The sequence below is a fragment of the Dyadobacter sp. CY327 genome (assembly GCF_021390415.1).
Lineage (GTDB): Bacteria > Bacteroidota > Bacteroidia > Cytophagales > Spirosomataceae > Dyadobacter > Dyadobacter chenhuakuii.
On record NZ_JAJUXJ010000009.1, the window covers coordinates 1 to 57671 of the forward strand.

Consider the following 57671-nt stretch of genomic DNA (forward strand, 5'->3'; position numbering starts at 1 on the left):
AGGTTGCATACGCGTTACGCACCCGTACGACGGTGACATTGCTGCCCCCTCGCCTTGCATGTATTAAGCCTGCCGCTAGCGTTCATCCTGAGCCAGGATCAAACTCTCCATTGTAAATTTTGTTGTGCTGTATATCCCGAAAGATATCAGCGAATCTTCTTAAACGAGTATTTCTTACTCTCTTGGTTTATCTCATCATGTCAAAGAACAGGGCCAATCGCGCTTTCTTTTCTTCTTTTCTCTTTCGCCGTTTGCGATTGGGATTGCAAAGGTAGAAAAAGATTTTAGGGTTGCAATATCACTTCAAAAAAAAACTTCAAAAAACTGAAAGTTCTTCAACCCTTTAAACAAATCAACAAAATTATACAATTACTGGCCTCCTAAGAAGGGATATTTGTAATCAAGTGGGGAAACTAGTGTTTCTTTTATTGCCCGAGGTGAGACCCAACGAAGCAGGTTTAAAACTGATCCAGCCTTATCATTTGTGCCGGAAGCTCTCGCCCCACCAAATGGTTGCTGTCCTACAACTGCACCAGTAGGCTTATCATTGATATAGAAGTTCCCCGCGGCGTTGACCAAATGCTCAGACGCATACTGAATAGCATATCTGTCCGTTGCGAAGATGGCACCGGTTAATGCATAGGGTGAAGTGCTGTCGATGATCGGGATGATTTTTTCGAACTCATTTTCATCATATACATATACAGTAAGGACAGGTCCGAAGATTTCCTCGCAGAGCGTTACATAATCCGTTTTGTGAGCCCTTATAATGGTTGGCTGAACAAAGTAACCCTTGCTCTTGTGAAAGTCGCCGCCTGCGACAATTTCGACGTCATTGTCTTCTTTGGCCTTTGCTATATATCCAGTGATTTTATCAAAAGCCCCTTCATCTATAACGGCATTCACGAAATTCGAAAAATCCTCAACTCCTCCCATTTTAATCTCCTGCAAATCTGCAAGCATTAATTTTTTGACTTCCTCCCACAAATTAGAGGGAATGTAAGCGCGGGAAGCAGCTGAACATTTCTGTCCCTGATATTCAAATGCACCTCTGATCAGACCTGTTGCCAGTGCTTTCGGATCGGCTGATTTGTGGGCAAGTACAAAGTCCTTACCACCTGTTTCTCCAACAATCCTCGGAAACGTCTTATATGAAGCGATATTTTCACCTATCGTCTTCCATATAGTCTGGAACACTTTCGTGCTTCCTGTGAAGTGAATTCCAGCGAAATCCGGATTTTTGAATATAATATTCCCGGCAACCGGGCCGTCCGCCAGGATCATATTGATAACACCATCGGGCAAGCCTGCTTCTTTGAACACTTTCATGATCACATTGGCCGAATAAACCTGCGTAAATGCTGGCTTCCATATCACAACATTACCCATCAATGCAGGTGCAGCAGGTAAATTTCCAGCAATCGCTGTAAAGTTGAAAGGTGTGATCGCAAACACAAACCCTTCCAAAGGACGATATTCCATCCGGTTCCAAACACCATCAGAAGATATGGGTTGCTGGCTGTAAATGTCCCGCATAAAGTTGACATTAAGCCGCAGAAAATCAATGATTTCACACGCTGAATCAATCTCCGCCTGATAAGCATTTTTGGATTGTCCTAACATCGTGGCTGCATTGATCTTTGCACGATAAGGACCAGCTATCAGATTCGCCGCTTTTAAGAAAATAGCTGCACGCTGCTCCCAATTGAGCACAGCCCAACTCTTCCTCGCTTCAAGTGCGGCGTCAATGGCAAGCTTAACATCATCTGCGGTTCCTTCGTGAAAATGGCCCAGCAAATGCTGATGATCGTGCGGTGGCGATATGGGGCGCTTATTTTGAGAGTAAATCTCCTGGTTGCCTATGTATTGCGGAATATCGATGGTTTTTGCTCTCGCTTCTTCAAGGGCTTTTGTTAACAATTCCCTTTCGGGGCTGCCTGGTGCGTAATTTTTTACAGGCTCATTCCGCACTGCGGGAACATTAAAAATACCTATAGACATATTTATAGTTTGTTAATTATTATGGATCTTTTTATAAAACACAGCCTTGGCCCGACAAATTCACTGACCAATTTCAAAGCCATAAAAAATTTGTAGAACCTTCCTGCCCGCTTTTTACTTAAATTTGAATTCTAAAGTTTGCACAATAGTTACTGAAATGATATTCTATAGTACAAAAACAGCCAGTATCAAGGCCTCGGCGGAAGAAGCCATCTTCAACAGCCTGCCTGCTGATAACGGGCTATATATGCCGGAATCTATCCCGCAGCTTTCGCCTGATTTTCTCGCAAACATTGAAAATAAAACATTCAATGAGATCGCTATCGAGATAACGCATACGCTATTCGGAAACGAAATTACGAGAAGCGAAATTGAAACCATCATTCATAAGGCTTATGATTTCGAGGCGCCGGTTCGGCAGATCAATGAGCAGGACTATGTTTTAGAGCTCTTTCACGGACCTTCTATGGCGTTTAAAGACTTCGGAGCACGGTTTATGGCGGCAATCATGTCCCATTATTTGCTGCGGTCCAAAAAGCAAATAAACATTCTGGTTGCTACATCGGGAGATACAGGCGGTGCGGTTGCTCAGGGTTTTTATAAAATTCCGGGCATCTCCGTTACAATTCTTTATCCAAGCGGTAAAGTGAGCGACATTCAGGAAAAACAGCTTACTACATTAGGCCATAATGTAACGGCAATTGAAATTGACGGCACATTTGATGATTGTCAGAAACTGGTTAAAGAAGCTTTCCTGGATCCCGAGCTGAATGCTAAATTTAACCTGGCATCTGCCAATTCCATCAACATTGCGCGCCTTATCCCCCAGTCCTTTTATTATTTCTCGGCTTATGCACAATTGAAAAAGCTGGGTAAGCCTGTGGTTTTCTCTGTGCCGAGCGGAAACTTTGGAAATTTGAGTGCCGGGCTCCTGGCTTACAAAATGGGTTTGCCGGTCGAACATTTCATTGCGGCCACCAATCTTAATAATGCAGTGCCACGTTATCTGAAGAGCGGAGCTTACGAACCGAGAGCGTCCATCGAAACAGTGTCCAATGCCATGGACGTCGGTAACCCCAGCAACTTTGTGAGACTGCAAAGATTTTTTGAAGATGACTGGACATTGGTAACTGAAAAAATTAGCGGATTTTATTTTGACGATGGGCAGACTAAAAATGCCATGCGTGAAGTTTTTGAAAAATCAGAATATGTCATGTGTCCGCACACCGCGGTTGCTTACGAAGGTCTTCAGGAATATCGCAAGCTGAACACTTCAGATTTTACCGGCGTTTTTCTTTCAACAGCTCATCCGGCCAAATTTATCGACCTGGTGGAAGAAACTTTGGAAGAATCAATAGAAATTCCCGAAAGGCTCGAATCATTGCTATCCATTGAAAAAGTGGCTACGAAAATGGAAGCATCGTTTTCAGACTTCAAAAACTTGTTAATGAGCGCATTAAGTTAAAAATTGCGTTAACTCAACCGCGCGAGATTTGAATACAGGCATTCAATCGCATCTGAGTCCGCATATACTAAAACCAATAGAGGCAGAAATCATGAAGATTCTGCCTCTTTTGGTTTTTGCCCAAGTATTTTTAATTTATCACATCTCCTCTTAAAAGTCGGAAACGTTTTCTTGACTCGGCGACAAAAATGCTACCCGGATATTTTTCCATCAATTCCTGATAGAGCTTCATGGCAAGATCCTTGTCTTTTAATTTTTCCTGATAAAGTTTTGCGGATGCAAACAATGCATCGTCGCCATAAATGTCGTGGCCATATTTTGTCGTCAGCACTTTCAGATTTTCCATCGCCTGCTGGTTGCTATCGAGCTTCATGTATGTTTCCGCGGTGAGCCAAAGGATTTCGTCTGCCAGGCTGTGATTTTGATATTTGGTATAAAGCTGTTTCAATGTGTCAAGCGCTTCGAACTTTTTATTTTGGAACAACAGCAGCTCCACAGACGAATATTGCTTCATTGCTGCTTCCGTACTATCTAGTCCGGTGTTATCCATAATAAGCAGCGACAGTTCGTTGGCATCATTCGCGATTTCTCGCGATGTTGCTTTTTTCAAAATGTCCAGCACGGCTTTGGCCAGCTCAAACTCTCCCTTATAATAATGTAGCTTCGCATTTCTCAACTTCGCTTCATAACCCAACAAGTCATCCTTCTGTGATTTCTCAACTTGTGAGTACACCAATGTCGCTTCCCAGGGTTCGCCTTTCAACAGGTAAATATCGCCCAGGTCAAGCTTGCATTTGTCTACAAAATTTTTCTCGGTTTTGCCTGCATCGATAGCGGTGTTGAGGATTTCAATTGCCTTTTTGAAATCATCCATATAAAAGGCATTCAGGATCGCCATATTCCGAAGCGCCTCTACGGTCCGTACATTCACCCCGAGTTCATCCACCAATTGCTGATACTGTCCAAGGAGCTTTTGCACCTCGCTGCGCTTGATCGGATAAGTATTTTTGACCTGCTCCTCGCGCGCAAAAATAGCCATTCTCCGGGCAACCGGATAAAGCTGGCCTTTGGGATATTCCTTTACCAAATGGTCGAAGATGGTGCCGGCATTATTATAATCAACATTCTGAAGAGCCAGCATGCCCAGGTTGTATAGCCGTGACCCATTATGTTTAAATCGTTTGTCAAGCGAGCGCTCTTGTATGAATGCTTTGTAAAAATCCTTCTTCTGGATCTGATACCAAATGAGTAATTCATTATAAAAACCTTCGGCAGGGAATTTCTGGATCTTATCATATAGCACCTTTTCCAATAATGCCTGCTCCTTTTCATCTTTCGTAAAGTCCTGCAGCATGTTTTGGACAACCTCTATATTCTGGTAACGCATGCCGTAAGACAAGAGCTCATCGATCATCTGTTCCGGTGCGTTGAGATCGCGGTATACACTGGCTAATTCCAGCTGAAAAATGTCAGTTCGCTTCGCAGCTTCCCTCGCTTCTATCAATATTTGCTTCGCATATTCAGGTTTATTCATAGCCCTGAACTCTTCCGACAAATCGCGTTTAAGCTCAATCCTGGTGCCCGATGCAGCGATGCTCTGCTCAACTCTTTTTGCAGCTTCCTGGGCCTTCCCCTGGCCTTCCAGCATGACGCTCCAGTATAACTGATACCAGCTCGCATTAGGCGCATCATTTTTGGTCTGTTTTTTGAAAAACTGCTCGCCGTCGCCCCAGGCCTTTGTCTTGATAATGCAGTTCGTGTAATTCTTCAGTGCATTCTTTTCAAATGTTGTTTTCAAAAAGCTGGTGTAGTAAGTCAGCGCTTTCGGACAATCATTATTCTTAAAATACTCCTCGGCCATCTCCTTCTCCGACTGCCCCACCGCGGCCGCCCCGGAAAGAAGTAATCCCATCAATACCCAACTCGAAACCTTTTTCATAATAGATAAAAAAAATTTTTCTTTAGTTATTATCACTTACTATGTCTGTGGATAAGGGGATAATTGGTTTATCCACTGTAGATTAACATAGTTATCCACAGATTGTGAATAACTATGGGAGTTTATCCACTTAAGTTTTTAGAATTACCAACATTTAACTTGCTGAATTACAAGTTATGAATTTATCTGTTCACACTCCAGTGTTGGTAACGTAGCGGTCGGAGGGTTTTGTCTTATCCACATTAACTAAAGTGTATCAACGCGGTGTTAACTTCATTTTAGTTTACATTTACCCACACAAGCAGGCGAATCGATTTTTTATCCACAGTAATCAACGCTTATCCACACAATTGTTAACAATTTCAACCCATTTACCAACAAAATTTACGGGTTATTCACATAGTTATCCACACTTAGTGTATAAGAAATTGAGAAAATTTCACTTTGGAAGCGTGGCATTGATGTCATTTAATTCAAAATTAGCCTTCAAAAGAATTTTATCGGGGAGATAGTAGATGGTTTCGGGCTGCTTGTCCTTATCGAGCTCTCCTGTGTCCCAGCGTCGGTTGCGGTTGGCATCCAGCGTCACCCGAATGTAGTATTTGCCCTGCGGGATATTTATGAAGGTGTATGGCGTAGTGTATTGCGTTTCTATCAATTTATATTGCTCGTCGACGAGCTCAATAATGTAGCGCATGGCCGTGTCTGCATTGACAATGGCCCCTCTTATCTGCCCATAATTTTCTTCCTTTAAAACAGGATGCTTAATAAGCGTTTTGGGCAATGTGTCGCCTTCAACACTTAGCATACTGCCCTTTGGGAAGTCCCATTTGATGGTGTCTTTTGCGAATGATTTTGCGTCGATGGTTAATGTGGTACGCGTCGGATCCCAGCGATATTTGAATGCGCTGAGCGGCTCGTGCGTAAGGCTGTCCGTAATAAGTGTAATGTTCTTATCATCCAGGAACTGGATGGGCTTATTGAGATTAAGGGTGTAAGTAAATGTGTTGGTAAGCGCCTTATTTCCTTCCGGTTTTGTCGTCATATTCAATGGATCGCGCTGCCGCTCCTTCCCTCTCTGTGCTTGAAATGCGATTTTTTGTTCAAAATCAGTCACTGTTCCGAGTGAGTCTGTAACGGTCAGCTTTACTAATGTAGAATCCGGATGCGGCTGCACATTGAAAAACTTTATCGCTGCTCCATTTTCGAGCATATAGGGCAAAGTGTCGGTGTTCATAAATTTCACATCCACTTTTTCAATAGACTTACTGAAAACAACTGCATAATTATTAACACGTGGAATGGTCCGCTGGATCTTAAGCACAGTGTTATCAGAGAGGAACATATCGATATGATAGGAAGCAGAATCCGATCTGGCCGTTACCGGTTTGCTCAAAAAACCCATGCGCTCGTCTTTAGCGTTGTAAAGCATGTTGCGGTTTTTGTCGTCAATCGCGATCAGTTTGTAATCTCTTGTCTGAATATTCTCAATGGAAAAGATGCCGCTGCTGTCTGTGCGGGAGAAGTAATAGGGTTTTTGTTTGGCAATGTTAAGCGTGTCACTGAGATTATAAAGACCTACCAGGGCATCAAAAATAGGCTTGTTGGTCTTTATATCTTTCAACGTCCCGTAAACCCGTCCGGAATCGAGCGTATTGCCTGTGCTAAATACGAGTTTCAAGTTTTTTGCCGGATTTTTTTCTGCAAAATCCCTTATTGCATCCCCAAAATTCAATGTATAGGTGGTGCTGTCTTTGAATTCATTTTTAAAATTCAACGAAACAGACATGCCATTCTGCTTGTACGAATATGGGTTATCAGCTTCGGGCGTGATGATCAGTTTCTGATTAATGTTGTCTACGACCACATATTCATCAAAGAATACCTCAACTTTCTTTCCCTTAAAATTCAGCGTTTTGTTTGGCGGATTGCTTTCTAGTAGCGTAGGTGGAATGGAATCTTTTTTACCGCCGGTTGGCGAAACCTGCTGGGCACAGCGACCGAAAATAACGAGGCAAATGATAGCAATGGCAATGGTTCTGATCATTGATTTTGGAAAGTTAAAAGGCCCGCAATACAGATAACGCGTATTGAGGGCCCAGTCGGATTTTTTCAGGATTACTGATTATTTTTTTGAAACAATGTATATAAGGCTCGATGTATTGAGATGGTCTTTGTCTTTCGCCCGCCCTTTCAAATTGGATAAAAGTCCTGTTTTTACACTATCAAGATAGTTAATGCTTCCACCGCTGTATTTCGAGCTCAACATTCCAACATAAAACGAATCAAACCACATTGGCAGAATGCTTTTGACCTCCAAATTATGCTTTTGAAGGAGCGTTTTCATCGTGCCTTTGGTGAAATGATATAAATGTCTCGGAACATCGTAAGCAGCCCAAAAACGACCGTATTTTGCAGCATCAAATGATTGCGGATTTGGAACGGCGATGAGGATCTTGCCATTTGGTTTTAAATGCTTGTACAGCCAGTCAATGGTTTCGTTCAATAGATGAACATGTTCCAGGACGTGCCACATTGTAATGACATCGAATGTTTTTGTGTCGAGTTCATCGGCGTAAATGGTTTCAAAGATTGAAGCCCCTGCCCTCTTCTGCGCCAATGTTCTTGCACCCGGATCCGGTTCTGTTCCCGAAATCTGCCAGCCGTCTTTTGTAGCAGCAGTCAGAAAAACACCCGTCCCGCAACCCACGTCCAATATGCTTCCTTTCGATCCGGAAAGGCTATTGATCAGCTCCACTTTTTGTTTGATCGTGCGGTTTCTTACGGCTGTATAGGCCTTTGAAATCAGATTCGTTTTCTTTTCATCGTGGTGCGAAATGTAATCGTCGGACTGATAATAGGCCCCTATCTCTGCTTCCGAAGGCCTCGGATTGGTAAACAGGAAATAACAATTGTTGCATTGCTGGATTGTAAATTCCTTATGCGACACAGTGTAATCTTCCACATTCAAATAATTATTGAAGCTGGACTTGTCACATACGGGGCAATTCTGAAGCGTTTCTAATGGCATTATCGTCCTATGAATAGCATTAATACTGAAATGTCGGAAGGGCTCACGCCGCTGATCCTGGAAGCTTGTCCTATGGTGGAAGGACGCGTCCTTTTCAATTTTTCACGGCCTTCGAATGACAGGGAAGTAACCACATCATAGTTGAAATTATCAATGATGCTCAAATCTTCCAGACGGTTCATTTTTTCAACCAGCAACATTTCCTTCTCTATATAGCTGTCATATTTGAGATTTATCTCTGCCTGATGAATGGAATCTTTTCCAAATTTTTCGAGCAAAGTCTCAACAACAGGGCTGGCTTCCGTCAGCTGGTCAATTGATATTTGTGGTCTTTTCAAAAGCTGCGCAAGTGAGATTTTTTCACGTAACGGTGCGGTGCCAATTGCAGCTAGCGTTGGATTGATTTCTTCCGGCGTCAATTTTGTGGCCGAGAATGCTGCGATGATTTCAGCCACTTCGGCTTTCTTTTTCTCAACATTATCAAGCCTGGTCAGATCCGCCAATCCTAGCTTAAAACCTTTTTCAGTAAGGCGAATGTCGGCGTTATCCTGGCGCAGTAATGTTCTGTATTCAGCACGTGAAGTGAACATCCGGTAAGGTTCTTCCGTGCCTTTGTTGATCAAATCATCAATCAAAACACCAATGTAAGCCTCCGATCTTTTCAGCACGAATGGTTCGAGCTCATGCACATTCTGATGCGCATTAATGCCCGCCATCAATCCCTGGCAAGCTGCTTCTTCGTAACCCGTCGTCCCGTTGATCTGGCCGGCAAAGAAAAGGTTTTGGATTAAATGTGTTTCCAATGTCGATTTCAATTGAGTCGGCGGGAAATAGTCGTATTCGATCGCGTAACCCGGACGGAACATTTTTGCATTCTCGAAGCCGGGAATTTTCCGGAGTGCTGCATATTGCACGTCTTCGGGCAGAGAGGTTGAGAAACCATTCACGTAAACCTCCACCGTGTCCCACCCTTCCGGCTCTACGAAAATCTGGTGACGATCTTTATCGGCAAAGCGGTTGATCTTGTCTTCAACAGAAGGACAGTAACGCGGACCAATTCCCTTGATCCTTCCCGAGAACATCGGCGATTTTTCAAAACCAGTTCTCAGAATTTCATGCACTTCTCCATTAGTGTAAGTAATCCAGCAGCTGCGTTGCTTGGCAAGCGGCTTGGTATCCGAGTAAGAGAATTTGGACGGATTTTCATCGCCCGGTTGCTCTTCCATTTTGGAATAATCAAGCGAACGCCCGTCAACCCGTGGAGGCGTTCCGGTTTTCATGCGACCTGCTTCAAAGCCTAATGTTACCAATTGTTCGGTGATGCCGGTCGCTGCTTTTTCGCCTGTCCGGCCCCCGCCAAAGTTTTTCTCACCAATGTGAATGAGTCCGTTCAGGAATGTGCCGTTGGTAAGCACTACGGATTTGGAATGGATCTCAATGCCCAGACTCGTCTTCACGCCGCAAGCCTTTCCATCCTTAATGATGATTTCTTTCGCAGTGTCCTGCCAGAAGTCAACATTCGGATTTTGCTCCAAAACATTCCGCCATTCCGTAGCAAACATGGCCCGGTCGCTCTGGCATCTTGGGCTCCACATGGCAGGGCCTTTTGACAAATTCAGCATCCGGAACTGTATCATTGTTTTGTCGCTAATGATCCCCGACTGTCCGCCAAGCGCGTCGATCTCCCGAACGATCTGCCCTTTCGCTACGCCACCCATTGCAGGGTTGCACGACATTTGGGCAATGGTATGCATATTCATTGTAATCAGCAGGACGGAGGAGCCCATCGTTGCCGCAGCCGCAGCTGCTTCACATCCGGCATGGCCTGCTCCCACCACGATCACATCATATTCTTGAAACATAATTCTTTTACTTATTAAACCACTTTAATTAAAGTGTTCCACGTGGAAATGTTAACTAGAAGAGCAGAAGATACTGATCCTCTTTGGCCCGCATGGCCGCTTTCAGCTTTTCGTCCGTATCATCATAACCCATTAAATGCAGCAAACCGTGTATTAGAACGCGCCGCATTTCAGTTTCAAAATCAGCGTTAAACGTTGCCGCATTTTCTCGAACCCGATCAACGCTGATATAAATATCTCCCTCAATCACATTGTCTTCCTCACTATTGTCAAACGTAATAATGTCCGTAAAATAGTCGTGATCAAGATATTGTTTATTGATTTCCAGGAGATAATCGTCGTCGCAAAAAATATAGTTCAAATCAGCTATCTCATAACCCTCTGATATTGAGGTGTTTTTGATCCACTTTTTTGTTTTTAACGGGCGTAACAGGTCGAAATCGACGTTTTCGGTGAAGAAATTAAGCATACCAGGCGATAAAATATTACAAACATACTAAACTATCCGGTTAAGATCAGTTTAGCCGGTGACCGCGCCTATAACAACTTGCTTAAAAAGTGTTAAAACGCGGTCATCGGAATGTTCACAACAAAATACAGTTATAATCAGTTCTTAGCCTGATACTTGCGGAAGTAAGTATCCACCTCTCTTTTGTAGAATGGCGAGAATGTAGGCGGGATGGTTCTCAGCAATTCGGTTTGCTTCTCCTTCTCACGGATGTATTTTTCGAATGCCGCAGGTGGTTGTCTTGGCAATTGTTTCGCAGTTTGGGCCTTGCGCTGCTCATCTTCGTCCTGCTCTTTCATCGCTTTTTCAGATTCGAGCAAGCGCGTAGTGATTTCCTGGTTGCGCTTAATAAGCTCCGGTGTAATGCGTTTATTCACCAGGTCCGTTTCGGTCTCGTCCATTTTCTCGGCGATCTCCTGTAACTCCTTGCTCATTTGTTTGCCCACCTCCGTGCCTTTCTGCGATTCCATCAGGTCCTGAATCATCTTGCGGATCATGGCCTGTTCAGCCGCCATTCTGGCCAGCTTCTCGGAATTATTTCCTTGCCCCTCCTTCCCTTCTCCAAGCTTCTTCATTTCACCGTTGAGCTTCTCCTGCATTTCACCCATGCCCTTTTGCTCACCTTTTTGCTTTCCTTTTTTGCCCTTGCCGCTTCCCGGCATCGCCATGGCCATTTGCTGCTGCATCTGGTTAAAGACATCGCTTAGCATTAATGCCAGGTTATTCATGGAAGTCATCGCGAATTGCTGCTTCGCAGTCGCCTGATTGATCTGGCGGTCCTTGATGCTCTTTACGCTCTCGTCCATATAAGACTTCATATCATTGAGCTCACGCGTAATGAACGACTGGATCTGGATCACCCGGTTCGCAAGTGCATAAAGACTGTCCTCAACAATTTTTGCATCATCTTTCAATTTCAGTTGCTGCTGGCCCAGCTTGATAAACCGGGGGTCCTGCAAGCTCACGCCGCGGAAATCTTTCATCAATGTCTCCTGATCGAAGGATAATGTGATCAGATTTTCTAAAATGTCGCGCAATGCGTCCAGATTCTCCTGCATCTGCTCCATTTCAGCAGCCTCCATGGATTCTTCCATAGACTGCGACATTTGTTTCATCGATTTAGCTGCCTTTTTTTGCGATTCTGAGGCTTTTGTGTTTTGCTGCTTGTCAAGTTGCTTCTTACCCTCTTCCATTTGCTCAGAAGCATTCTTTTGCTCCTCTTTCTGGGTGTCCACAGGTTGTTCCAGTTCTTCGCTCATTTTCTCGACTTCCTTGGAATCTTCCTTCGCCTTCTCAAACTCTTCCTGGATCTTCTCCTGTTCCTTTTTCAGCTCCTCGTTCTTGCCTTTTTTATCGTCTGCGTTTTTATTCTTGTCATTTTCCTGGCTTTTATCCGCTAGCTGGTCTTCCTTATTAGCCAAATCATCCAGCTTTTCGACCAGATTTTCCATTTTTTGTTCCAACTGCATTTGCTTAAAAAGCTTCATCGTCCGTTCGAGCTCCTTTTCAAGGTTATTTTCCTTGTTTTTGAGCTTTTCCATCATGCTCGACATGCGGTCGCTTTGTTTTTGTTCCAACAATTTTTTCAACTCCTGGTAAAGCTTTTCCGTGTCCTTGTCCATTAGCTCGTTCATGAGCTTTTGCAACTGGTCGAGCTTACTTTGCAGTTCCGGGCTTTGCTGGTTGAATTGCTTCGATTTTTCATTCGCATTCTGATTTTTTTCATGCAAAGCCTGCAACTCTTTCATCAGTTCCTCGCGCTTCTTAAGCACTTCCTCAATCTGCTTTTGCTCTTTAAAATCCAGTTCTTTATTGCTTTTCAGCTTATTATCGAGGTTATTCAAATCTTTTTGCAAACTCTGCGCCTTTTTCATGGCCGACTGCATTTGATCCTCCGTCTCTTTCTCCGACTTCTTAATTTCCGCTTCCAGCTGATCTTTGGAAGGAACTGTAAACTGAATTGCCCTCGATTTGGCGCTTTTTGGGCCGTTCACGCCATCATTGTCCCACACCTGGGCATAATACTCGATCTTATCGCCGGGAGCGAGTTTAAGGCTGTCTACATACCATTGGAAATAAAAACTCTGCGTATTCACCGTTTTGTTAAAAGGCACGGGAATGCCTTTAGCCGGCGACGCCTCTTTTTGATCCGCTCTTTTTACAGAATAGAACATTTTAAGCTGCGAGAAGCCATAATCATCGCTGATTGAGCCACCCAGCACCAGATAATTATAAAGCGTCGTATCCTGGAAGTTTTCGAGGTTCATAACCGGAAATTTGTCCGGAACCACATTGATGAAATAACCGATTTTATCCGAATTCGTCGTCTCATCATTTTGCAGATTCACCTGATATTGTGAAGTGCGTTTCACTGTCTTTTTAATTTCAAAATGCTCCCCATCGCTCCCCTTCGCCCGATATAATGCAGAATCATCCTCAAATTTGATCGCCAGCGATTTGGTAGACGAAGTGTTAAAATTCCACTCAACCGTCGTTCCTTCCGGCACGGAGAGATTGCCGACATTGTTCAACCCTTCCGCGGGTTTGTTCAGATAAGCCGGATAGCGCAGGTTTACGTCAAAAGAAAGCAAAGAAGGGCGCTCGGAAACATTGATGCGATATTCCTCGGAAGTAAATCCCGCCGCGTCAAACGAGAATTTGACGTCTCTTTGCAGGTTTTTGAATGTATAGGAATAAGTCTGGTTACCATCATTATTGAGCTTAAACCGAGAGCCGTTCTGAACCAGGTAAGCAGCTGCGGGCAATGCTTCTCCTTTTAGTTTCAGTTTTAGTGTAAAATCCTCATTTCTAAATGCTTTCAGATTTTTGTTTTCCAAAATAAATGAAAACGGCGCGTAAGTGTAATTCTTTTGAAAATGAATAATACGCTCAGAGCTGGAAGTGAAAAATGAGGGGTTAAAAAGCAAGATTGCCGCAATGGCAGCAAGCGGATAAATGGCATACTTAATGCGCTTTTTGTTCTCATTAAAACGAATGGCATCAGAAAACTTAACAATCAGCAACTGCCCCGATTTTTGCCGGATACTTGCCTCGATCAGGTCCGATTGCGTGCCCGTTAGGCCCCTTAATTGCAATGTATTGACCAGCTTATCGCCGATTTCCGGGAAATACTCACCGATTTGTAATGCAGCTTGTTCGTCCGAAATAGGCTTTTTGAGCCCCGAAAGATGGATAATAGGCTGGATGACCCACTGGAAAAATGAAAAAACGAGCACAGCCAAAAATCCGAAGAACAACATTCCCCGGACCCCTGAGCTAAAACGCCCGAAATATTCGATTGTATTGAAGAAAAGAAAAACCGTCAGCAACAGCCCGGCCGAGAAAATAATGCCCTTAAGAAGCTGGTTTTGATAGTATTTCTGACGGTATTCCTGGATGCGGAGCAAAAGGCCTTCCATTGCCGGGGTAAATGCAGCCATATATGAGTCTCGTTATATCAGTTTGGAAATTTATAACGTATGCCGGAATCAAAAATTACGATCCGCTTTGCTACGCATAAAACAAACTAATATAGCGAATTATATAGAATTCTATCGTTTAAAATGGATTTTCCTCAGGCATTTTAGTGCATTCTGCGATGGTGAATTTTAAAGTGTCAGCAAAACGCCGACCGAAGCATAGTTGATCCAGTTGAAATTGTAAACTTCATCCGTGTCCGCACCGCCTTCCACTACCCGATAACCTGCCTTAACGCTGAATTTCGGATTGATCTGGTAAGCCAAACCTGCGAAAACATCCTCTGCCCTACCCTGCTTCGCCGCCAAAGCATCTCCTTCCAGGATTACAGACCAGCGGTAAGACGGCTTGTAAGACGCATAAAAGTTCACCAGCGGAACAAAGCCAATGTTGTCGAAATGCGTGTCCTGTGATTCGTTTTTGAAGCGCACATCCGCGTCTCGGATCTTCGCCGTAAGTCCTAATCCCACACGCCACCTTGTTTTAGCGACAATGTCGTAGCGATAAGTAAGCCGGTAAGAGTTGAATTTGTAAAAAACCTGCAAAGGCTGGCCACTTTGGTAAGTCAAACCATTGAAATTGACGTCTTTTCCGAAAGCACCATTGTATTTAACAGACAGAGGTGCATATAATGCGCTGATATTATGCCGCTTGCCAAATGTGTAAGTGCCTCTGATCCGGTAAAAAATCTTTGGATCAATGCTCAGATCCTCCGCCAGGTTCACCTCTGTGCCGCCCACATTTGGAATGCGGACTTTGTTATAATTTGTTCCAAACACCACACCACTTTCGACATCCAGCTTAAACTGGGCAAACAGCGGCGAGGAACATAGTAGTAAAAAAAAGATAATAATGTTTCGAGATCCCATATCCACACCTTTATTAAAAAAAACAAACAACCCGATATGAGTTGTTTGTACAAAAGTGGTGCCTGAGGCAACAATGTTGATATAGGCCGTCGGAGGCTATGCCTCGATCGTTTCCGGGTAATTTTTTACACTTCTTACAAAGGATTTAATGTCCTGTTCCAAGTCATTGCTCTCCTGCAAAGCTCGGATGAATGCGCTGCCAATGATCGCACCGGCCGCATGATCCGAAGCTTTTTTGAATGTATCATGATCTTTAATCCCAAATCCGATCAGGCGCGGGTTACGCAGCTGCATCGCATTCAGGCGCTCAAAATACGATTCCATATCCTCGCTTACACCCGATTTCGAGCCTGTAACGCTTGCTGAGGAAACCGTGTAAATGAAGCCTTCGCTCACTTCGTCGATCTGGCGAATGCGTTTTTCGGAAGTTTGCGGCGTTACCAGGAATATATTCAGAATGCCGTAAGCGTCGAAAATGGCTTTGTATTCGTTCAAATACACATCCATCGGCATATCGGGCAGGATTAAGCCGTCGACGCCCGTCTCCGCGCATTTTTTACAGAATTCTTCAATGCCAAACTGCAAAACCGGATTTACGTATCCCATCAGCAACACAGGAAGCGAAATTGTCTCACGCATATCCTGCAGTTGTTCGAAGAGCATTTTCACGGTCATGCCGTTTTCCAGCGCCCTGTCATTGCTTTTTTGAATGGTCTCGCCATCCGCAACAGGGTCAGAATAAGGCATTCCAATCTCCACAAGATCGGCGCCGCCGTCCTGCAAGGCTCGTAAAACGCGCATGGTGTCATTGCGTTCGGGGAAGCCGGCTGTGAAATATACATTCAGCAAGCCGCCGTCGCTTTGCGTGCCGCTAAAAAGGTTTGTTATGCGGTTCATTCCTGTGTCCAGTAGTCGATCACCAAAACCTTGTCCAAATGCGGCCCAAGGACTTTTCCAAATGCTTTGTGGTCAGGATGAGGCAAATACACTTCGCGGGCAGCTTCGTTCTCGAATGTTACGAAAAATGCGTGCGTGAAGCCTTGCGCCAATCCTTCGGGGCTGTTGTTCGTGCCCCATTCCAGGCTTTTGATCTCCTTAATCTTCGAAGGCAATGCTCTGAAAGCATCTTCTACTTCTTTCACCTGCGCAGGCGTCGCCGAATCTTTGAATTTGAATAAAACGACGTGACGGAGCATTTTTTTCGGTGGGTTTTGAGGTGAAGCAGAAGCCATAGCGCCAAAAAGAAGCATTCCGGCCATTAATAGTAATTTGAAATTCATAGTTGGATAAAAGGTTGAACTGTAAGGAATTGATTGTTACTATGCGGAGCAATTCAGGCATTCGCCCTCGTCGCTGAATTTCAGTCTGTCAAACTCGCCAAGCTTTTCTTTGAGTTCGAGAATCTCGTCTTCCAGGTCGCACCTTTCGAAAAGCGAAAGCTCGCCGGAGTTTACTTTGCCTTCCAGCTCCTGAATTTTGAGCCTCAGATCAAAAACCTCGGGTAAGGTAAGTGTTGCCATTGCAATGTATTTATGAGTAAATTAATCGATGTATTTCATGTAAGTGGCCATGTCCTTATCGCCGCGACCGGAAAGGTTCAGGATCACGTTCTCGTTTTCAGAAGCACCCAGCTGACCCAAAATCGCCAGGGCATGTGAAGATTCCAGAGCCGGGATAATGCCTTCAAAACGAGTCAGTTCAAATGCAGCCTGCACGGCCTCTTCGTCCGTTGCCGACATGAAAATCCCTCTTCCGCTGTCATACAAATAAGCATGCTGAGGACCAATGCCTGGGTAATCCAGACCGGCTGAAATCGAGAATGGCTCCACAACCTGGCCGTCTTCTGTTTGCATTAATATCGTGCGGCTTCCGTGCAGAACGCCTGGTTTTCCCAAAGCCGTCGTCGCCGCAGAATGTCCCGAAGTAAGTCCCTGACCAGCAGCTTCCACCGCCACCAGTTTTACACTTTCATCATCCAGAAAGTGATAAAAAGCACCCGCAGCATTGCTTCCGCCGCCCACGCAAGCCACCACATAATCAGGCGTTTCTTTGCCAGTCTGCTCTTTGAGCTGCCATCTCATTTCCTCCGAAATAATGGCCTGAAAACGTGCCACCATATCCGGGTAAGGGTGCGGTCCTACCACGGAACCAATGATATAATGCGTGTCCACAGGGTTATTGATCCAGTGGCGCATCGCCTCATTCGTAGCGTCTTTCAATGTGCGAGATCCGCAGGTTGCGGGCCTTACTTCTGCACCGAGCATTTTCATGCGGGCCACGTTAGGCGCCTGACGCTCAATGTCCAGCTCGCCCATGTACACAATGCATTCGATGTCCATCAGCGCGCATACAGTCGCCGTAGCAACACCGTGCTGGCCGGCACCGGTTTCTGCAACCACACGCTTTTTGCCCAATCGCTTCGCCATCAGGATCTGCCCGATGGTGTTGTTCACCTTATGAGCGCCTGTGTGGCAAAGATCTTCGCGTTTGAGGAAAATGTTGGTTTTGTATTTTTCCGAAAGCCTGTTGGCCCGGTAAAGCGGCGTGGGACGTCCCACGTAATTGCGCAGGAGATCATTGTATTCTTTTTGAAAAGAAGGCTCTGCAATGATGCTGAGATAATTTTCACGCAGTTCTTCCACGTTTGGATACAGCATTTCGGGAATGAATGCACCTCCAAAACTGCCGTAGTAACCGCGGCCGTCCACCTGATATGACTTCTTTTCTGCTATTGCTTCCATAGTTTCTAAGCTTCCGCCTCTTCTTTCTCTTTTACACGAACTAAACTGAACAGTTCTTCCAACTTGGCAATGTCCTTCACGCCCGGCTCCGTTTCAAACTGACTGTTAACATCAATTCCGTAGATAGGCAGCGTTTTGGATAACTCTATAATGTCTTCAATGTTGTCCAGCCCGATTCCCCCGCTGAGGAGAAAAGGCTTTTCATTATCGTATTTTTTCAAAAGTTTCCAGTCAAACGGCACACCGTTACCGCCTGGGTTATCGCCTTTTGTATCAAACAAAAACAGGTCACAGAACGACTTGTAATTGTTAAGCATCGCAAAGTTGAAAGACGCATCAATGCTGAATGCTTTGATCACATTAACCCCTTTCTGGCGAATGCTGCGGCAAATGTCAGGCATTTCGTTGCCGTGAAGCTGTGCGTATTGCAGGTCGTATTTCTTAACCATTGCCAGGATATGGCCCGGGCTGGCGTTTACAAACACGCCTACTTTCTTGATATTATTGGGAATGCTTTTGATAAATTCTTCATCCAACTCTTCGCCGACAAAACGGGGTGATTTTTCATAAAAAATAAACCCGATGAAGTTAGGCTGTAATGCCACCACTTTTTCAATGTTGTCTTGCTGGCGCAGTCCGCAAACTTTTATTTTCATAGAACCAAAGGATTTAAATTGCTATGTTGAGTTAAGTCATTTTGCAAATCCGCCAGTGCGGTTCCGGGATTTGCAGTCTTCATAAATGTTTCACCAATTAAAAAACCCTTATAGCCGTGACCGTATAATTTCAAAATGGTCTCGGCATCTTTCAGGCCGCTCTCTGATATTTTAACAAAAGAATCGGGAATCTGTTCACTTAGCGCGATCGAAGTTTCAATGGACGTTTCAAAAGTTTTAAGATTTCTATTGTTAACCCCCACTATATCAATGTCTTCACCCAGCGTTGCGGCCAGTTCCTCTGCATTGTGCACCTCCAACAAAACTTCCAGCCCCAATTCATGCGCTTTCTTACTTAATGAAACAACTTCCGTCGGCGTAAGGCAGGCTGCAATAAGCAAGATCACATCTGCGCCGATCGCTTTTGCTTCGTAAAGCTGATATTCATCGATGATAAAATCCTTCCGGAGCATCGGAATGGTGTGGTTGGCACGGCGTGCGCTGAGAAAATCAGTAAAAGAGCCTCCAAAGAAGTCAATATCCGTCAACACAGACAGCGCGACCGCACCTGCATTCACGTAGTCAAAGGTCACAATTTCCGGAGCAACCCGATCATTAATGACTCCTTTGGAAGGCGATTTTCGTTTAAACTCCGCTATAATTTTGGGAGATGAAGCATTCCGTAATGCCGCCGAGAGGGAAACCGTTTTGCGTGCAAACAAATCCTCTTTTTCCAGGTCGGAAACAGACTTATTTTGCTTAGCCTCAATGACTTCTTCTCTTTTCCGGGCAACGATTTTATCTAGTATGTTCATCTGTAATTAGTCTTCTATCAATTTTTTAAAACTTCTGAGCGCCTTTTTGCTTTCCAAAGATTCCCGCGCTGTTTCCACCGCATCCAGCAAAGACAATGCCGGGTTTGCACAATGCAGTGCCAAGGCAGCATTTGCCAGCACAGCCTGTTTTTGGGAAAACGTAGCTGTATCGTTCAATACATCCATGAAAATTTTGGCGGATTCTTCGACTGTTTTTCCTCCCGAAAGGTCCTCTGCGCGCAAGGTTTGCAACCCCAGGTGCGAGGGATTCAGAACTTGCTCCGTTTGAGCGGTGATCATTTTAAAAGCACCTGTTAATGACACTTCGTCGTAACCGTCTAATGCGTGAAGAACCAGAAATTGCTTATCAGTCTGTTGGTAAAGATAAGCAAAAAGCCGCGCTAATTCAAGACTAAACACGCCTACAAGCTGTTTTTTGGGGGAAACCGGGTTCACCATCGGGCCCAGCATATTGAAGAAAGTTTTCACGCCCAGTTCGCGCCGGATCGGCGCTACATTCTTCATCGAAGGATGAAAAAGCGGTGCATGCAGGAAGCAAACGCCCGCCTCATTGATCTTGCGTTCGAGCACATCCTTATCATTGGTAAACTTGGCGCCCAGATATTCCAGCACCGTGGATGAGCCGCAAAGTGAAGAAACGCCGTGGTTCCCATGCTTGGCCACATGCTGGCCCGCGCCTGCCACCACAAAACAGGATAATGTTGAAATATTGAATGTGTCCTTCCCGTCCCCGCCCGTTCCGCAAACGTCGATGGGATCATAAGCCGAAAGATCAACGGCCAGGCACAATTCCAGCATGGCGTCGCGGAAGCCTTCGAGCTCCTCGACCGTAATGCTCCGCATGGCATAAATTGTCAGGAAAGAGGCGATTTCAGAATTGGAATATTTACCCGTACTAATGCCGATGAGGACGTCTTTGGATAACTCTTTACTTAAAACCTTATATTCAAAAAGATGGCTAAGAATCTGCTTCATGATATTGCTAAGCGTAATGAAAGAATGTTTTTACTGTTGAAAATTTGGATTTGTTTTCTAAATCTTCAACCAGTTTTCCAACATTTCTTTGCCGTGCTCCGTCAGCACCGATTCCGGGTGAAATTGCAGGCCTTTTACATCATATTTCTTGTGCGAAAGTCCCATAACCCGGCCCTTTTCGTCCAGCGCCGTGATCGTCAGATCTTCCGTAAATGTTTCCGGAATAACCGTCCAGGAGTGATAACGGCCGACTTTGATCTCTTGCGGAAGTCCCTGGAAAATGCGTTCAGTGGGATCCGTCACAATGGCTGTGTCGCTGATGCCGTGCAGCACGTCGGTCATGTTTTCGAGCGTGGCGCCATAAACTTCGCCGATGCCCTGGTGTCCCAGACAAATGCCCAGAATGCTCTTGCTGGGGCCATATTCGCGGATAAGCTCGTGCATAATGCCCGCTTCCGAGGGAATGCCCGGGCCTGGGGAAAGAAGAATTTTGTCGTAATTCCCAACCTCCTCGAGCGCGATTTTATCATTGCGGACAATGTCCACCTGGTCATTAAGCTCGCGGAGAATGTAAACGAGATTGTAAGTGAAAGAGTCGTAATTATCGAGCACTAAAATTTTCATTATTTCCTGTTTTTGAGGATTTTACCAATGATTTAAATTTCTCCTGCAAAGTCAATCGCCTTTCTTAAAGCGGCCAGCTTGCTGTTAATCTCCTGCAATTCGCTCTCCACATTCGACTTCGCTACAACGCCCATTCCAGCTCTGAAAAACAGTGTGTTATTCTTGCTAAGGAACGTCCTGATCGCAATGGCGTGGTTGAAATCCCCATTGAAATCCATAAACCCGATCGCGCCACCGTAAATGCTCCGGTTGCTCGTTTCCATCTGGTCGATGAGCTTCATTGCATTGTGCTTGGGCGCGCCCGAGAGCGTTCCTGCGGGAAATGTGTCCGCCACCAGCTGCAAAGGATTTACGCCCTCATTCATCTTTCCTACGACTTTGGAAACCAAATGGATTACGTGCGAATAATACTGGACTTCTTTATAATTAGTCACTTTCACCGCATCACAGCTTCTGCTCAGATCGTTTCTTGCCAGATCAACAAGCATTACGTGCTCCGCAGTTTCCTTAGGATCATTCAACAATGCCTGCGCCGCCTCGGCATCCGCCTGGTCATCGCCCGTTCTGCGGAATGTGCCTGCTATGGGGTGGATTTCAGCTTGTCCGTTTTTGATAAAAATCTGTTTCTCAGGCGAAGAACCGAAGATCTTGTAACTGCCGTAATCGAAATAAAATAAATAAGGCGAGGGATTAATAGAGCGCAAAGCGCGGTAAACATTGAATTCATCGCCCTGGAAATCGCGGCTGAAACGGCGTGAAGGCACGATCTGGAACACGTCACCGCGGAGGCAATGATCGATTCCCTTCTGGATTACGCCACGCATTTCGTCATCCGTAACATTGGACGTTTCTTCGGAAGCGATCTGAAAGCCGTATTTAGGAAAATTGCGGTTTTTGATCAAAATTTCAATCTGCTCAATGCCGCTTTCCTGCTCGCCGTTGCCATACTGATGTTCAAAAATGTAAAGCTCATTTTTGAAATGGTTAATGGCGATTACATAGCGGTAAACCTGGTAAAATATCTGGTCTATTTCTGTTTCCGGACTCGCTGGCTGAATGGTAATGTCTTCAAAATAACTCACTGCATCGTAAGTCATATGTCCGAAAAGGCCATTTGAAATAAATGGAAAAGCACTCTTTTCAGATTTAAAACTTTGCGCAAATGCATATAATGTCTGCACCGCGTCTCTCGGATTTTCGAGCGTAATATTTTGCTGCTGTCCGTCCGGAAATTGCTGCGTAACGACGTTTTGATTCAGCTTAAAAAAAGCAACAGGATCGCAGCAGATGTAAGTAAATGAATTCTCATTGCCATGATAGTCAGAGCTTTCCAGCAGAATGGTGTTGACAAAACGATCTCTCAGTTTCAGATAAATAGAAACCGGCGTTAATGTGTCCGCCAGCAGTTTTTTGTGGCGTGTTGAGATCTGATAGGTTGGATTTGACATTTTCTAAATCTTAAAATTTTCAATAATGGCACAAAAAAAACGGCTCGCTGTCAGATGAACAGCGAGCCGTTTGTAAAGTATATTTTGTTTATACCAAAGCAATAGCTACTCGTCCATCTTGTTAAGACGTGCACGCCACCACCAAATAGTATTTACAATTTTCATATCTCAGTTATGATGTCTTTGCGACATTACTAATGGCAAATATAAAATAAAATAAATGTGATTTAATTTATTTGAAAAAAAATTATTGCAATGTTTCAGTCAGTTACTTCTCGCGTATCCGCTTGACGATCCGGACGGCTGTCATCATCAGAACCGCAAAGATAACCAGCCCCAGCACGCCCCAGAGCCAATCGACCGTATTTTTTAAAACCACCAGGAAAACAATGGAGAAAAGAAAGATAGTCGCTATCTCATTGAAAAGCCGCAGCTGAAAAGAAGAAAACCGGAATATTCCGCGACGCAGTTCCAGCAGGATCTTCCGCGTGTAAAAATGATAAGCCAGCAAACCGGCCACAAAAAGCAATTTCAGCTGCATCCAATCCTGATTGAGCCAGGAAGGCGTAATGTATAGCATTATGGACCCGAAAATGATCGTCAACCAGCAAGCAGGCGTCATAATGGCATTCCAAAGCAACTTTTCCATCTTGCTAAATTGCGCAAAAAGAACCTGCCGCTCCGCTTCTGTTTTGTCCCGGGCCTCGGTGTGGTAAACAAACAGCCTCGGCATATAAAACAATCCGGCAAACCAGGAGACCACGAAAATGATATGCAGCGCCTTAAAATGAAGATAAGTCATGGTTATGTAGTAATCACGGCGCGGGCAGGCCGCAGTAGCATTCTGCCCCGGGCAAACAGCCGATCTTTTTGAATTCAAATTTCGTAAATATTGTGCGAATCCGCCGGATAAACTTTCTTGGAACGCGATTCGTTTACCAATTAGCAATAATACAATTCAACAACATGAGGACTACGATCTCAATTATCACGTTCCTGTTTTTGTGTTGCATGGTGGTGATATCATGCGCACAGTCGGATAAAAAACAAAAAAAGCAGATGAATAACGAAGCGTCTTCTACGGCATTGGACGAAGATAATGTGGATATGGCCAACACTGAAATTGCAACATTCGGAACAGGATGTTTTTGGTGTACGGAAGCTGTGCTGGAATCTTTGGAAGGTGTAAAAAAAGTGGTTTCGGGCTATGCAGGCGGCAGTGTTGCCAACCCGAGTTATAAGGAGGTTTGCACGGGAACAACCGGGCATGCAGAGTGTGTGGAGGTCGTTTATGACCCGAAAGTCATCACCTATGCGGAACTTTTAGAGGCATTTTTCCGCAGCCATGACCCGACATCGCTGAATAAGCAGGGAAATGACATTGGAACGCAGTATAGGTCGGTGATTTTTTATCACAACGAGGACCAGCGCAAATTAGCGGAACAAGCCAAGGCCGAACTGGACAAATCGGGCGCTTATGCAAAGCCAATCGTAACGGAAATTTCGAAAGCTCCCAAGTTTTATATTGCTGAGGATTACCATCAAAACTACTTTGCAAACAACCCGGATCAAGGCTACTGCTCATTTGTTATCGCGCCTAAACTGGACAAGTTTAAGAAGGTTTTCAAAGAAAAATTGAGAAAGAATACATAATAGATCAGGGGTGAAGTTTCGGCTTCGCCCCTTTTGTTTAGGCATCGCCCCGAATAATAACTACAATGGCACAAGTTTTGAAGCATTGAAATTATGGCTTTAATTTGTGCCATTATTATTTTTAACAATAACTAATCTATTACGATGAAAAAGATTCTATTTATGTTTTTCGTTGCGGCCGCTCTAGGCGTAACTTCGGAAAAGGCTTTTGCCCAACAATTTGAAAAAGGAGATAAATTATTGAATGTTGGTATCAACCTTGGCGGAACTTACGGCGGCGGCGGAATCGGTGCTGGTGCTTCCTACGAAGGTGGTGTACACGACTTTATTAGCGTCGGTGGTCAGTTTGACTTTGTACACTGGGGTTACGGCGGCGGAATTTATGGTTACGGCTGGAACTACAATTTCATTAGCATTGGTGCAAGAGGTTCATACCATTTTGGAAAGCACTTCCTGACTATCGATAATCTTGATCTTTACGCTGGTCCGGCATTGGGTTATCGTATTGCTACTTCTTCTTATGACGGTGTTGGTTATGATGCTTACGGAAGCGGCGTATTCTTCGGAGCGTTTGCAGGTGCACGTTACTATTTCAAACCTACTGTCGGTGTTTTTGCAGAAGTTGGTTACAATGCATCACCATTGAAAGCAGGATTAACATTCAAGTTCTAATTAGAACAAAATATATGAAAAAGGCTTCGGAAAACCTCCGAAGCCTTTTTTTTGTGCATTACTTGCATTAAAATTGCATGCTCAATGCTAAATGGCCTGATCTGTTTGCAGGATTAAATCCCGGACTTATGCGAAATGTTATCGGTTCATTTCTTCTGGTGAGCTCCCTTCTTACCCTGGTTGCTTTGGAGCCGTTTTTGCCGCCCTTTACAAACCCAACCGTGCCTACTGTAACCGCACCTGCAAACCCGCCGATCATCATCCAAGCGCCTCGCATTGCTCTTTTTTCGTCCTGATAAGTCGCATAGTTCCCATTGGCGTCTGTGGCACTTACTACAATCCCGGTTCCTATTGCCGCGACAATCACGCCCGCTGAAACCCCTGCGATACCCATGATCATTCCGCCCTTTGATTTAGTCTTATAATATTTGTAGATAGCCCGAAGCCTGTCCGGGGTCGCAGTTCGCAACTCTTCCTGAAAACGCGCTTTTGGAGACACTGCTGCGGTTGTTGAGGTGGCTGGGGCTGTTGCTTTCGGAGCTGCCGGAGCATAATAGCCCGGCACTTCCATCACCGCTTCAAATGTCTCAACCTCACCATTACCATAATGGATGGATGCGATTTCACTCTTTCTAACTGAAAAAAGAGGGCCCTCGGGATCTGTTAATTTCTTATACTTCACAACATTATCATCGACTTCCTGTATGAGGACTTCGAGCTTTGTAGCATTGCGGAGGGTGATAGCGTCGGCTTTGCGGGGCGTTTGGGCATGAGCGAAATAGGCGGCTAATACCAAAAACAGAAAGAAGACCGATCTGATCTTCTTCCGGAGCATTGTGATTTTCATTCAGGAAGGATGTTATAATACGACATTTAGTAACCATTAATGTTACTAAATAAAAGGTATTAAAACGATAACCTCAATGATAGTTGGCCTGACTTATTGAACGGGTCCAAATTAGGACTGACTGTTAAAATGCTAAGCGACTGATTTCTGCGCAACAATTCCGTCTTCACTTTCTCCGCCTTCTTGCGATGGAATTTGTAATTACGAAAGCCGATAAGCCCAAGCCCTACACCCACTACCGGACCAGCAATGGCTAGGGAGTTTCCTATGGTTTTATTGTCAGGGCTGGTGCCTGAACCCGCTATAATAACGCCTGAAACGAGCGAAGCAGCAGCAAAGGAGGTAAATACAATAGCACCTGTTTTTCCGTCCATCGATCTGTCATGGTGATAGCGATATTTGTCCCGGAGCTGATCCGAATTCGCCATCACGACGCTTCTTTCAAACTTGTCTGTGGGCAGATTAGCCATGTCGGCGTATTGCCCGACGCTATCCGGCGGAACGTGACCGATCAGGACAGAATCTCTTACATGAATGATTTTACCGGTTTTAAGGATTACCCGCGCGACATTATCGAGGTAAATGTAGCTTTTTGCGCTATCAGCGGTTCCGAGATCGCGATAGTTGATCTTTTCATAACTCATTTGGGTAATCAGCGCCTGGATCTTCGAACTGTCGCGCTTGACGATAACGTCATTTTTTGGACTTTGTGCCCAGGATAAGCTTGTAACAATAAGACTTAAAACAACGCCTAAGACCAGGCTTGGTTTGATAAATGTGTGTAAATGCATGATTTTAATGTTAGGTTGAAATGGATTGTAAGCTACACAATCTTTCCAGACAACCCTTAAAAAACTATGCTAACTATACGCCAAATTTGTTGAGCTGCTTGACAAGTACTTCAAAATCTTTGGGATACGGCGCTTCCACCCGGATAGGATCTCCATTCATCAACGCAAAGGACAATGCAAAGGCATGTAGCGCAACGCGCTGAATAAGAGGCTGTTCCTCTGTTTCTTTTTTCAAATTGAATTTTCTTTTCAAACTTGAAAGGAAAATAGGTTCACCGCCATATTGCGGGTCACAGACGATGGGCGCTTTCAGGCACGAAAGGTGAATCCGGATCTGGTGCATGCGCCCGGTGATGGGGATGCATTCCACCAATGTGTACCCGCGATAAACTTTTAATGTATTAAAAATAGTCTCTGCAACTTTGCCTTCGGCCCGGTCTATCTTAACGGCTGTTCCATTTTTTAGTGGTAAAATGGGTAAGAACACGGAAATGCTGTCGAGGTTGTGAATGCCGGTTGCAACAGCATGATAGCGTTTCGTTACTTCCCTATGCTCAAATTGCATGGCTAAATGCCGGTACGCAGCGGGATTTTTGGCAAAAGCGAGCACGCCGGAAGTTTCTTTATCCAGCCTGTGCGCCGCCTGCAGTTCCGAATTATATTCTTTGGCCAACCGCAGCACGCTTCCTCCCCTATCTGCCGTCCTTTCATCCAATGTCGCCAGATGCGGCGGCTTATTAACGAGTAAAAAGTCCTCGTCTTCAAACAATATCAGGTCCTTAAAATTGATCTTCATAAATCTTCAAATAAAAATAATCCGGAAAAACGACCATTAACGGTAATTCTTCCGGATTGGCTCAATTTGCGAGCGTTTCTAATACAAAGGTAATTAATATTGAATTTAATATAAGCCGAAAATCGATCTAAACCAAAGCGCTAACCTTCGTTGGGTTGGGGTTGATGGTGTCGGATTCGACGAGGCCGTCGCGTAGGCGGACGATTCTGTGGGCGTAATGGGCGATGTCCTCTTCATGTGTAACCATTACGATGGTGTTGCCTTTGCTGTATAACTGGTCGAAAAGATCCATGATTTCGTAGGATGTTTTGGAATCCAAATTTCCCGTAGGCTCATCGGCTAGCAGGATGCTGGGATCATTCACAAGCGCCCGTGCAATCGCAACACGCTGACGCTGACCGCCGGAGAGTTCGTTAGGCTTATGTCCCGCGCGATTTTCAAGCCCCACGTTTTTAAGCGATAACATTGCTTTTTCTGTGCGATCTGATTTACTTAATCCCGCATAAATGAGCGGTAATGCAACATTATCGAGAGAGGACATTCGGGGTAAAAGGTTAAATGTTTGAAACACAAAACCGATTTCTTTATTCCGGATTTCAGCCAGTTCACTTTCCGTCATGTCACTTACATCTTTGTTATTGAGGATGTAACGACCTGTCGTAGGCGTGTCCAGGCAGCCGATAATGTTCATTAATGTAGATTTTCCCGAACCGGAAGGCCCCATAAAAGCCACGTATTCCCCCTTATTGACAGAAATCGTGACCGATTTTAAAGCCTGGATCACCTCACTCCCCATCACATAACGTTTCGAAATTTCAGTGGTCTCAATGATTCTCATGTGATGGTTTTTCAGAATTGGGATAAAACATTTGATTTTAAGCGGCTGACATGATGGTGCGCAAATGGCTGCTCACATACAAAGCGGCAAGAATTACGGCTGGCGAAACCGACTCATTATCAACAGTGCCTTCATCTCTCCAGAAGCTGGTTAATGTAAATTCCGTGGCTTCCTCGGCGGTTTTTACTACCCATTTTCTTCTTGTCCAGGACTCATATTTCCAGTTATACAGCTCATCCTCGTAGGTAATCGTGGCGGACCCGTTCCAAAGGTTGTATTTGATCTCGCCAAGCACCTTCGCACCGTCTATATCCAGAATTTTGGTGACAGTGTTGAGTAAGCCTTCGTTTTTGAATCTGAGCAAATAGCCGTTTAATTCGCCGTAGCCAGTGCTTTTCCAGAAATTTGTCTTTAATAACCCCACAATCAGCTTGCCTCGAAAGATCCGGCATTCGGTTCCGCTGATGTTGGATTTCCAGGATAAAGACATGTTGATGAAGTGTAATGATTTCCCTAAAATATTAAATCACTGAAATTCCGCCCGTTGTTTTTCGATAAGTGCTCGCATAGGCTGATAGCGAGTCATAAATTGCTGATAATCGGCAGGCAATGCGTACTGCCTCACCTTTTCCTCTCCTTCGTTCCCCTGACCGATCAAACCTTGTTCCAGACTCAGATACGCATATTGTGCCCATAATTGTGGCGCATATTCATTATATCGCAATGCATTCAGCACCAGTTTGTAAGCCTTTGCAGTCTGCTTTTTCTGGCGGAAATGTGCCGAAGCCGAGGAAACAACCCTTTCGTCAAAAGGATTGACCTGCACTGCGTTACTAAAATTCTTGTCCGAAGGCGATTTTTGCGCAACTAAATACAACGAATCCGAAAGCGATTTGGGCTTAACACCCGAGAACAATGTTTGTTTCAGTTTTTCAATCGCAGCACTTTGTTCTTTGTCCTGAATTTTATCCAAAAGAATTACGGCAACCTCTTTTTTGTCTGCTAAGGCGTTCGCAACAGCCATGCCAATGGTCCCTTCAACGCCTTCAACTACGGATAATGTTTCAATTGCCTTGTCGTAAAGGCCGAGCTGTAAAAGCCAGTGTCCTAATATTTTATGATATAAATCGCTTTGTTCGCCGTCTTCGTCTGCCCAGCCTGTTAATGTCTCCAATGCTTTGAGTTTGTCGCCGCTGTAAAATTGGGAATACAAGGCGGCAAGGCTTAAATCCTGGGAAAGAACGGGATTTTTCGCTGCCAGTTCAGGCAATAATCTGGCTGGCGTGCTGTCTTGTTTTGCCTGGTTCACCGCGTAATTCAATAAATAAGCAAAAGATGAAACGCTTAGCAACGAATCCGCAGGAACTGCATTTTTGTTGAGTGTTTCCTTTGAAAAATTTTGCCTCAGATTCTGCACAGCCAGCCAGTTGGCCTGCCAGGAAAGATAATCGCGCTTTTCACTCGCCGAGGCAAGCGAATCCAGCAAGCCGGAATCTGTGTTTTTAGCAAGAATAGCGAGCAGATTCGTTGCAGGGATTTCAGCTCGTTTGGTCGTTTCCTCTGCTTTTGCTAGATAATAGTAAGCCGAATCGGCAACATTGGTTTTATAATACAGCATACCCAGGTTATTCAGCAGCTCACCGCTTTTTGGAAACGTCCTGATGCCTTCCTGTAAACTATAAACCGCATCAAAAAACAAATTCTCCTGCACCAGAATGCCCGTTAACCCCGAATAAGCCTGGGGCGAAGGGTTTTTGAGCAATGACTGTCTGAAATAAAAAGCCGCCGCATTCCGGTCGCCCTGCCGCAATGCAAGGGAGGCCAAGGCGTAATTGGATTTATGGTTTTGAAATTCCTGCTGAACAGCGAGCTTATAATATTGCTCCGAAAGCGTAAACTCCTCTGTTTTGGCATGTAAATCGCCTAATCCATTGAAATAACCCGCAATCGCCTGGTTAACCGGCAGCAATCTTTGAATAGAAAACAGCACGATCAGGATGGTGAAACCAAACAAACGCGTTTGCGTAAGCCCGAATCGCATTGGCTTGTAAAGCACTTTGTATACGGCCAGTTTTTGCTGAAAAAGGGGATAAAAATTGATCAGTACATAAAACAAAAAGAGCACGCTCATTGCAAGCTGACCCTGCACAACTACATCTTCCAATGTCTCTAAAACCGGATCATTGGCAGTCGCCGACATATAACCTGCAAACGAAACTGCAATGATAAACATGCCTATATAAAGCCAGAAACCCGTGCTGCGGAACGGAATAATGCCATCCGTAGAATCGGCACGACGCCGGAAACCCCAAATTCCCAGAATCCCGGATGCCAATGCCAGAAAGGCCGGACTGATCAATGTCGCATCAAAATCAATCTGCTTCGTATTTCTCAGATATAGCAAAAGCAGCAATGTCAAATACAGAATGCTGATCACTAAGAAATTAACCAATCCGGATTTTCCTTTGGAAACAGAACCGCTCGTGCTCAGCCACACTAGTCCTGCAATGATTTCCGTGGCAGAAACAAGCAAAAAGAGAATGGTAATGAGCAGCCAGAAAGGAAATGAGTAAGAAGCTGCGGTTAAAGCAGGAAATGGAGTTTTAGCTAAAAAACCAATAAGAACTGTAAGAAGAACAGTCACCGCTCCCACACCTAAAATCCGTCTTCCAATGCCAAAATCCGGCCTGAATGCATGGAAATAGTAGGTTACGCCGCCATATAAGAGTACAGCGATCATAAAAAGTGCCCGGCTGGCATCCCCGAATGCGCCTAATGTTTCCAGTCTTGAAAATGCCAGAAACAGGATAAATACAATGGTGCCTGCCAGATACCAAAACCGCGACATGGTCGTCAGGGCAGCCAGGAGAATTGTTAATCCAATCAAAGAAAAAATCCAAAACAGCGCAACAGACAAAAAATCCGTTTCCATCACCGAAGCCATGAAGCTCTCCGTCACCAAATGCGAAGGCGTCGAGATCCCATATTGCCACTCCCCGATCTGCAGCACATCCACAACTGCAGTCGTCTCGGAAAGCTCGCTCACCACATTCCACCGGATCACATTCCCCAGCGGATCAATGCTTTTGATCGCAAAAAACACCAGCGCCAAGACCAAAACCAGGAAAGCCCCAACCGTCATCCTCCGCTCCGACGGCGACCAAACCTTCCAGAAAAAAAACTCCTTCATATATTTTATTTAAATCGTTTCACGGAATTTCAACTATCAGAATCCGTAAAACGAAGACACTTTCTAAAAAATATCCAATAAATCAATAATTCCACTCTTGGTACTGACCAAATTATCTCCTACTTTTGCGGTCTGAAAAAAACCTCATTGGAGATAATCAAAATTATATAATGGCAAACGCGACAAACATAGGAAAAATTACGCAGGTAATTGGCCCGGTTGTAGACGTATCATTTGAGGAAAGCGGAAGTATTCCGTCGATCCTTGATGCGTTAGAAGTCATCAAATCAAATGGTCAGCGAGTAGTTCTTGAGTGTCAACAGCACTTGGGTGAAGACCGGATCCGCACCATCGCGATGGATAGTACCGAAGGGATGCAACGCGGCATGACGGTGACACCACTGGGATCTCCGATCAGAATGCCGATCGGCGAAGGAATCAAAGGTCGTCTGTTCAACGTAATCGGTGAAGCAATCGACGGACTTACACCGCTTGACAATTCGAATGGTATCTCCATTCACCGCTCAGCTCCTAAATTTGAAGATCTTGCAACGTCTACCGAAATCCTTTTCACGGGGATTAAAGTGATTGACTTGCTTGCGCCTTATGTAAAAGGAGGTAAAATTGGTCTTTTCGGTGGTGCCGGTGTTGGTAAAACCGTTTTGATCCAGGAATTGATCAACAACATTGCAAAAGCGTACGCGGGTCTATCCGTATTTGCAGGTGTTGGAGAGCGTACCCGTGAGGGAAATGACCTGATGCGTGAAATGATCGAAGCTGGTATCATCAAATACGGCGACGAATTCAAACACAGCATGGAAGAAGGCGGCTGGGACATTTCAAAAGTGGATTATAACACATTGAAAGACTCACAGGCAACTTTCGTTTTCGGACAAATGAACGAACCTCCTGGCGCACGTGCTCGTGTGGCACTTTCAGGATTAACAATGGCTGAGTATTTCCGTGACGGGGATGGCGAAGGTCAGGGTCGTGATATTCTTTTCTTTATCGATAACATTTTCCGCTTTACACAAGCTGGTTCTGAGGTGTCTGCACTTTTAGGACGTATGCCTTCTGCGGTGGGTTACCAGCCAACATTGGCAACGGAAATGGGTCAGATGCAGGAACGCATTACATCTACAAAACGCGGTTCAATTACATCTGTACAAGCAGTTTACGTACCTGCGGATGACTTGACTGACCCTGCTCCTGCGACAACATTTGCTCACTTGGACGCAACGACAGTACTAAGCCGTAAAGTTTCTGAAAAAGGAATTTACCCAGCGGTGGATCCACTCGATTCAGCTTCAAGGATCTTGAACGCAGAAACATTAGGTGCAGCCCATTACGATTGCGCACAGCGTGTTAAGAACATTCTTCAGCGTTACAAAGAATTGCAGGATATCATTGCGATCCTTGGTATGGAAGAACTTTCTGACGAAGATAAGCTTGTCGTTTCACGCGCCCGTCGTGTTGAGCGTTTCTTGTCTCAGCCATTCTTTGTTGCAGAGCAGTTCACAGGTTTGAAAGGAACATTGGTTGACATTAACGACACGATCAAAGGTTTCAACCTGATCATGGACGGCAGCTATGACCACCTTCCTGAAATGGCTTTCAACCTGGTTGGAACTATTGAAGATGCGCAGGCAAAAGGAGAAAAAATGCTTGCAGAAGCAACGAGATAAGTTGTAGTGCATCATAAACATTGAATTCATGCATTTAGAAATCATCACCCCAGATAAAAAAGTGTTTGCCGGAGAGGCAAATGCCGTTACATTACCGGGTACTGAAGGACAGTTTCAGGTTTTAAACCGTCACGCACCATTGGTTAGCACACTGGGCAAAGGTGATGTGGTTGTGGAAGCCGGTGGCGTAAAGCAATCCTATCTGATCGACGGCGGCGTCGTAGAAGTGCTTAATAATCAGGTACTAGTACTCGCTGAGGCTGTTTTGTAAGAATATATAACAGAATTAAAAGCAGATGTTGCGCAAGCGGCATCTGCTTTTTTTGTTTTCACCTTTTAAGCCAGCCCGGTAAATATAGGGAGTTACAAAAAGAAAAAGTTTTCCTATTTTCGAAAACGCAACTTCACTCTCCTATGCAGCAACCGGCAGCCAAAAATGAACTTTTCAAAATCCTTGGCGTCGGTTTTGGCGTTGCAGTCACCGTTGGGGGCACCATAGGGACGGGAATTCTCAGAAAGCCGGGTCCTATTGCCGAGCAACTGGGCGATTACTGGCTCATTATGGGATTGTGGGCCGCAGTGAGTTTGTATGCTTTTCTGGGAACATTGTGCACGATCGAGCTGGGCACTTCTATGCCCAAAGCCGGCGCCTGGTACATTTATGCGCAACGGGCTTTTGGCAACTACGCAGGCTTCGTTGTAGGGATAAACAGCTGGCTGGGAACGTGTTCGGCATTGGGCTTCGGCGTTTATACCATGAGCGAATATCTCGCATTGCTTATTCCCGCATTTGTAGGCTATGAACCTTATGTAGCGGCTGGTATGCTCCTGATCCTGACCGGCATACATTGGATCGGGCTGGCATTGGCGAGCAGTTTCCAAAACATTATGAGTGTGCTCAAAGGGCTTGGATTGTTCATTTTTGTGGCAGTATGCTTCATCTATGGCGACGAAGTTACCGCCGAGCAGGCGCAGTTGACGACGAGCAAAATCGTCGAAACGGGCAGCTGGATCGCGCCCGTTATATTCTCATTGCAGGCGATTTTTTACACTTATGACGGCTGGCATACGGCTGCATACTTTTCAGAAGAAGACCGCGATCCGACGAAAAATTTGCCGCGTTCCATGATCGGAGGCGTCTTGCTGATCATTATCATTTATCTGCTTTGTAACATGGCGATTTTGCATGTCCTGCCCATGAACGAATTGTCGCAGTCCAAGCTAGCGGCGGCGGATTCCATCCGGTTAATTTTTGGTGAAGGTTCGGGAAAGATTGTTACTTTATTTTTGATGATATCCATTTTGGGGATTGTAAATGCACAGTTGCTGTTTAATCCGCGTGTATTATATTCCATGAGCCGGGACGGGCTCTTTTTCCGGGGAGGAACGGCGGTAAACAAAGGCGGGACGCCGGCCGTTGCGATGCTGATCACTTCCGCAGTTGCCATCACGCTGATCCTCATCGGCAAAGACGCCACCGAAAAGCTTTCCGACATTGCGACGTTCTTTTTTGTGCTCGGCTACACCTCCGGATTTGCCTCATTGCTTGCGCTGCGTAAAAAGGAACCGGAGTTGCCAAGGCCATGGAAAGTGCCTGCCTACCCTATCCTGCCCATCATTATGCTGATCTTATCCATCGCATTCCTGGTCGGAGCGGTCATTCAGGATCTCGCCAGCACGCAGTATGCATTATTATTTCTTGTGATCAGCTATCCGGCTTACCTGCTGGTCAGCCGCCTGAACCGTTAAATACATTAGTTCATTTAAGTTTTGAAATTATGCCATGGACAAACAACACCTTAAAGAAATGCCTGATTCCCGCTTTTTTGTTGCTATTGACTGGTTTTCAATGGCTTTATGATGATTTTACACAACGTATTGCCGCCAGGTTATCGAATTACAGGACAGTGTTTCCCCAGGAAAAGGCATATTTGCACCTGGACAAGCCCTATTATGTGACGGGCGACACGTTGTGGTTCAAGAGTTATTTGGTGGAAGGTTCGCTCCACCTTGCCGATAGCGCTAGTAACCTCCTGTATGTGGATCTGATAGAACACCGCACCGGCAAAAATGTAGCACTGCGGCGGGTTCAGCTCTCAGGTGGGATTGGGCATGGTGAAATTGTGCTTGCCGATTCCATCGGACAGGGCGCGTATACGATCCGCGCTTATACGAACTGGATGCGTAATTTTTCAGAAGATTATTTTTTTCAAAAAGACATTTATCTGTTCGATCCCGAGACCGTTTCGCAGCCTGCTGCGGCTGGCGGTTTGGATTTAAAATTTTTCCCGGAGGGTGGGCAGCTGGTGGCAGGAGTCAATACGCGGGTTGCTTTCAAAGCATTGGCTGGTAATGGTTTAGGTCAGGACGTAAATGGTTTTATTTTAAATAAAAGCAATGATACGGTCGCTTTCTATACAAGCAGTCATCTCGGAATGGGGCGTTTTGCATTTGAGCCTAAGTCGGGGGAAGTTTATAGTGCATTTGTAAAAGCGAAAGATGGCCAGGTTTCGCGTTTTGATTTTCCGAAAGTGATGGAAAGCGGTTACACAATGGTGGTCGACAATCTTTCCAGTCCTTTAAAAATGCGTGTAATTGTATACGGTGTGTTGCCGGGGAAATCAGAATCCCTGATCCACATTGTAGGACACGCGCGCGGCATTGTTGCCTTTGTGGCCAAAGGAAAAGTTACATCCAAAGGCCTGATGCTGAACCTTCCTACAACGGGCCTGCCGGATGGCATCACGCATTTGACATTGTTTGATGAACAAAATAAGCCGGTAAGCGAAAGGCTTGTTTTTATTAATCACAACAGGAATCTGAAGGTCAACATTTCGCCTGGCAAAACGGCCTATAAGCCTCGCGAAAAAGCGGAAATTGAGATTTCCGTGACAGATTCGGCTGGTAAGCCTGTTGAAACAAACCTTTCCGTGGCCGTTACTGATGCAGGACAAATTTTGCAACAGCCTTATGATGAAACCATTGCTTCTTATCTCCTGCTTTCGTCCGATCTGAAAGGTTTTATTGAACAACCGTCTTACTATTTTGATCCGAACAAAACGGAAAAAAAGATCCATATGGATATGCTGATGATGACGCAAGGTTGGAGCCGTTTTTTGTGGGAAGATGTTTTAACTGATTCGCTTGCTGCGCCGCAACGTTTTGTTGAACAAGGCATTACACTGGAAGGAGAAGTGAAGCGAAACAATAAAAAGCTGAGCGAAAAAGTAATGTTGTCAATGTATCTCAGTAATGATAGCCTAAACACATTCCTGACCGCCGAAACAGATCCAAACGGTCGCTTTGGAGTTTATAACCTCGTTTTTACGGACTCATTGAAAATCCGTTTGCAGGGAATGAACAAGAAAGGAAACGCCAGCCTCTCCTTTCGCCTCGACCCTTTTGCTGCGCCTAAGGCAACATTGGTAAAGGCGCCTTTTTATCCCGTTACCGTGGATGCAAAACAGCTTTTGGAATACCTGAAAAGAGCTGAGCAAGACCAGGAAATAGCCCGAAAAATCAGGGAAAGCCGGGAACGCTTATTGCAGGAAGTAACCATTAAGGGCAAAAAAGAAGTGCAGCGGGATTCCAGGAAAATTTACGGCTCCGCAGACGCTTCTATCAAAGTGACTAACCAAATGGCATCCGCAGGGCGAAGTATTCTGGACATTCTTGCGGGCCGAGTGGCTGGGGTTCAGGTGGTTGGCTCAGGCATAAATGCTTCGGTATACATTAGGGGCAATCGTGGAGAGCCATTGTTTGTATTGGACGGAATGCCGGTGGACAAGGACATGATATCGAGTCTGAACACATTCGACGTGGAATCGATCGATGTTTTAAAAGGACCTGGTGCCGCTATTTTCGGAAGCCGCGGCGGCAATGGGGTCATTTCGATTTTGACCAAAAGAGGCAACGAGAATTACGATTACTCACAGGACATTGTCCCTGGTGTGCTGGTTTCGAAGATAGCCGGTTTTAATGTTCCCAAAGAATTTTATGCCCCCAAATACGAGGTTAGCAAGCAGCAGGCCACAACGCCCGATTACCGCTCTACCCTATTCTGGGCTCCCATGTTGAGAACGAATAAGGACGGCAAAGTTAAATTTGAATATTTTAATACAGATGCGGTGACAAATATTGATATCCGTGCGGATGCGTTAAGCTTGTCTGGCACGCCAGGATCGGGAAAAGCAGCCTATGCGGTTGATTAGCAATGACTTTACATTCTCTGGAAAGTTTTCGAAACTTTTCAAGTCTGCTGATTTTCAGATAAGATTACCTTGTTTTGAACGTTACTAATCTTATTTGGGCTGTTGAGCCAACGAATCATACAGACAAAAATTGGTAACTTTGATTTTTACGTGTAAATGGCTTGTCACCTCTTCGGATCTGACTTTGTTTAGATAATAATATGAGGACTGCATATATAAAATGGACCCTGCTTATCTGCCTCATTGCGAGCGTCTTTGTCACACCGGATGCGCAAGCGCAACGGCGTGGTAAGGCACGTGAGAAAGAACCTGAAAAGCCCGAAGTAACGAGTGCCCGATTGGAGCAGGAATCGCTTGCTGCGGAAGGAATGAAGTTTATCATGAAGGATGAGCCGGATCGCGCACTTCCTATTTTTCAAAAACTTGTAGAAAGTAGTAAAAACGATCCCGCAAGTCATTATTTGCTGGCTACGGCGCTCGTAAAGCTGGAAAAGTTTGACGATGCCATTCTTTCTGCTAAGAAAGCTTACGACCTCGATAAGGAGAACATTTACTATTCACAGCAGCTTGCAGAGCTATACGCAAAACGCCGGAAATATTCGGAAGCTGCGGTGATATATGAGAAATTACTCGAAAAGAGCCCCGGTAATGTGCAATATGGTGTAGAGCTGGCGGCGGTTTATGTATTTAATGATCAGTTCGATAAGGCGATTGAAACCTATAATGTGCTGGAAAAATCACTGGGTGTGACCGAAGAGATCACGCACCAGAAAGAACAGCTTTATTTGAGACAGAATAATCTTGAAAAAGCGCTTGCAGAAGCCAAAAAACTAATAGCCGCCGAGCCGGGTGAAGTAAGTTATCTGGTAGAATTAGCTGAAATGCTGATTGCTAACGAGCGGATCGTGGAAGCAGTGGCTCCTCTTGAAGAAGCATTGAAAGTGAACCCGGATGAGGCACAGGCGCATGTGCTGCTGGCAGACATTTACCGCAGAAATGGCGATGTTCAAAAGTGTAACGAGGAGTTAAAACTCGTTTTTGCAAACCCTAACCTAGACGCAGACCCCAAGATTCGCGTTCTGACAGGTTATTTGACCATGCTCAAAACCGATGCCGAAATTGTGGAAGCCATTTCACTTGCCAAACAGCTATCTGAAACACACCCTAATGAATCCCGCACCAACGTGATCTATGCAGATTTGCTGATGCGCCAGAATAAAAAGGCAGAAGCGCGTGATCTGTATGCCAAAGCTGCCCGAATCGATGGCTCCGTTTTTCAGGTTTGGGGCGCAGTTTTACAGCTGGATGGTGATCTGAATCAGGTAGATAGCATGCTGGTACATTCGGAAAAGGCACTTGAACTTTTTCCAAACCAAGGGATCTTCTGGTATTCCAACGGCACTGCGCAATTGGCAAAGAAAAATTACAAGGAAGCGCTTTCTGCATTTGAAGAAAGCCTGAAACTGATCGGCGATAAGCCCGAAATGATCCCGGTTATCCATGCTCAGATGGGTGATGCTTACAATGGTTTGGGCGACCACGAGAAGTCGGATGCGGCTTATGAGCTTTCCTTAAAGGACAATCCGAACAATGATTACGTCTTAAATAATTACAGCTATTACTTGTCGCTACGCGGTGAAAAGCTTGATCTGGCACTTAAAATGTCTGAAAAGCTGGTGCAGGAGCATAAGAATAATCCAACTTACCTGGACACGCATGCATGGGTGCTATATGTCCGTAAGGATTACAAAAAAGCGAAGGAGTTTCTGGAAAGAGCAATGGTAGATACAAGCGGTGTAAGTGGCACGATTGTTGAACATTATGGAGACGTACTTTTCAAACTCGGCGAACGCGACAATGCTGTTGCGCAATGGAAGAAAGCCAGAAGTATGGGAGAGACGACCGAACTTCTTGACAAAAAAATAGCAACAGGTGCATTACATGAGCAATAAAATTACGGTTTGGGCAGTGACAATCGGGATGATCTGTTTGTCGGCTTGCCACAAGCAGCGTCTCTCCAAAAACAATAAGCCTGCACCAAGCGATTCCCTGGTTATAGCGGCCCCAAACTCAGCAGATTCATTGGCAGCTGTGCCAGCAGCAGATTCTGCTTCTACAAGCGAGTCGGGATCGGTGAAGGTCAATTCCATTTCATTTGACTATCTAGTCGCAAAGTCAAAAGTTGATTTCAAAAGCAAATCATCTGATTTTAATAATACAAACATTAATATCCGGATGAAGAAAGACAGCATTATCTGGCTTTCCGTAACAGGTGTGGGGTTCGAAGTAGCCCGGGGACTTATAACCCGTGATTCTATCGTTTTTATGGATAAAATTCATAAGGATTACTTCGTCTTCAATTACGAGCAGCTTAGCAAGCAATATAATTTTGACCTCAATTTCGCGCTTTTGCAGTCCGTAATCATTGGTAACCTACCCTTTCCACAGCAGCCGGATGCGCGTTTTGTGAAGGAAAATGAGTTTTATGTACTCAAACAAATTGTTGAGCGGCTGGAAGTTGATAATTACATTGGAGAAAACAATTTGAAACTCTCCAGATTAAAAGCAACCGAAGTGCCGACACAAAATACATTTACGCTTGATTATTCAGATTTTAAAGAGGTAAAAAGCTTCCTTTTTCCTTTCACAAGCCACATTGACCTGAATGTGAAGTCGCAAAAAGACCAGCAAGTCCGGCAGACCACCATGCACATTAAGCATAGTAAAGTAGATCTGGTTACCGAAAATCCAGGATTTCCATTTAGCGTTCCGGCTTCTTATAAGCGAAAAAGGTAAAAATCAGCAGGTCATGCGGCGATCATAGGGTCAAAAACCCCAAGTCTGCTTAACTTTGCCTGCCTTTTCCAGGAGTTTTGGCCGCAAGAATTAACTGTATGCCCTTTCAAAGATTGTATTTTCGTCGTTTACTATTACTGCTAACGTTCATCTTTTGTGCGTCCCTGGGTGCTTACGCGCAGAAATCGCGTGAACAGCTCGAACGCGAGAAGAGCGAGAACCAGAGCAAAATCAGAGAAATCCAGGGCATCCTGCGCCAGACATCATCCCAGAAGAATGTCAATCTTGGTCAATTGAAAGCGCTTAATCAGCAAATTAACACTTACAAAAAGCAAATAGACCTGCTTTCGGATGACTTGGACCTCTTAAATAAGGAATTGGGCGTCTTGGAGAGAAAACGGCAGGCGCTGGACAGCAGTCTGGCCAAATTGAAGACCGAGTATGGTCACATGATCTACGAAGCTTCCAAACGGAATGTGTATTTTAATCAATTGGTTTTTCTGTTTTCTTCGGGCACTTTCAATCAGTTTGTGCTGCGCTACAAGTATTTGAAACAATATACCGAAGCGCGCCAGGGCCAGGTGAAGGAAATGGAGGTTTTGCAAGGTAAGCTAATGGACGAACGCCGTCGCATTACAGCCAAGCAAAACCAGCAGAAAACGGTTTTGAATACACGGGTCACCGAGAATACAAAGCTTGAAGGACTGAAAACTAAGCAAAACGAAGTAATCCAGGAGCTTTCCCAGAAAGAAGTAGAACTTAGAAAACAAATCGCTGAAAATAAGCGTGCTACCGACCTTTTGGAGGCGAATATCCGCCGCATTGCAGAACGCGAGCGACGTGAGCGTATTGAGCGCGAGCGCCGGGAACGGGAAGAAAGAGAGGCGCGGAGAAAAGCAGAGCGCGAAAGATTGGCACGTGAAAATGCCGAAAGAGAGAAGAAAGGTGAAGCGGCTGTTGCGGCAAAGCCAGAGGAAGAAGAAGCTCCAATCAGTTCCGGTGGGATGAGCGAAGAGGAAACTACGCTGGCATCATCGTTCACCGCATCACAAAACAGGTTGCCTTGGCCTGTGAAAGGATTCGTATCCGGGCACTTTGGCCAGCGCCCACATGCTGTTTTGAAAGGTGTAATGGTTGATAACCTGGGTGTTGACATTCAGACAACCGCTGGCGAGCCGGTACGCTCGGTTTATGACGGTGTTGTGCTTGACGTTACAGAGATGCCTGGAATGGGCAATGTGGTGGCCATTCAACATGGTAACTACATGACCATCTATGCGAAAATGAACGGGGTTACGGTGCGGGCCGGACAAAAAGTGAAAGCCCGTGAAAACATCGGCAGGGTAGCCACCGACAGCGATGGCACATCGGAATTACAATTCCAGATCTGGAAAAATACTTCGCGTCTCAATCCGGAAAGCTGGCTGATCCGCAGGTAGGCCAGGAATCCGGAATTTATTATTTACTCATTTTCATCCAAGATTATGTCTATCCATACTCCTGATATAAAGCGCGTTACCACCCACATCATTCAGGAAATGAAAACCCGTGGGGAGAAAATATCCTGTCTTACAGCTTACGATTTTTCCATGGCAGGCATTGTAGATGCGGCTGGCGTGGAGTTGATCCTGGTAGGGGATTCGGCTTCCAATGTCATGGCCGGCCACGAAACTACATTGCCGATTACGATTGATCAGATGATATACCACGCCACATCAGTGGTAAGGGCTGTGAAAAGGGCATTGGTTGTTGTGGATTTGCCTTTTGGATCTTATCAGGGAAATTCTCGGGAAGCATTGAATTCGGCGATCCGCATTATGAAAGAGTCGGGCGCGCATGCTGTGAAGTTGGAAGGAGGATTGGAGATCAAAGATTCTATCACGCGCATATTAAGCGCGGGTGTGCCTGTTATGGGGCATTTAGGCCTTACACCGCAATCTATTTACAAGTTTGGCACTTACACTGTACGAGCCAAGCAGGAGGCGGAGGCGCAGAAGTTAATTGATGATGCGCGTATGCTGGAAGAAGTAGGTTGTTTTTCGGTTGTTTTGGAAAAAATCCCTTCTTCGTTAACGAAACAAGTTTCAGAAACCGTAACCATTCCAACGATCGGAATAGGAGCAGGGCCTCATGCAGACGGTCAGATCTTGGTTTTGCATGACCTTTTGGGCATTAATAAAGCCTTTAAGCCCAGGTTTTTACGCCGCTATGCCGATCTCAATGGTGTGATGACGGATGCAATATCAAATTATATAAAAGATGTAAAAGGTAAGTCATTCCCTAATGAACAGGAATCTTATTAACCTTTTAAAAAGTAAAGAACTAATAATATGGCAAAGCGCCCATTTCAGATCATATACGAAGACAATCACCTCATTATCGTCAACAAAGAGCCAGGCATTCTGGTGCAAGGTGATGCGACGAGGGACAAATGTCTGCTCGATATGGTAAAAGAATATATCAAAGAAGAATATCAAAAACCAGGTGCGGTGTTCCTGGGCACGGTGCACAGGCTGGATAGACCGGTTAGCGGGCTTGTTGTGTTTGCTAAAACTTCAAAAGCTTTGGAGCGGATGAATGAGATTTTCCGCAAGCGTGATGTTCAGAAGACCTATTGGGCAGTGGTGAAAAACCGTCCGGCGGAGAAGAAAGGCAAACTAGTGCATTATCTTTCCAAAGACGAGTCCCGAAATGTGACCACGGCTTATGATTACGAAAAACCCGGAACGCAGCGTGCAGAGCTATCTTATCGCTGGTTGGGGGAGGTGAATAAGTTTCATTTGCTGGAAGTAACGCCGGTTACAGGCCGGCCGCATCAGATCCGCGTACAGCTTGCATCTATGAACTGCCCGATCCGGGGCGACGTGAAATACGGTTACCCGGTTGGTAACAAGGACAACAACATTAATCTGCATGCCCGAAGACTTTATTTCGAGCATCCTGTAAAAAAGGAGCCGATCATTTGCAAGGCTGGGGTCCCTAATGATCCGTTTTGGGAAGAATTCCTGACATTGGACGATGAAGAGATCAAGCCAGAGCATCTGGATTTTCTTTATGAATAAAATCAGCCAATGATCGAGAAACTGAAAGCACGTTGGAATGTTAAAAACGGTTGGGATGTGATAGTCATTCTAATCGTTTTCGCATGTACGGGCTTTTCGGTTTTATATGTAAAGCGTGGGCTATTTTATATAACTGGCGTCACGGAAGATTCGCCGGCCTGGCTTCGCTGGGGCATTAATATCATCATTATCTTACCGCTATACCAGGTAATTTTACTTGCCTGGGGATGGATCTGGGGGAAGTTTAACTTCTTTTGGGAATTTGAAAAACGAATGTTCAGCCGGATCGGAAGCATTTTCAAAAGAAAAAATACGCAGGAATAGTGACATTACCCATTATTACATCCCTGCCGGGATTAAATAACCCACGAAATCCCAATTGCTACCGATATTACATCGCTCCGCGACTTTTCTTGTTACAATGTTACTATTTACAGGGAGTGAAGGCCGGAGGCACGTAATATTGGTAGAAACATCACCCATTATATTACATCCCTGCCGTGATTAAATTAACCTACGAAATCCCAATTGCTACCGATATTACGTCGCTCCGCGACTTTTCTTGCTTCACTGTTACTGTTTACAGGGAGGAAAGGCCGGAGGCATGTAATATTGGTAGAGACAGGTATTCAAATGTAAAGCGCAATGCCGGAGGCATGTAACAACATCCTGAACGATTTCCAGAACACTAAGGAGCCGCGATAATTGCTTGATATTTTTTCCTGGCTTCCTCATATGCGGCTTCCGCAGCCTTTTTTTCCTCTGCTCGAATGTTAGGTTCCTTCATTTTCCAGCATTGATTCAATGTTGCCAGGCACCATTCAGCGCTTTTTTTCTCAATAACCGGCTTATTATTCACCTTTATAAAGATCGGATTGGAATGTGAGCTCGGGAAAACCCGCACAGCAGCCCAGCCTGATTTTGCTGGCTTATAAGAGAACTTAACATTATTTACCGCTCCATCCGCATTGATTTCCGTAGTGTCAACAGCTTCTCCGTTAACGACCAGCTCCACCCGGACTTTCCTGGATTTCTCGATCCTGGCCCGTTCAATGTCCCAGTAAGGCATCAGAATAATGGACGTTTTCGCGATCGCTTCACCGGCTGCATCTTGTTTTTCAGGAAGATATGCAGCGACATTGGCTGTAATGTTTATCGTTTCGTTGATTTTGATAGCAACCTCACTATCACCAACACCTGACTCTTTTCCGTTAACGGAAAAGTCCATAATATGCGATTTTCCATCCGACACGTAACTTCTGCCGGATTTGATAGCGGCCACATAATTATCATAATTATAGGGACCAACAGGTTTAAAATAACTTCTTGCCTGACCAACCCGCGCGTCCGTAATGCATGGAAAGTCGGTCTCGCCACTCAGCCTGGGCCTGAAACCGCAGTTTAATGTGTGGTAATACATGTTCAATTCCCATGGCGCAGGCGTGTCACCGGCGCTGAAAAAGTCAACCAGATCATTGGTAACCGTCACAATGTACTCGTTAGCACCGATGCCGTCCATTTTCGGCACAACATAGTTGGGCAGCTTATCCGTTGGCTCCAAAGGCTGCAAACCCCAACCGGAATGCGCATAACCCACCACGCCGCCCTGCGATTTGGCCCACGAAAGTACGGGAGCGGTCCAGCTAGGCCACTGCTCGATGAGCGTGGTGCCGGGATAATCATCTTCTTTGATGCGCAGCAGCACAATGTGCCCCGAATGCGACGACGGGAATCCTGAAACCTCCACATCATTGCGCATAATGTTCTTTTTGTCGGAAAGTGGATGATCTTTTCCGGTAAAGAATGTCTTCTGATGATACCAGCTCGGGCCCCAGGCCAGGTTGGCCGCCATATTCAGGTCTTCGCCTAATGCTTGCCGCCACATGTCTTTGGGATCTACACCCTCGGTAGGACTGTCGTAATGGCTGCAACCGGCTGCGTGAATGTGATGATCGGCGCTGTGCCAGCCGAGCTTTGTCATTTGTATCCAGCGTATCAGCTCAAAAGAAACGGTTATGGAATCTTTGTTTTCAGGGACAATGATTTCTTTTGCTTGCTTAATGTACTCAGGTCCGCGCGTATAACTTACCTGATATTTGCCGGCTGGCAACATCACATGCTCGCCGTCGGCGCGGTAAATTTGGGGCTGAAAGAAAAAATCAGGATAGGTGTCGAATGCGGCGACGCGCCGGGAGGGAAGCGGGTAGATGCCGGAAAACTTTCCCGAAGCGTGTGCCTGTCCGTCGGTGATAAGGAAAGATGCCATGACGGGTTTTCCGTCCACATCTTTCACATTGAGCTTCAGTTTTACAGCAGGTTTAGCATTGAAAAGAATGTGCGTCGAATTACGGAAACCAAGATCCTGGGAACCCTGACCTACGTTATAAGCCACTTCAATATCGCGCTGGCCCGCGTCCTTTGAATAAATCTGCACGATGGCATATTCCAGCTTCAAACCGGTCAGATTATCCTGCAACGGCGGTTTGGTATACATTTGAATGTCAGCAAACCGGTTGGCAACTTGTCCGGGCGTCACTTCATGTTCTTTCTTTACTTTTGGCTCGAAAGAAGGGGAATGGTAGGGTTTTTGAGCGTTCGGGCTTTCGGCTTGCAACTTGGCAGTAATGCCGGCGTCATTTTTTATTTTAACCAAAAAACTCGTCCAGCCACCCTGAATCAATGTTGCCTTAGCAGCTCCACGCAGCACTTTTACACGTCCTTCGGGGTTAATATCGACTACATTAAGGCAATAGGGATCAAATATTTTCTGTATTTCCGCAACAGTTTCCTGGGTTAATAGCTTGTTGCCCAATGCGTTCAGCTTCTTGGCATCCTCCGCCGCTAATGCGTTTCCCGAAAATTTAAGCGCTTCCTGCAAGCGCATGGCCTGGGCCAGCAACGGCTGCGGCTCCACACCTGTTGTCTGCGGTTGCGCTGTATGGTCGTGATGTTGTGCGACCAGCAAGAATGGGAGAAATAGTTGGATGAAGAAGAGCGCAGATGTTTTCATATTATATGAAAGATCATTCCGCGTCTTTTTTCCTGTTCAATTTCCAGGCAGTAAAACCTAAATAAACCATGCTGCCTCTGGCTCCGCCTTTTTTCAATAACCCGTTAACATTACTGAACCCTAAGAAAACAGGCCCGAAATGCCCCACAGCGCCAATAGACGGCCTATTATTTCCCTTAATAAAGGAAATGGGGAAAGAAAAATCAGAATCTTCATCCTCGAATCTGGGTGTGATTGTAAATGATTCGAGCTGGTAAGTATCCAGATATTCGCCGCTTCTGCGCTTGTATGGTTTTGTTTTGGATAAATTCAGAAAAAAACCTTTTACTAACTGAATATCTGCTTCTAAATGAAGCGCTTGCGGAAGCTGAATGTTTCGTTGGAATGTCGTGTCGCGTTCGGATGGGAAAAGCGTCATGAAACCCTCCGGACCTTCGTCGCTTACATTCTCCAATTCTTTTTGGCCTACAACAGCCTCAGTTTCACGTCCCGAACTCACTTTGCTGCGGTTGGTTTTATAACGTATGGAGCCCACATCCGTCAATGATCCCGAAAGTCTTACCAGATATTCCGGGCTTTCGTCAAACACTTCTTTTGATTTATTCCAATACGCCCCAAGCTCATAAGAAAAGCCCAGATCATAACCCCATCCCGAGCCATATTGGTCCGAATTGAAAAGATTTGAAATGCGCATTTTCTTGTTAGGATTGCTGTAACCGCTTTCATAGGCGAAATTTTGGATAACCAGCTCGCTCGTCTCATCCGCGCCGGCCAGCGGGCGAATGCTGTAACGATCGGCCGAGCCATTCAAATAGCCGATCCTGGCTCCGAAAACACGTTTTCCGGTTACACCGATGCGAAGTTTGTGCGCGTCAAGATCCAGTAATTGCACGCCATAGGAAACACTTACATCCGAAAAGCTTTGCTGAACCAGATTAAAATCACCCCACGGCTGGTCGGTTGGCGGTGTGCTGCCCGTGTCTAGCCGGTGAAAATATAACGTCTGGATCGGGTCGGGCAGGTTTTTGCCTTGTACAAATCCCCTCGTCCTGAATTGTAGTGCGAGCCCCTGATATTTGCCAATGGCGATCATTGCGGAAGGCCAGCGGATTTCACTGAATGTATAAATCGGGTCATCATTGAGCAGGGAACCGGTTGTCCGGGAGCGGCCGTATAATTCTTTCGTCGAATGTGGAATCAGCAACGGATATAGCAGGGAATTTTCACCAACAAAATTGAAATACCGGTAATTGATGCTTCCTCCTAATGTTCCAATGTTGATCTGCCATTTGTGTTTGGGCCCGCCCAGGACTGCGGGATTGCGCGTAGCCCTGTACAAGCCTCCGTAATTGCTTAGTTCAAGACCTGGAATTTGCTGAGCGTAAACCGCTTGTGATAGAATGCAAAGGAATAGTGCGAAGGTAAGGACTGATTTTTTCAATGTTGAGTTTTGTTAGTCAAGGATAGCTTCCCGGCATCATCATACCGGATCGTTTCCTCTTTGATCAATTGTTGTAATGTCTGTAAAAAATCCTTTTCAGGAATGTCTTCAAATGCTATGCCCAGCTCATTGGGCGTTACCGGGCCATTTTGTGCCAAAAAATTGGTTACCGTAGTTTCCAGTCCGGGGTTTTGAGCCAGTTCGTTTTTCTTGTTTTGAATGCAAATGTCACAAACTCCACATGCTTCCGCATCAAATTCATTGAAATATTCTAATAAGAGCAAAGTCCGGCAAATGCGGGTGTGGGATGCATAATGTGCCACAGCACGCGCTTTTTGAATGTCCCGCTCTTTTTTCTTATTTATTTCAAAAACGTTAAGCGGTAATAATGTTGCATCATACCGGGGCGTCAGGAAAGTGAGTTGCGGTTTGCTTTTCCGGGGTTCATAGTCGATGATTTCCCGTTCGTGCATGAATTTCAATTTCTTCACAACCTCATTTTCCGGCGCGAAATAAACCTGGCCCAGCTCGTTTTCAGAGATCCGCACATATTCCGTAAACAGTTCCCCGCCATACATCCTCAGAATTACCTTGATAAACGAATCCATTTCCTGGTAACGTATCTGAAAATCGTATAATTGGCGATTATCAACGAGAAAATGAATTTTTGACGCGTCATTAAAACTTTCGCTCAGTTGCAGGAAACCTTCTTCTTCGAGCAGTTTTAAAGCGTAATGCGTTTCATTTACGGCAAGGCCAAAAATTCCGGTAAACTCCTGTATATCAAAATCAAAACTGGCAAATTCACCTCCGCCAACTGCAAGTTTGTAATAATTGGCAAGTGCCTGGTAAACCCTTTTCAGGACTTCTATCGGTGGGTATTTCCTTTCTACACTTTCAGAAAGCTCTTCCAGGTCGATCTTCGTAAACAATGCAACAGCGTAAGCTTTTTGTTCGTCGCGGCCAGCACGCCCAGCTTCCTGATAATAGGCTTCGAGGTTATCCGGCAGATCAAAATGAACCACTGCACGCACATCCGGCTTGTCAATGCCCATCCCGAATGCATTGGTGGCAACCACAACTCTGACCTGGTTTTTGATCCAAGCCGTCTGGCGGTCGCTTCGCTCGCGGAAGGGCAGTCCTGCGTGGTAATTCTGTGCGCTGATGCCTTGTCTGTTAAGCCAATCGGCCAGTTCCTTCGTGCGCTTTCGTGTCCGCACGTATACGATGGCTGTTCCGGCTACGTTTTTCAGGATTTGCAGCAGCTTGCGCTCTTTATTGTCCTCGGAAAATGCTGAGTAAGAGAGGTTTGCCCGGGCGAAAGATTGTTTGAAAACCCGCGCATTGCGCATTTCAAGTTTTTCAAGAATGTCGGCCCTTACTTCTTCGGTCGCAGTTGCAGTAAGCGCCATTAGAGGAACATCCTGACGTTTTCCAGCGGGCGATGGAACTCCGGCGATTATTTTCCGGAAATCTGAAATTAAAAGGTAGGCCGGCCGGAAGTCATAGCCCCAGGCAGAAATGCAATGCGCCTCATCAATTGCAAGCAGGCAAACATCCATTTGTTTCACCCGGGCAACCATAATGTCGGTCCGTAACCTTTCGGGAGAGACGTATAAAAATTTTGTATTACCGTGTATGCAATTGTCGAGCGTTATATCGATCTCATTCTTGCTCATGCCGGAATGTATTGCAGCCGCAGAAATGGACCGGCGTTTCAACTGCTCTACCTGATCTTTCATCAATGCGATCAGCGGTGTAACCACAATGCAAACGCCTTCCATTGCAAGCACGGGCACCTGAAAACACACAGACTTGCCGCCGCCTGTCGGGAGCAGAACCAGCGTATCGATGCCATTAAGAACTGTTTTGATCGCATCCTCCTGAAAAGGGCGGAAGGTGTCGTAACCCCAGTATTGCTTCAGGATAGCGTGAAGATCCGTCATGAGGGGTCTTGTCCTAGTGCGTAATGAATAAAATACAAAGTAAGGTCATAATGTTCGTTTTAGTAAAGAATTGCGCAATTGCATACGATAAAATTGTAAATTCCATTCAAATTCGCACATCATCCATAATTCCAGGTTACATTTCCATGCGCACGCTTATCTTCTTTGTTAGTGTTTTAATGCTTTCAGGTTGCTCGGTATCTCATTATTTAAAACGGGAATTAAAAAATTCCCCGGTCCTCAGTCAGCAGCATACGGGCGTCTCAATCCAAAAGCTCGGAGAGAAAAAAGAACTCGCGGCTTACCAGAGCAACAAATATTACAATCCGGCATCCAACACCAAATTATTCAGCTACTATTCAGGCTTGTGTGCCCTTGGCGATTCGATTCCAGGCCTGGAATATCTGGAATGGGGCGAGTTACTCCTTATCCGCGGCACAGGCGATCCCTCACTTTTACATCCGGATTTACCAAAGAGCAAGGTTTTTGAATTTTTGAAAAACCGAAAAGAAGCGATCTTTTTCACGCCATATAATTTTGAAAACAAGCGCTACGGCTCGGGCTGGGCGTGGAGCGATTACAACGATTACTATCAGCCGGAAATTTCGCCTTTGCCGGTTTATGGCAACATTGCGCGCTTTTCTGCGAATATGGCAGCCAGCAGTGCTGCCAAGGAAGACGAATCGAACGATGCGGTTCCCGGCGCTCCGGAAAAGGCTTCCAGGAGCTTTCGGGTTTCTCCCGCATTCTGGGATAAAGCAATGGTTCTGGATACAGCGGCTTCCGGCATTGAGCGCGACGAAATGCAGAATTTGTTCCGTCATTCCAAACTGGGTGTGCCTCAGGGCCTTATCCAGGATGTTCCGGTGCGGATGACCGACGCGATCACGGTTCAGTTGCTGAGCGATACATTGAAAAAGGAGATCAAACTGATCAACATTCCACTGGAAATCGAGCTGCAAAAGGTGAACAGCATTCCTTCCGATTCACTTTATAAAAGAATGATGCAGGTGAGCGATAACATGCTGGCAGAGCAACTGATGCTCCTTTACGCATCAGCAAACGGCCTTCCGCTCAATACGGAAAAGGCCATAGCACACGCCATTGAGCACCATATGAGTGATTTACCGGATAAGTTGGTCTGGAAGGATGGCTCAGGATTAAGCCGTTATAACCTTTTTACACCGAGAACTATTTCTGCCTTGCTTCAAAAAATCCATCAGAAAGTGCCGCAGGAAAAGCTGTTTCAAATCCTGCCGTCGGGTGGCAGATCGGGAACATTGAGCAACCAGTTCAAAGGGGAGAAACCATTTGTTTTTGCCAAAACCGGAAGTTTTAGTAATAATTACAACATTAGCGGTTACCTGATCACCAAGAAGGGCAAAACAATGGTTTTCAGCTTCATGAATAACAATTTCACACGCCCCGGCAGCGAAGTCAGGAAGGAAGTAGAGCGCATACTGACTGGCTTACATGAGAAATTTTAAGGGCTAATCAATCTCATTCCAGGTCTTACCAGTGCAGTATATCTTATTTTGTCCGTTTTTCCGGATCATTAAAAAGATCGAATAATTTCCTGGTTCAATGGTTGCCCTGTGAAAATTGGCGAAAGCACCTTTATTGAAATACATTCCCCGGCGGATGGTCGTTCTCAATGGCACCGCAGATTGATTGGGCGGCGTGGTATAAACGTGGTCTTTTGATTTCAAAATCACGTAAGCGCCATCTGTATAATCTTTCACGGGTTTGAAAAAATCCTGTTCAAAATTAATTGCCAGATAATCACCGGATTGGGTGATCAAATCAGGCGTATATATGCTGTCACAAGCCATTCCGGCGAGATCTGCCTTTGGATTCCAGCCTTCTGCGAGCGGGTCCGTGGAATTGTAGTATGCTCTGATTTTCTCAAAATGCTTTTGATCCATTGAAAACATGCGGATACCGAGCCAATCGGCATTATAACGTGCATTGAATTCCTGGGTGACGGCCGAACGGCGGTAATTAACAGCTTCTGCAAAGTTGCCATGGAGTATCACCATGTTTAACACAATGGCCGATATCAGGAAAACAGGCGATAAGCGCAGCCTCGTATGATGGCTTTTCAAGCTCAGAAAGGCAAAGTACAACGCAATGCAGCACATGGTGGAATACATCCGGTAACGACCTTTGAACATGCCCGCAAACGTATCCGTAGGAATGCGTTTATAGGTTAACGCAAGCGTGGTAATGCCGATGAAAATAAGGATAGCGAGCGCAAATATGGCTGTGCGGTTGGTATATTTTGATTTCAGCCAGGCAGCATGCCAAAGGGGTAGAATTTGTTTTTGATATAAAAAAATGAATGCGATCACCAGCAACATTCCGAATGCGGAGGCGATATACATGGCTGATAACGGAATGCTGTAAGCGCTTACAGTTGCAATGGAACCAATAAAGCCGAACAATCCGAAAAAGCCTTCTTTGACTTGTTGCGGATCGGAAAAGCTAAGGTTTTGGGTGATGGGCGTAAAGTCGAGGAAGTAAATGAGCGCTACAAACGCGGTAAAAAGCACGGTTGTGAAAAACTGGTTCCGGCGCCCTGTAATCAGGAACATGAGCGCGATAACAGGAAAAACCATCAAGCCATTACCATAGGTAAAAGTGGCAGCAACGGCGAAAATTAAGCTGACAAAAACCCTTTTGGGATGATAGGCAGCAAAATAAAGTGCTGACAGCACAAATAGGATCACGCCGAAGTTGCACAGCGAGCTAACGCCCCAAAAAATGTTTTCGTAGGATTGAATGTTAAACCAAAGCCACATGACCGGCACAAAATACCAGATCGACAGGTGCAGCTTTTGAAATGCCTTATAAAAAATAAATGCGCACAATCCCCAGCAAATGTTGGCCACGATCATCAGCCAGACGAGGTTAACGCGGCCAAAAATGTCGTAAAACAGAAGGATTACCGACCGGGAAAAAACGAGGCGGTGCTCAGGAAATAATGTGGTCAGCAACTGCCAGCGCTCAGGCCATGTCGCTCTTTCGAACTCAGGAATAATGCCGAAAACAAGGATATCGTCAAAGGCTACGTAATTGACATTCAGTGCAATAGATTGGAAAACCCAGATATAAATGATAATGGGGGCAATACACAGCAAAAATGCCAGCCAGATCTTATTCCGGATAAAGCCTAGGAGAGTCAAAAACATATTTCAATTCATTCATGCCGCAAAATCCGGCATGCTAATTAAGCAGGTGATTGAGGATTTTCAACCATTCGGGGCTTTAATTTTCCGTTTCCTCTTCTGTTGAGGCACGCGGATCCTTGGTATAATCGTAAAGAAGTTTGCCCTTTTCATCCCATTCCCGCAGCACAAATGGCTCAAATTCTTCATCCCAGCCCGACTTCGGATATTGAATTTCCTTCTTGCGCTGGCGTTTGAACTGATAGTATTCTACCCAGCGACCAATCTTCGCGCCGCCATCGTATTTGCCGCTCACTGCCAGCTGACCTTCCTTATAAAATTGTAAATACTCGCCCTCAACCTGTCCGAACATGACGGGTAACACCTCTTTAATCTGGCTGTGGGCCGAGTCATAGTAAGTGATCTGCGATTCGGCAGGGAAGCCGCGCTCCCAGACAGACTTGTCAATCAGATTAAACTTTGTATCGTACTTCACCCATCGGCCATCTTTCACACCCATGTAGTAAAAACCTTCCTCGATCAGGTTTTCGCCGCTGTATTTCTTGTAAGAGCCGTGAAGCGGCAATGCTTGGTTCTTATCCTTAATGAGCGCAGAGCTTAATTTCTTGCCTTTCTTGTCATACCAACGCGTGTTGGCGCCCATGACATACTGGTTCAGGGGTTTGTATTCCTTCAAAACATGAAAATATTCAACCGTTGCGCGGTCGCCACTTCCGTATTTGACAGACATGCTTTGCATAGGAATGCCTTCATACTGCACCTTGGCAAGTTTTGCTTTTTCCTTTTTGCTTTTGCGGTCTTTTTTCTGGCTTTTGTATTCTTTAACCTTCAACCCGAGATCCGGAATCGTCTCGCCAAACAATGTAGACAGACTTGTAGGTTTTCCATTCACACCTGGCACAGACGTGCCCATTACAGGATCCAGGCCGGAAACAAAGGATTTGAGTCCCTTGGAGCGGTTAACCGTATCTTTCTTGACCGTTTCTTTTGGAAGCCAGGCGGGCGTTTCTGTCTGCTGCTCCAATTGCCCCGATGCCGTTTCTGCCATTATAAGAGCGAAAAAGCACCATAAAAGAATGATTCTTTGCATGTATATTGAATTTTTCTTCAGAGCAAGATTGTTACTTTTGTAACGAATTGATTATTTCTATATTGATTATCAACGCACAAATTTAAAAAAAACGCAGTGGAAAAAAGCGCTAAAATTTATATCGCCGGACATCGTGGAATGGTTGGCTCTGCCATTCATCGGAAATTAGTGAAAGAAGGGTTTGATAATTTCCTGCTTAAGACCTCTTCTGAGCTGGATCTGCGTGATCAAAGTGCAGTCAGAAACTTTTTTGAGACCGAGCGGCCGGAGTATATTTTTTTAGCAGCAGCGAAAGTAGGCGGGATTATGGCCAATAACATTTACAGGGCCGAATTCTTGCACGATAATTTATTGATACAGAACAATGTCATCGACAGCGCTTATCGTACAGATGCCAAAAAGCTGATGTTCCTAGGTTCCAGCTGCATTTATCCGAAACTGGCTCCGCAACCGCTTCATGAAGACTCTTTGCTGACAGGACTTTTAGAGCCAACCAATGAGCCTTATGCAATTGCGAAGATTGCCGGAATAAAAATGTGTGAAGCATACCGCGCACAATACGGCTGCAATTTCATCTCTGTCATGCCGACAAACCTTTACGGCCCCAACGATAATTACGATCTGAACAATTCGCACGTGCTTCCTGCCATGATCCGCAAATTCCATGAGGCGAAGGAAGAAAATAAGCCATTTGTTGAGCTATGGGGCACAGGATCTCCGTTAAGGGAGTTTCTGCACGCTGATGACCTTGCAGATGCGTGTTATTTCCTGATGCAAAACTACGATGAGCCCGGTTTCCTGAATGTTGGAGTGGGTGCAGATGTGTCCATCAAAACGCTTGCCGAAATGATCCAGCGTGTAACTGGTTATACCGGAGAAATTCATTGGAACACCGACAAACCCGACGGAACGCCGCGTAAACTAATGGATGTGAGCAAGCTGCACGCGCTTGGCTGGAAACACCGCGTGGAATTGGAGGATGGAATAGCGGTTACTTATCAAGATTTTCTGCAAAAGATCGAAACTTACGCAGTGTAAACCAATTGCATACGAAAAGTTACAATTGGTAAAAGCCTAATATTTCAAAACTAAATTCTGTTTTTGCCTACGATAATTCTATTTTTTGACAAATTTTCAGTATATAATTGTAAGATTCTTCGGGAAACTAATTAGTTTTGCAGCGTCCTAAAAAAGGGGCAATATAAAACCTTAGTCATAGAGAAATGTCGGCCATTATTAAGTTAGACCAGATAGACCGTAAAGTACTGGAGATCTTACAAACGAACGCAAAAATAACTAACGCGCAACTGTCCAAGGAAATAGGCCTATCGCCTGCACCTACTTTGGAGCGTGTCAAAAAATTAGAGCAATCAGGAATTATCAAAAGCTATCATGCGCAACTGGAGCCGGAGAAAGTAGGCTTGGGCGTTAGCACATTTGTACAAATTTCCCTGGTTGGACACAGGAAGGCGGTAACAGAGTCTTTTGTCGAAAAGATACATGCAATTCCCGAAGTTATTGAATGTCACCATATTACCGGAACAGGAGATTTTCTTCTTCGTGTGATTTCAAAGGACATCAGCACATATCAGAAGTTGATGCTTGAAAAAATAAATGAGATTGAAGAAGTTGCCAGCACACAAACGATGGTTATTCTTTCGACATTTAAAGAAAGCAAAGTATTGCCGATCCCTTGATGGATTCTATAAAGTCACCAAATAAAAAACGCCAGATTTTAAAGTCTGGCGTTTTTTATTTGATATATAAATGAGTTTTACTGGTGTTGCTCACGCAGCAGATCATTCACCGTTTTTACCGGATTAAATGTAATTAAGGGCACTTCCACGAACAATGTGTTCCAATCTGCCATAGCGCCGTTCCATAATCCTGGCAATTCCTGCGCTTTCAGCTCCTTACCATCTTTCGATTTTCCGGTAATGAAGCCCGTTAAGGGATCACGGAATTTTTTCAGATCATACAATTCGCCTTTGCTATTCTTCACCGCGCACACGAGATCCACTGGATTAAAGTGCGTTGAATTCTTGAAAATGCTGTTTTGCGATTCATCATCCACATCCACTTGCGCCGATTCTACAATCTGCAATGAGGACGAACCGTCCGCATTCTCAGCCCAAAACGGACCGCCGCCCGGTTCTCCCAGATTTTTCACCATTCCGCAAGCGCGCAAGGGCCTGTCCAATTTTTTCTGAAAATAAATGGCTTTCTGATCATCCGACCATGAATCGAAGTCAGCCGGAGGCACTACGCAAAGTTCTGTCTTGAAAAAACCGTCCAATTCGCTTAGTAATGCTGGGTTAGCCTGGTCTTTCAGTTTTTCAAGATAAGAGAAAATCCTTTTTTGGTAACTTAAGACAATGCCGGCCAGCGCTTTCTTATAAGTAATGGTGTCCTGTTTGATTCTGTCAGGAACCACATTATCAATGTTTTTGATAAAAATAATGTCCGCATCCAGCTGTCCAAGATTATCCAGCAATGCGCCGTGACCTGCCGGGCGGAATAATAGACTGTCGTCCTTTTCACGGAAAGGCGTGTTGTCCAGGTTAACCGCAATGGTATCCGTTGAGCTTTGCTGTTCGGAGAACGAAACAATGTAACGTACGCCAAACTCACTCTGGTAAGTTGGCAATACTTCTACCACCAGTTTTTCAAACTTGTCACGGTGTTCCGGCGAAACCGTAAAATGGATCTGGACATTGCTTCCGGCGTTGGCGTATTTCGCACCTTCTACCAAATGTTCTTCCAATGGTGTCCTGGAACGCTCTTCGTAATTATGGAATTTCAGCAAACCTTTTGGCAGCTCACCATAACCTAATCCCTTGTTAGTCAGGAAGTAAGATGCAATCGTTTTTTCATCCGCCGTCTCAATGTCGTTTCCGTCGGCAGCGAGGGAGGTTTTCAGATCCTCATAGAATGCAAAGTCTTTTAGTTTGCCAAAAAACTCTTCAACAGATTTGTCTTTTTTATCATCCTGCAAAAACCCGAAAAGGGATTTGAACATTCTCGTAGCAGCACCGGAGGCAGGAACAAACTTCAAGAGTGCAATTTCGCCCTCAGAAGCACTTTTATCAAATTCACTGATTACGGTCGCAATTTGGTCGTCGGTGAGGCGAATGATGCCATCGCCGACGGTGGCAGCTTTTGAAAGTTGGAGGAAGGGGAATCCGTTTACAAAATAATTGACTTGTTCTTCTACTGTGGCAATATCGCTTCCGCGTTCTTGTATTTGTATAATGTCTTTTTCAATAAACATATTCATGTTGTTTAATGGTGAAGTTTTAGGGTGTTTAAGTTTAAAGAAGTGTAGCAGGGACCGTTAAAACATTAAAGCTGCCGACAAACGTACTATAATCATGCTAAGCGAATTATTTCAGAATACGGAGCTTGGCGAAGCTCAGCAGCAAAGTTTTCTCTCCGACAAGTTTAAAATTAACGGTTGCCTTGCGGTCGGTGCCATTCACGTCCATCCTCGTTACTTCTCCGAAACCAAACTTCAAATGTTCCACTTTGTCTCCTTCTTTGAGATCAAATGTGTCGGTGGGCACGAAATCTTCGGACGGCGTATGTGAAACTGTCGTGCTGGATGGAGTCGGAGCAGGTTTCCTTTGGGTTAAATTCCTTGCAAAGGACGTTACAGGACTCACGCTATCCCGCGTAGGCGCTCCGTGAAGCATGTTGGAAACATTCAGGAAATGCGGATCGACTTCCAGTAGGAAACGGCTTGGTTCGCACATTTTCAATCTTCCCCATTGGTAACGGCTTTCGGCGTAAGAGAAGGAAAGCTTTTTTTCGGCGCGGGTAATGGCCACATAAAACAATCTTCGTTCTTCTTCCAGGTCCTGACGGCTTTCCAGCATCATCTGGCTTGGGAAAAGGTCTTCTTCCAAGCCCACAATAAATACATTCCGGAATTCCAGGCCTTTCGCAGAGTGAATGGTCATCATCGTAACCCGGTCGTTATCATTATTATCATCCGGTTCGTCGGCGTTCGTCAATAGAGAAACG

General features: G+C 45.2%; 47 protein-coding genes and 1 rRNA gene (1 of these 48 running past the window's edge). 16 read left to right on the forward strand and 32 right to left on the reverse strand.

The genetic code is table 11. From position 1 onward, the window contains the following. Both LZG74_RS25110 and pruA read right to left on the reverse strand, forming a co-directional pair. Nucleotides 1-114 (reverse strand): 16S ribosomal RNA (locus tag LZG74_RS25110); the annotation flags it as partial. Nucleotides 115-369: 255 nt separating this feature from the next. Then, entirely contained in the window at nt 370-2001 is a 1632-nt protein-coding gene (gene pruA / locus LZG74_RS25115; protein ID WP_233799213.1) for an L-glutamate gamma-semialdehyde dehydrogenase, read from the reverse strand. Between the two features lie 157 nt (nt 2002-2158). Here pruA and thrC point away from each other — a divergent pair, with 157 nt between their 5' ends. After that, the gene (thrC, locus tag LZG74_RS25120; protein WP_233799214.1) at nt 2159-3466 is read left to right on the forward strand and encodes a threonine synthase; all 1308 of its coding nucleotides are present in this window, start codon (nt 2159-2161) and stop codon (nt 3464-3466) included. Nucleotides 3467-3596: 130 nt separating this feature from the next. On the opposite strand, the gene LZG74_RS25125 is transcribed toward thrC, so the two are convergent. From LZG74_RS25125 to LZG74_RS25205, 17 genes are all read right to left on the reverse strand, one after another. After that, nucleotides 3597-5405 (reverse strand): tetratricopeptide repeat protein, encoded by a 1809-nt coding sequence (locus LZG74_RS25125; RefSeq protein ID WP_233799215.1) that lies wholly within the window; start codon nt 5403-5405, stop codon nt 3597-3599. A 439-nt stretch (nt 5406-5844) separates the two neighbouring features. Further along, nucleotides 5845-7452: an Ig-like domain-containing domain gene (locus tag LZG74_RS25130; RefSeq protein WP_233799216.1), complete on the reverse strand. Its 1608-nt coding sequence runs from the start codon at nt 7450-7452 to the stop codon at nt 5845-5847. A gap of 78 nt (nt 7453-7530) precedes the next feature. Further along, complete coding sequence (locus LZG74_RS25135) at nt 7531-8436, reverse strand: class I SAM-dependent methyltransferase (protein WP_233799217.1); 906 nt, start codon at nt 8434-8436, stop codon at nt 7531-7533. Next, nucleotides 8436-10298: a tRNA uridine-5-carboxymethylaminomethyl(34) synthesis enzyme MnmG gene (gene mnmG / locus LZG74_RS25140; protein ID WP_233799218.1), complete on the reverse strand. Its 1863-nt coding sequence runs from the start codon at nt 10296-10298 to the stop codon at nt 8436-8438. Before mnmG ends, LZG74_RS25135 begins: the two co-directional genes overlap by 1 nt. A gap of 55 nt (nt 10299-10353) precedes the next feature. Next, complete coding sequence (ybeY, locus tag LZG74_RS25145) at nt 10354-10767, reverse strand: rRNA maturation RNase YbeY (RefSeq protein WP_233799219.1); 414 nt, start codon at nt 10765-10767, stop codon at nt 10354-10356. 137 nt (nt 10768-10904) lie between these two features. Next, nucleotides 10905-14225 (reverse strand): DUF4175 family protein, encoded by a 3321-nt coding sequence (locus LZG74_RS25150; protein WP_233799252.1) that lies wholly within the window; start codon nt 14223-14225, stop codon nt 10905-10907. A 189-nt stretch (nt 14226-14414) separates the two neighbouring features. Then, nucleotides 14415-15152, reverse strand: coding sequence for a hypothetical protein (locus LZG74_RS25155; RefSeq protein ID WP_233799220.1), 738 nt, complete (start codon nt 15150-15152; stop codon nt 14415-14417). 96 nt (nt 15153-15248) lie between these two features. Then, on the reverse strand, nt 15249-16049 hold the full coding sequence (trpA, locus tag LZG74_RS25160) for a tryptophan synthase subunit alpha (RefSeq protein WP_233799221.1): 801 nt from the start codon (nt 16047-16049) through the stop codon (nt 15249-15251). Next, entirely contained in the window at nt 16046-16402 is a 357-nt protein-coding gene (locus LZG74_RS25165; protein ID WP_141110440.1) for a Dabb family protein, read from the reverse strand. The genes trpA and LZG74_RS25165 overlap by 4 nt, the downstream gene beginning before the upstream one ends. Nucleotides 16403-16471: 69 nt before the next feature. Further along, complete coding sequence (locus LZG74_RS25170; RefSeq protein WP_026632703.1) at nt 16472-16672, reverse strand: hypothetical protein; 201 nt, start codon at nt 16670-16672, stop codon at nt 16472-16474. A gap of 21 nt (nt 16673-16693) precedes the next feature. Further along, nucleotides 16694-17893: a tryptophan synthase subunit beta gene (gene trpB / locus LZG74_RS25175; protein WP_233799222.1), complete on the reverse strand. Its 1200-nt coding sequence runs from the start codon at nt 17891-17893 to the stop codon at nt 16694-16696. A 5-nt stretch (nt 17894-17898) separates the two neighbouring features. Then, on the reverse strand, nt 17899-18549 hold the full coding sequence (locus tag LZG74_RS25180) for a phosphoribosylanthranilate isomerase (RefSeq protein WP_233799223.1): 651 nt from the start codon (nt 18547-18549) through the stop codon (nt 17899-17901). After that, nucleotides 18546-19364 (reverse strand): indole-3-glycerol phosphate synthase TrpC, encoded by an 819-nt coding sequence (gene trpC, locus LZG74_RS25185; RefSeq protein WP_233799224.1) that lies wholly within the window; start codon nt 19362-19364, stop codon nt 18546-18548. Before trpC ends, LZG74_RS25180 begins: the two co-directional genes overlap by 4 nt. A gap of 6 nt (nt 19365-19370) precedes the next feature. Further along, on the reverse strand, nt 19371-20360 hold the full coding sequence (gene trpD / locus LZG74_RS25190) for an anthranilate phosphoribosyltransferase (protein WP_233799225.1): 990 nt from the start codon (nt 20358-20360) through the stop codon (nt 19371-19373). A gap of 57 nt (nt 20361-20417) precedes the next feature. Further along, nucleotides 20418-20984 carry an aminodeoxychorismate/anthranilate synthase component II gene (locus tag LZG74_RS25195; protein WP_233799226.1) on the reverse strand — a complete coding sequence of 189 codons (567 nt, stop codon included), beginning with the start codon at nt 20982-20984 and terminating at the stop codon, nt 20418-20420. 32 nt (nt 20985-21016) lie between these two features. Beyond that, nucleotides 21017-22432 carry an anthranilate synthase component I family protein gene (locus tag LZG74_RS25200; RefSeq protein WP_233799227.1) on the reverse strand — a complete coding sequence of 472 codons (1416 nt, stop codon included), beginning with the start codon at nt 22430-22432 and terminating at the stop codon, nt 21017-21019. 268 nt (nt 22433-22700) lie between these two features. Then, the gene (locus LZG74_RS25205; protein WP_233799228.1) at nt 22701-23234 is read right to left on the reverse strand and encodes a CopD family protein; all 534 of its coding nucleotides are present in this window, start codon (nt 23232-23234) and stop codon (nt 22701-22703) included. Nucleotides 23235-23491: 257 nt separating this feature from the next. Between LZG74_RS25205 and msrA the strand changes: the two genes are divergently transcribed. Both msrA and LZG74_RS25215 read left to right on the forward strand, forming a co-directional pair. Next, nucleotides 23492-24085: a peptide-methionine (S)-S-oxide reductase MsrA gene (gene msrA / locus LZG74_RS25210; RefSeq protein WP_233799229.1), complete on the forward strand. Its 594-nt coding sequence runs from the start codon at nt 23492-23494 to the stop codon at nt 24083-24085. A gap of 144 nt (nt 24086-24229) precedes the next feature. Continuing rightward, entirely contained in the window at nt 24230-24757 is a 528-nt protein-coding gene (locus LZG74_RS25215; protein WP_233799230.1) for a porin family protein, read from the forward strand. A 67-nt stretch (nt 24758-24824) separates the two neighbouring features. On the opposite strand, the gene LZG74_RS25220 is transcribed toward LZG74_RS25215, so the two are convergent. The 6 genes from LZG74_RS25220 to LZG74_RS25245 form a co-directional block, all read right to left on the reverse strand. Continuing rightward, the gene (locus LZG74_RS25220; protein WP_233799231.1) at nt 24825-25604 is read right to left on the reverse strand and encodes a hypothetical protein; all 780 of its coding nucleotides are present in this window, start codon (nt 25602-25604) and stop codon (nt 24825-24827) included. Nucleotides 25605-25663: 59 nt separating this feature from the next. Continuing rightward, complete coding sequence (locus LZG74_RS25225) at nt 25664-26395, reverse strand: hypothetical protein (RefSeq protein WP_233799232.1); 732 nt, start codon at nt 26393-26395, stop codon at nt 25664-25666. A 73-nt stretch (nt 26396-26468) separates the two neighbouring features. Next, entirely contained in the window at nt 26469-27191 is a 723-nt protein-coding gene (locus LZG74_RS25230) for an RluA family pseudouridine synthase (RefSeq protein ID WP_233799233.1), read from the reverse strand. Nucleotides 27192-27318: 127 nt separating this feature from the next. Then, nucleotides 27319-28029: an ABC transporter ATP-binding protein gene (locus LZG74_RS25235; protein ID WP_026632585.1), complete on the reverse strand. Its 711-nt coding sequence runs from the start codon at nt 28027-28029 to the stop codon at nt 27319-27321. Between the two features lie 37 nt (nt 28030-28066). Next, the gene (locus LZG74_RS25240) at nt 28067-28519 is read right to left on the reverse strand and encodes a hypothetical protein (RefSeq protein ID WP_233799234.1); all 453 of its coding nucleotides are present in this window, start codon (nt 28517-28519) and stop codon (nt 28067-28069) included. 36 nt (nt 28520-28555) lie between these two features. Then, nucleotides 28556-31219 carry a tetratricopeptide repeat protein gene (locus LZG74_RS25245; RefSeq protein WP_233799235.1) on the reverse strand — a complete coding sequence of 888 codons (2664 nt, stop codon included), beginning with the start codon at nt 31217-31219 and terminating at the stop codon, nt 28556-28558. Between the two features lie 170 nt (nt 31220-31389). Here LZG74_RS25245 and atpD point away from each other — a divergent pair, with 170 nt between their 5' ends. The 10 genes from atpD to LZG74_RS25295 all read left to right on the forward strand — a co-directional run bounded on the left by atpD (nt 31390) and on the right by LZG74_RS25295 (nt 43297). Next, nucleotides 31390-32904: a F0F1 ATP synthase subunit beta gene (gene atpD, locus LZG74_RS25250; protein WP_026632588.1), complete on the forward strand. Its 1515-nt coding sequence runs from the start codon at nt 31390-31392 to the stop codon at nt 32902-32904. A gap of 28 nt (nt 32905-32932) precedes the next feature. Next, nucleotides 32933-33175, forward strand: coding sequence for an ATP synthase F1 subunit epsilon (gene atpC / locus LZG74_RS25255; protein ID WP_026632589.1), 243 nt, complete (start codon nt 32933-32935; stop codon nt 33173-33175). Nucleotides 33176-33318: 143 nt separating this feature from the next. Next, the gene (locus LZG74_RS25260; protein WP_233799236.1) at nt 33319-34653 is read left to right on the forward strand and encodes an APC family permease; all 1335 of its coding nucleotides are present in this window, start codon (nt 33319-33321) and stop codon (nt 34651-34653) included. A gap of 29 nt (nt 34654-34682) precedes the next feature. Further along, nucleotides 34683-37115, forward strand: coding sequence for a TonB-dependent receptor plug domain-containing protein (locus tag LZG74_RS25265; protein WP_233799237.1), 2433 nt, complete (start codon nt 34683-34685; stop codon nt 37113-37115). Nucleotides 37116-37315: 200 nt separating this feature from the next. Beyond that, on the forward strand, nt 37316-39067 hold the full coding sequence (locus tag LZG74_RS25270; protein WP_233799238.1) for a tetratricopeptide repeat protein: 1752 nt from the start codon (nt 37316-37318) through the stop codon (nt 39065-39067). Then, nucleotides 39057-39911: a DUF4292 domain-containing protein gene (locus LZG74_RS25275; protein ID WP_233799239.1), complete on the forward strand. Its 855-nt coding sequence runs from the start codon at nt 39057-39059 to the stop codon at nt 39909-39911. Before LZG74_RS25270 ends, LZG74_RS25275 begins: the two co-directional genes overlap by 11 nt. Nucleotides 39912-40009: 98 nt before the next feature. Then, nucleotides 40010-41350 (forward strand): murein hydrolase activator EnvC, encoded by a 1341-nt coding sequence (locus LZG74_RS25280; RefSeq protein WP_026632594.1) that lies wholly within the window; start codon nt 40010-40012, stop codon nt 41348-41350. Between the two features lie 45 nt (nt 41351-41395). Next, a complete protein-coding gene (gene panB / locus LZG74_RS25285; protein WP_233799240.1) occupies nt 41396-42214 on the forward strand; it encodes a 3-methyl-2-oxobutanoate hydroxymethyltransferase in 819 nt (272 codons plus the stop codon). Nucleotides 42215-42241: 27 nt separating this feature from the next. After that, the gene (locus LZG74_RS25290) at nt 42242-42973 is read left to right on the forward strand and encodes an RluA family pseudouridine synthase (protein WP_233799241.1); all 732 of its coding nucleotides are present in this window, start codon (nt 42242-42244) and stop codon (nt 42971-42973) included. Between the two features lie 9 nt (nt 42974-42982). Beyond that, on the forward strand, nt 42983-43297 hold the full coding sequence (locus LZG74_RS25295; protein ID WP_233799242.1) for a DUF6787 family protein: 315 nt from the start codon (nt 42983-42985) through the stop codon (nt 43295-43297). Between the two features lie 364 nt (nt 43298-43661). Here the strand turns inward: LZG74_RS25295 and LZG74_RS25300 are convergent, their stop codons facing one another. Genes LZG74_RS25300 through LZG74_RS25310 form a run of 3 tightly spaced genes read right to left on the reverse strand, consistent with a single transcriptional unit; the run spans nt 43662 to nt 49370 of the window. Continuing rightward, a complete protein-coding gene (locus tag LZG74_RS25300; protein ID WP_233799243.1) occupies nt 43662-45983 on the reverse strand; it encodes a CehA/McbA family metallohydrolase in 2322 nt (773 codons plus the stop codon). A 13-nt stretch (nt 45984-45996) separates the two neighbouring features. Continuing rightward, nucleotides 45997-47424 carry a DUF5723 family protein gene (locus LZG74_RS25305; RefSeq protein WP_233799244.1) on the reverse strand — a complete coding sequence of 476 codons (1428 nt, stop codon included), beginning with the start codon at nt 47422-47424 and terminating at the stop codon, nt 45997-45999. After that, complete coding sequence (locus tag LZG74_RS25310) at nt 47421-49370, reverse strand: ATP-dependent DNA helicase RecQ (protein WP_233799245.1); 1950 nt, start codon at nt 49368-49370, stop codon at nt 47421-47423. The genes LZG74_RS25305 and LZG74_RS25310 overlap by 4 nt, the downstream gene beginning before the upstream one ends. 146 nt (nt 49371-49516) lie before the next feature. Between LZG74_RS25310 and LZG74_RS25315 the strand changes: the two genes are divergently transcribed. After that, nucleotides 49517-50857 (forward strand): D-alanyl-D-alanine carboxypeptidase/D-alanyl-D-alanine-endopeptidase, encoded by a 1341-nt coding sequence (locus LZG74_RS25315; protein WP_233799246.1) that lies wholly within the window; start codon nt 49517-49519, stop codon nt 50855-50857. Nucleotides 50858-50860: 3 nt separating this feature from the next. On the opposite strand, the gene LZG74_RS25320 is transcribed toward LZG74_RS25315, so the two are convergent. Further along, nucleotides 50861-52561 carry a hypothetical protein gene (locus LZG74_RS25320; RefSeq protein ID WP_233799247.1) on the reverse strand — a complete coding sequence of 567 codons (1701 nt, stop codon included), beginning with the start codon at nt 52559-52561 and terminating at the stop codon, nt 50861-50863. Nucleotides 52562-52637: 76 nt separating this feature from the next. Further along, the gene (locus tag LZG74_RS25325; RefSeq protein WP_233799248.1) at nt 52638-53606 is read right to left on the reverse strand and encodes a toxin-antitoxin system YwqK family antitoxin; all 969 of its coding nucleotides are present in this window, start codon (nt 53604-53606) and stop codon (nt 52638-52640) included. Nucleotides 53607-53744: 138 nt separating this feature from the next. Between LZG74_RS25325 and LZG74_RS25330 the strand changes: the two genes are divergently transcribed. Further along, nucleotides 53745-54686, forward strand: coding sequence for a GDP-L-fucose synthase (locus LZG74_RS25330; RefSeq protein ID WP_256565286.1), 942 nt, complete (start codon nt 53745-53747; stop codon nt 54684-54686). 185 nt (nt 54687-54871) lie between these two features. After that, the gene (locus LZG74_RS25335) at nt 54872-55345 is read left to right on the forward strand and encodes an Lrp/AsnC family transcriptional regulator (RefSeq protein WP_015813234.1); all 474 of its coding nucleotides are present in this window, start codon (nt 54872-54874) and stop codon (nt 55343-55345) included. Between the two features lie 77 nt (nt 55346-55422). Here the strand turns inward: LZG74_RS25335 and LZG74_RS25340 are convergent, their stop codons facing one another. Then, nucleotides 55423-56919: a DUF4301 family protein gene (locus LZG74_RS25340; protein ID WP_233799249.1), complete on the reverse strand. Its 1497-nt coding sequence runs from the start codon at nt 56917-56919 to the stop codon at nt 55423-55425. Nucleotides 56920-57031: 112 nt separating this feature from the next. After that, a protein-coding gene (locus LZG74_RS25345; protein WP_233799250.1) for an ATP-dependent helicase crosses the window boundary here: on the reverse strand, nt 57032-57671 show its 3' end. It continues 1625 nt past the right edge of the window; 640 of the gene's 2265 nt are visible here — the last part of the coding sequence; its start codon lies off the right edge, out of view; its stop codon occupies nt 57032-57034.

Coding starts and splice junctions, on each gene's coding strand:
- LZG74_RS25195 (WP_233799226.1), bottom strand. CDS start 20,984: ATGAAAATTTTAGTGCTCGATAATTACGACTCTTTCACTTACAATCTC.
- LZG74_RS25200 (WP_233799227.1), bottom strand. CDS start 22,432: ATGTCAAATCCAACCTATCAGATCTCAACACGCCACAAAAAACTGCTG.
- LZG74_RS25240 (WP_233799234.1), bottom strand. CDS start 28,519: ATGTCTTTATCCTGGAAATCCAACATCAGCGGAACCGAATGCCGGATC.
- mnmG (WP_233799218.1), bottom strand. CDS start 10,298: ATGTTTCAAGAATATGATGTGATCGTGGTGGGAGCAGGCCATGCCGGA.
- LZG74_RS25170 (WP_026632703.1), bottom strand. CDS start 16,672: ATGGCAACACTTACCTTACCCGAGGTTTTTGATCTGAGGCTCAAAATT.
- LZG74_RS25280 (WP_026632594.1), top strand. CDS start 40,010: ATGCCCTTTCAAAGATTGTATTTTCGTCGTTTACTATTACTGCTAACG.
- LZG74_RS25235 (WP_026632585.1), bottom strand. CDS start 28,029: ATGAGAATCATTGAGACCACTGAAATTTCGAAACGTTATGTGATGGGG.
- LZG74_RS25340 (WP_233799249.1), bottom strand. CDS start 56,919: ATGTTTATTGAAAAAGACATTATACAAATACAAGAACGCGGAAGCGAT.
- LZG74_RS25150 (WP_233799252.1), bottom strand. CDS start 14,225: ATGGAAGGCCTTTTGCTCCGCATCCAGGAATACCGTCAGAAATACTAT.
- LZG74_RS25300 (WP_233799243.1), bottom strand. CDS start 45,983: ATGAAAACATCTGCGCTCTTCTTCATCCAACTATTTCTCCCATTCTTG.
- LZG74_RS25135 (WP_233799217.1), bottom strand. CDS start 8,436: ATGCCATTAGAAACGCTTCAGAATTGCCCCGTATGTGACAAGTCCAGC.
- LZG74_RS25230 (WP_233799233.1), bottom strand. CDS start 27,191: ATGAAGATCAATTTTAAGGACCTGATATTGTTTGAAGACGAGGACTTT.
- LZG74_RS25295 (WP_233799242.1), top strand. CDS start 42,983: ATGATCGAGAAACTGAAAGCACGTTGGAATGTTAAAAACGGTTGGGAT.
- LZG74_RS25165 (WP_141110440.1), bottom strand. CDS start 16,402: ATGCTTCTTTTTGGCGCTATGGCTTCTGCTTCACCTCAAAACCCACCG.
- LZG74_RS25315 (WP_233799246.1), top strand. CDS start 49,517: ATGCGCACGCTTATCTTCTTTGTTAGTGTTTTAATGCTTTCAGGTTGC.
- LZG74_RS25310 (WP_233799245.1), bottom strand. CDS start 49,370: ATGACGGATCTTCACGCTATCCTGAAGCAATACTGGGGTTACGACACC.
- atpC (WP_026632589.1), top strand. CDS start 32,933: ATGCATTTAGAAATCATCACCCCAGATAAAAAAGTGTTTGCCGGAGAG.
- LZG74_RS25125 (WP_233799215.1), bottom strand. CDS start 5,405: ATGAAAAAGGTTTCGAGTTGGGTATTGATGGGATTACTTCTTTCCGGG.
- LZG74_RS25130 (WP_233799216.1), bottom strand. CDS start 7,452: ATGATCAGAACCATTGCCATTGCTATCATTTGCCTCGTTATTTTCGGT.
- LZG74_RS25225 (WP_233799232.1), bottom strand. CDS start 26,395: ATGCATTTACACACATTTATCAAACCAAGCCTGGTCTTAGGCGTTGTT.
- LZG74_RS25325 (WP_233799248.1), bottom strand. CDS start 53,606: ATGGCAGAAACGGCATCGGGGCAATTGGAGCAGCAGACAGAAACGCCC.
- LZG74_RS25265 (WP_233799237.1), top strand. CDS start 34,683: ATGCCATGGACAAACAACACCTTAAAGAAATGCCTGATTCCCGCTTTT.
- LZG74_RS25335 (WP_015813234.1), top strand. CDS start 54,872: ATGTCGGCCATTATTAAGTTAGACCAGATAGACCGTAAAGTACTGGAG.
- LZG74_RS25180 (WP_233799223.1), bottom strand. CDS start 18,549: ATGAAAATAAAAGTTTGCGGACTGCGCCAGCAAGACAACATTGAAAAA.
- LZG74_RS25270 (WP_233799238.1), top strand. CDS start 37,316: ATGAGGACTGCATATATAAAATGGACCCTGCTTATCTGCCTCATTGCG.
- LZG74_RS25290 (WP_233799241.1), top strand. CDS start 42,242: ATGGCAAAGCGCCCATTTCAGATCATATACGAAGACAATCACCTCATT.
- LZG74_RS25260 (WP_233799236.1), top strand. CDS start 33,319: ATGCAGCAACCGGCAGCCAAAAATGAACTTTTCAAAATCCTTGGCGTC.
- LZG74_RS25215 (WP_233799230.1), top strand. CDS start 24,230: ATGAAAAAGATTCTATTTATGTTTTTCGTTGCGGCCGCTCTAGGCGTA.
- ybeY (WP_233799219.1), bottom strand. CDS start 10,767: ATGCTTAATTTCTTCACCGAAAACGTCGATTTCGACCTGTTACGCCCG.
- atpD (WP_026632588.1), top strand. CDS start 31,390: ATGGCAAACGCGACAAACATAGGAAAAATTACGCAGGTAATTGGCCCG.
- panB (WP_233799240.1), top strand. CDS start 41,396: ATGTCTATCCATACTCCTGATATAAAGCGCGTTACCACCCACATCATT.
- trpD (WP_233799225.1), bottom strand. CDS start 20,360: ATGAAGCAGATTCTTAGCCATCTTTTTGAATATAAGGTTTTAAGTAAA.
- pruA (WP_233799213.1), bottom strand. CDS start 2,001: ATGTCTATAGGTATTTTTAATGTTCCCGCAGTGCGGAATGAGCCTGTA.
- trpC (WP_233799224.1), bottom strand. CDS start 19,364: ATGAACATACTAGATAAAATCGTTGCCCGGAAAAGAGAAGAAGTCATT.
- thrC (WP_233799214.1), top strand. CDS start 2,159: ATGATATTCTATAGTACAAAAACAGCCAGTATCAAGGCCTCGGCGGAA.
- LZG74_RS25155 (WP_233799220.1), bottom strand. CDS start 15,152: ATGGGATCTCGAAACATTATTATCTTTTTTTTACTACTATGTTCCTCG.
- trpA (WP_233799221.1), bottom strand. CDS start 16,049: ATGAACCGCATAACAAACCTTTTTAGCGGCACGCAAAGCGACGGCGGC.
- trpB (WP_233799222.1), bottom strand. CDS start 17,893: ATGGAAGCAATAGCAGAAAAGAAGTCATATCAGGTGGACGGCCGCGGT.
- LZG74_RS25245 (WP_233799235.1), bottom strand. CDS start 31,219: ATGAAGGAGTTTTTTTTCTGGAAGGTTTGGTCGCCGTCGGAGCGGAGG.
- LZG74_RS25275 (WP_233799239.1), top strand. CDS start 39,057: ATGAGCAATAAAATTACGGTTTGGGCAGTGACAATCGGGATGATCTGT.
- LZG74_RS25220 (WP_233799231.1), bottom strand. CDS start 25,604: ATGAAAATCACAATGCTCCGGAAGAAGATCAGATCGGTCTTCTTTCTG.
- LZG74_RS25320 (WP_233799247.1), bottom strand. CDS start 52,561: ATGTTTTTGACTCTCCTAGGCTTTATCCGGAATAAGATCTGGCTGGCA.
- LZG74_RS25205 (WP_233799228.1), bottom strand. CDS start 23,234: ATGACTTATCTTCATTTTAAGGCGCTGCATATCATTTTCGTGGTCTCC.
- msrA (WP_233799229.1), top strand. CDS start 23,492: ATGAATAACGAAGCGTCTTCTACGGCATTGGACGAAGATAATGTGGAT.